This window comes from Synechococcus sp. HJ21-Hayes, assembly GCF_024345835.1.
Classification (GTDB): Bacteria; Cyanobacteriota; Cyanobacteriia; order PCC-6307; family Cyanobiaceae; genus Vulcanococcus.
Genome location: NZ_JAGQBW010000005.1, coordinates 1 through 56,170 on the forward strand (window position 1 = coordinate 1; position 56,170 = coordinate 56,170).

The 56,170-nt window shown below is 67.3% G+C and carries 53 protein-coding genes (1 of these 53 cut by a window edge); 26 read left to right on the plus strand and 27 right to left on the minus strand.

Translation table 11 applies throughout. The features are described 5' to 3' along the window. The 3 genes from KBZ14_RS05125 to KBZ14_RS05135 form a co-directional block, all read left to right on the plus strand. On the plus strand, positions 1-2,132 hold a 2,132-nt coding region (locus KBZ14_RS05125), incomplete at its 5' end, for a valine--tRNA ligase (protein WP_255117238.1). 25 nt (positions 2,133-2,157) lie between these two features. Continuing rightward, positions 2,158-2,778 (plus strand): TVP38/TMEM64 family protein, encoded by a 621-nt coding sequence (locus KBZ14_RS05130; RefSeq protein ID WP_255117239.1) that lies wholly within the window; start codon positions 2,158-2,160, stop codon positions 2,776-2,778. A 257-nt stretch (positions 2,779-3,035) separates the two neighbouring features. Beyond that, a complete protein-coding gene (locus KBZ14_RS05135; protein WP_255117240.1) occupies positions 3,036-6,089 on the plus strand; it encodes a choice-of-anchor I family protein in 3,054 nt (1,017 codons plus the stop codon). A 58-nt stretch (positions 6,090-6,147) separates the two neighbouring features. Here KBZ14_RS05135 and KBZ14_RS05140 read toward each other — a convergent pair whose 3' ends face one another. Continuing rightward, positions 6,148-6,351, minus strand: coding sequence for a hypothetical protein (locus KBZ14_RS05140; RefSeq protein WP_255117412.1), 204 nt, complete (start codon positions 6,349-6,351; stop codon positions 6,148-6,150). 29 nt (positions 6,352-6,380) lie between these two features. Between KBZ14_RS05140 and KBZ14_RS05145 the strand changes: the two genes are divergently transcribed. Continuing rightward, on the plus strand, positions 6,381-6,536 hold the full coding sequence (locus KBZ14_RS05145) for a hypothetical protein (RefSeq protein ID WP_255117241.1): 156 nt from the start codon (positions 6,381-6,383) through the stop codon (positions 6,534-6,536). Positions 6,537-6,559: 23 nt separating this feature from the next. Here the strand turns inward: KBZ14_RS05145 and ligA are convergent, their stop codons facing one another. Both ligA and KBZ14_RS05155 read right to left on the minus strand, forming a co-directional pair. After that, on the minus strand, positions 6,560-8,635 hold the full coding sequence (gene ligA, locus KBZ14_RS05150; RefSeq protein ID WP_255117392.1) for an NAD-dependent DNA ligase LigA: 2,076 nt from the start codon (positions 8,633-8,635) through the stop codon (positions 6,560-6,562). Between the two features lie 18 nt (positions 8,636-8,653). Continuing rightward, positions 8,654-9,076: a DUF4864 domain-containing protein gene (locus tag KBZ14_RS05155; protein ID WP_255117242.1), complete on the minus strand. Its 423-nt coding sequence runs from the start codon at positions 9,074-9,076 to the stop codon at positions 8,654-8,656. Between the two features lie 134 nt (positions 9,077-9,210). Between KBZ14_RS05155 and KBZ14_RS05160 the strand changes: the two genes are divergently transcribed. Then, on the plus strand, positions 9,211-9,753 hold the full coding sequence (locus KBZ14_RS05160) for a SprT family zinc-dependent metalloprotease (protein WP_255117243.1): 543 nt from the start codon (positions 9,211-9,213) through the stop codon (positions 9,751-9,753). A gap of 150 nt (positions 9,754-9,903) precedes the next feature. After that, positions 9,904-10,410, plus strand: coding sequence for a hypothetical protein (locus KBZ14_RS05165; protein ID WP_255117244.1), 507 nt, complete (start codon positions 9,904-9,906; stop codon positions 10,408-10,410). Here the strand turns inward: KBZ14_RS05165 and KBZ14_RS05170 are convergent. The 9 genes from KBZ14_RS05170 to KBZ14_RS05210 form a co-directional block, all read right to left on the minus strand. After that, positions 10,339-10,848, minus strand: a complete 510-nt coding sequence (locus tag KBZ14_RS05170; RefSeq protein ID WP_255117245.1) for a hypothetical protein — start codon at positions 10,846-10,848, stop codon at positions 10,339-10,341. The two genes, KBZ14_RS05165 and KBZ14_RS05170, sit on opposite strands and share 72 nt — an antisense overlap. 81 nt (positions 10,849-10,929) lie before the next feature. Beyond that, on the minus strand, positions 10,930-11,565 hold the full coding sequence (locus tag KBZ14_RS05175) for a chorismate lyase (RefSeq protein WP_255117246.1): 636 nt from the start codon (positions 11,563-11,565) through the stop codon (positions 10,930-10,932). Positions 11,566-11,580: 15 nt separating this feature from the next. Next, positions 11,581-12,333 carry a hypothetical protein gene (locus KBZ14_RS05180; RefSeq protein ID WP_255117247.1) on the minus strand — a complete coding sequence of 251 codons (753 nt, stop codon included), beginning with the start codon at positions 12,331-12,333 and terminating at the stop codon, positions 11,581-11,583. A gap of 39 nt (positions 12,334-12,372) precedes the next feature. After that, entirely contained in the window at positions 12,373-14,307 is a 1,935-nt protein-coding gene (mnmG, locus tag KBZ14_RS05185) for a tRNA uridine-5-carboxymethylaminomethyl(34) synthesis enzyme MnmG (protein WP_255117248.1), read from the minus strand. 50 nt (positions 14,308-14,357) lie between these two features. Then, positions 14,358-15,776, minus strand: a complete 1,419-nt coding sequence (gene dnaB / locus KBZ14_RS05190) for a replicative DNA helicase (RefSeq protein WP_255117249.1) — start codon at positions 15,774-15,776, stop codon at positions 14,358-14,360. Between the two features lie 159 nt (positions 15,777-15,935). Continuing rightward, positions 15,936-16,394 carry a 50S ribosomal protein L9 gene (gene rplI / locus KBZ14_RS05195; protein ID WP_255117250.1) on the minus strand — a complete coding sequence of 153 codons (459 nt, stop codon included), beginning with the start codon at positions 16,392-16,394 and terminating at the stop codon, positions 15,936-15,938. Between the two features lie 38 nt (positions 16,395-16,432). After that, positions 16,433-16,849: a type II toxin-antitoxin system VapC family toxin gene (locus tag KBZ14_RS05200; protein WP_255117251.1), complete on the minus strand. Its 417-nt coding sequence runs from the start codon at positions 16,847-16,849 to the stop codon at positions 16,433-16,435. Continuing rightward, positions 16,846-17,082 carry an AbrB/MazE/SpoVT family DNA-binding domain-containing protein gene (locus KBZ14_RS05205; protein WP_255117252.1) on the minus strand — a complete coding sequence of 79 codons (237 nt, stop codon included), beginning with the start codon at positions 17,080-17,082 and terminating at the stop codon, positions 16,846-16,848. The genes KBZ14_RS05200 and KBZ14_RS05205 overlap by 4 nt, the downstream gene beginning before the upstream one ends. A 28-nt stretch (positions 17,083-17,110) precedes the next feature. Next, positions 17,111-18,016, minus strand: a complete 906-nt coding sequence (locus KBZ14_RS05210; RefSeq protein ID WP_255117253.1) for an acyl-CoA desaturase — start codon at positions 18,014-18,016, stop codon at positions 17,111-17,113. 53 nt (positions 18,017-18,069) lie between these two features. Here KBZ14_RS05210 and KBZ14_RS05215 point away from each other — a divergent pair, with 53 nt between their 5' ends. Beyond that, positions 18,070-18,858 (plus strand): hypothetical protein, encoded by a 789-nt coding sequence (locus KBZ14_RS05215; protein WP_255117254.1) that lies wholly within the window; start codon positions 18,070-18,072, stop codon positions 18,856-18,858. On the opposite strand, the gene KBZ14_RS05220 is transcribed toward KBZ14_RS05215, so the two are convergent. Continuing rightward, positions 18,846-19,709, minus strand: a complete 864-nt coding sequence (locus tag KBZ14_RS05220) for an acyl-CoA desaturase (protein ID WP_255117393.1) — start codon at positions 19,707-19,709, stop codon at positions 18,846-18,848. The two genes, KBZ14_RS05215 and KBZ14_RS05220, sit on opposite strands and share 13 nt — an antisense overlap. 284 nt (positions 19,710-19,993) lie before the next feature. On the opposite strand from KBZ14_RS05220, the gene KBZ14_RS05225 reads away from it, so the two are divergent. The 4 genes from KBZ14_RS05225 to KBZ14_RS05240 all read left to right on the plus strand — a co-directional run bounded on the left by KBZ14_RS05225 (position 19,994) and on the right by KBZ14_RS05240 (position 25,202). Further along, on the plus strand, positions 19,994-21,268 hold the full coding sequence (locus KBZ14_RS05225; protein WP_255117255.1) for a methionine gamma-lyase family protein: 1,275 nt from the start codon (positions 19,994-19,996) through the stop codon (positions 21,266-21,268). Between the two features lie 142 nt (positions 21,269-21,410). After that, positions 21,411-21,800, plus strand: coding sequence for a glycine cleavage system protein GcvH (gene gcvH / locus KBZ14_RS05230; protein ID WP_255117256.1), 390 nt, complete (start codon positions 21,411-21,413; stop codon positions 21,798-21,800). A gap of 115 nt (positions 21,801-21,915) precedes the next feature. Then, entirely contained in the window at positions 21,916-24,822 is a 2,907-nt protein-coding gene (gene gcvP, locus KBZ14_RS05235) for an aminomethyl-transferring glycine dehydrogenase (protein WP_255117394.1), read from the plus strand. 113 nt (positions 24,823-24,935) lie between these two features. Beyond that, entirely contained in the window at positions 24,936-25,202 is a 267-nt protein-coding gene (locus KBZ14_RS05240; protein WP_255117395.1) for a hypothetical protein, read from the plus strand. Here KBZ14_RS05240 and KBZ14_RS05245 read toward each other — a convergent pair. From KBZ14_RS05245 to KBZ14_RS05290, 10 genes are all read right to left on the minus strand, one after another. After that, positions 25,190-25,381, minus strand: a complete 192-nt coding sequence (locus tag KBZ14_RS05245) for a hypothetical protein (RefSeq protein ID WP_255117257.1) — start codon at positions 25,379-25,381, stop codon at positions 25,190-25,192. The genes KBZ14_RS05240 and KBZ14_RS05245 overlap by 13 nt on opposite strands. Before the next feature lie 226 nt (positions 25,382-25,607). Next, the gene (locus KBZ14_RS05250; RefSeq protein WP_255117258.1) at positions 25,608-27,452 is read right to left on the minus strand and encodes a diflavin flavoprotein; all 1,845 of its coding nucleotides are present in this window, start codon (positions 27,450-27,452) and stop codon (positions 25,608-25,610) included. Beyond that, entirely contained in the window at positions 27,452-29,194 is a 1,743-nt protein-coding gene (locus tag KBZ14_RS05255) for a diflavin flavoprotein (protein WP_255117259.1), read from the minus strand. The genes KBZ14_RS05250 and KBZ14_RS05255 overlap by 1 nt, the downstream gene beginning before the upstream one ends. A gap of 109 nt (positions 29,195-29,303) precedes the next feature. Beyond that, on the minus strand, positions 29,304-29,696 hold the full coding sequence (locus tag KBZ14_RS05260; protein WP_255117396.1) for an Hsp20/alpha crystallin family protein: 393 nt from the start codon (positions 29,694-29,696) through the stop codon (positions 29,304-29,306). Positions 29,697-29,859: 163 nt separating this feature from the next. Beyond that, positions 29,860-30,348 carry an MEKHLA domain-containing protein gene (locus tag KBZ14_RS05265; RefSeq protein ID WP_255117260.1) on the minus strand — a complete coding sequence of 163 codons (489 nt, stop codon included), beginning with the start codon at positions 30,346-30,348 and terminating at the stop codon, positions 29,860-29,862. Between the two features lie 5 nt (positions 30,349-30,353). Beyond that, positions 30,354-31,295: an SWIM zinc finger family protein gene (locus KBZ14_RS05270; protein ID WP_255117261.1), complete on the minus strand. Its 942-nt coding sequence runs from the start codon at positions 31,293-31,295 to the stop codon at positions 30,354-30,356. Further along, a complete protein-coding gene (locus tag KBZ14_RS05275) occupies positions 31,292-31,597 on the minus strand; it encodes a nucleotidyltransferase family protein (RefSeq protein WP_255117262.1) in 306 nt (101 codons plus the stop codon). Before KBZ14_RS05275 ends, KBZ14_RS05270 begins: the two co-directional genes overlap by 4 nt. Continuing rightward, complete coding sequence (locus KBZ14_RS05280; RefSeq protein ID WP_255117263.1) at positions 31,594-32,016, minus strand: HI0074 family nucleotidyltransferase substrate-binding subunit; 423 nt, start codon at positions 32,014-32,016, stop codon at positions 31,594-31,596. Before KBZ14_RS05280 ends, KBZ14_RS05275 begins: the two co-directional genes overlap by 4 nt. Next, a complete protein-coding gene (locus tag KBZ14_RS05285; RefSeq protein ID WP_255117264.1) occupies positions 32,013-35,147 on the minus strand; it encodes a DEAD/DEAH box helicase in 3,135 nt (1,044 codons plus the stop codon). Before KBZ14_RS05285 ends, KBZ14_RS05280 begins: the two co-directional genes overlap by 4 nt. Positions 35,148-35,193: 46 nt before the next feature. Next, entirely contained in the window at positions 35,194-35,604 is a 411-nt protein-coding gene (locus KBZ14_RS05290) for a hypothetical protein (protein ID WP_255117265.1), read from the minus strand. Between the two features lie 65 nt (positions 35,605-35,669). Here KBZ14_RS05290 and alaS point away from each other — a divergent pair, with 65 nt between their 5' ends. Next, positions 35,670-38,351 carry an alanine--tRNA ligase gene (gene alaS / locus KBZ14_RS05295; protein WP_255117266.1) on the plus strand — a complete coding sequence of 894 codons (2,682 nt, stop codon included), beginning with the start codon at positions 35,670-35,672 and terminating at the stop codon, positions 38,349-38,351. A gap of 42 nt (positions 38,352-38,393) precedes the next feature. Here alaS and speA read toward each other — a convergent pair whose 3' ends face one another. Continuing rightward, entirely contained in the window at positions 38,394-40,328 is a 1,935-nt protein-coding gene (gene speA / locus KBZ14_RS05300; RefSeq protein ID WP_255117397.1) for a biosynthetic arginine decarboxylase, read from the minus strand. A gap of 171 nt (positions 40,329-40,499) precedes the next feature. Here speA and ndk point away from each other — a divergent pair, with 171 nt between their 5' ends. Continuing rightward, positions 40,500-40,958 (plus strand): nucleoside-diphosphate kinase, encoded by a 459-nt coding sequence (gene ndk, locus KBZ14_RS05305; RefSeq protein ID WP_255117267.1) that lies wholly within the window; start codon positions 40,500-40,502, stop codon positions 40,956-40,958. Positions 40,959-41,021: 63 nt separating this feature from the next. Here ndk and KBZ14_RS05310 read toward each other — a convergent pair whose 3' ends face one another. Beyond that, positions 41,022-42,131, minus strand: coding sequence for an FAD-dependent oxidoreductase (locus KBZ14_RS05310; protein WP_255117268.1), 1,110 nt, complete (start codon positions 42,129-42,131; stop codon positions 41,022-41,024). A gap of 106 nt (positions 42,132-42,237) precedes the next feature. Here KBZ14_RS05310 and gatB point away from each other — a divergent pair, with 106 nt between their 5' ends. Next, a complete protein-coding gene (gene gatB, locus KBZ14_RS05315; RefSeq protein ID WP_255117269.1) occupies positions 42,238-43,716 on the plus strand; it encodes an Asp-tRNA(Asn)/Glu-tRNA(Gln) amidotransferase subunit GatB in 1,479 nt (492 codons plus the stop codon). On the opposite strand, the gene coaE is transcribed toward gatB, so the two are convergent. Next, entirely contained in the window at positions 43,706-44,338 is a 633-nt protein-coding gene (gene coaE / locus KBZ14_RS05320) for a dephospho-CoA kinase (RefSeq protein ID WP_255117270.1), read from the minus strand. The two genes, gatB and coaE, sit on opposite strands and share 11 nt — an antisense overlap. Before the next feature lie 60 nt (positions 44,339-44,398). Here coaE and argJ point away from each other — a divergent pair, with 60 nt between their 5' ends. The 4 genes from argJ to KBZ14_RS05340 are packed head-to-tail and all read left to right on the plus strand — an operon-like array spanning position 44,399 to position 48,152. Beyond that, positions 44,399-45,628 carry a bifunctional glutamate N-acetyltransferase/amino-acid acetyltransferase ArgJ gene (gene argJ / locus KBZ14_RS05325; protein WP_255117271.1) on the plus strand — a complete coding sequence of 410 codons (1,230 nt, stop codon included), beginning with the start codon at positions 44,399-44,401 and terminating at the stop codon, positions 45,626-45,628. A gap of 37 nt (positions 45,629-45,665) precedes the next feature. Continuing rightward, a complete protein-coding gene (locus KBZ14_RS05330; RefSeq protein ID WP_255117272.1) occupies positions 45,666-46,130 on the plus strand; it encodes a hypothetical protein in 465 nt (154 codons plus the stop codon). 34 nt (positions 46,131-46,164) lie between these two features. Continuing rightward, on the plus strand, positions 46,165-46,479 hold the full coding sequence (locus KBZ14_RS05335; protein WP_255117273.1) for a hypothetical protein: 315 nt from the start codon (positions 46,165-46,167) through the stop codon (positions 46,477-46,479). Next, positions 46,479-48,152, plus strand: coding sequence for an ABC1 kinase family protein (locus KBZ14_RS05340; RefSeq protein WP_255117274.1), 1,674 nt, complete (start codon positions 46,479-46,481; stop codon positions 48,150-48,152). The genes KBZ14_RS05335 and KBZ14_RS05340 overlap by 1 nt, the downstream gene beginning before the upstream one ends. Before the next feature lie 3 nt (positions 48,153-48,155). Here the strand turns inward: KBZ14_RS05340 and eno are convergent, their stop codons facing one another. After that, complete coding sequence (eno, locus tag KBZ14_RS05345; protein ID WP_255117275.1) at positions 48,156-49,448, minus strand: phosphopyruvate hydratase; 1,293 nt, start codon at positions 49,446-49,448, stop codon at positions 48,156-48,158. 130 nt (positions 49,449-49,578) lie between these two features. Here eno and gloA point away from each other — a divergent pair, with 130 nt between their 5' ends. The 8 genes from gloA to rplL all read left to right on the plus strand — a co-directional run. Continuing rightward, entirely contained in the window at positions 49,579-49,980 is a 402-nt protein-coding gene (gloA, locus tag KBZ14_RS05350) for a lactoylglutathione lyase (protein ID WP_255117276.1), read from the plus strand. Next, entirely contained in the window at positions 49,970-52,771 is a 2,802-nt protein-coding gene (locus KBZ14_RS05355) for an ATP-dependent Clp protease ATP-binding subunit (protein ID WP_255117277.1), read from the plus strand. The genes gloA and KBZ14_RS05355 overlap by 11 nt, the downstream gene beginning before the upstream one ends. Before the next feature lie 62 nt (positions 52,772-52,833). Then, the gene (secE, locus tag KBZ14_RS15825) at positions 52,834-53,097 is read left to right on the plus strand and encodes a preprotein translocase subunit SecE (protein ID WP_255117278.1); all 264 of its coding nucleotides are present in this window, start codon (positions 52,834-52,836) and stop codon (positions 53,095-53,097) included. Between the two features lie 42 nt (positions 53,098-53,139). Continuing rightward, positions 53,140-53,814: a transcription termination/antitermination protein NusG gene (gene nusG, locus KBZ14_RS05365; RefSeq protein WP_399210517.1), complete on the plus strand. Its 675-nt coding sequence runs from the start codon at positions 53,140-53,142 to the stop codon at positions 53,812-53,814. A 181-nt stretch (positions 53,815-53,995) separates the two neighbouring features. Further along, positions 53,996-54,421 (plus strand): 50S ribosomal protein L11, encoded by a 426-nt coding sequence (gene rplK, locus KBZ14_RS05370; RefSeq protein WP_255117279.1) that lies wholly within the window; start codon positions 53,996-53,998, stop codon positions 54,419-54,421. A gap of 50 nt (positions 54,422-54,471) precedes the next feature. Further along, positions 54,472-55,179, plus strand: a complete 708-nt coding sequence (gene rplA, locus KBZ14_RS05375) for a 50S ribosomal protein L1 (RefSeq protein ID WP_255117280.1) — start codon at positions 54,472-54,474, stop codon at positions 55,177-55,179. A gap of 311 nt (positions 55,180-55,490) precedes the next feature. Beyond that, positions 55,491-56,024, plus strand: a complete 534-nt coding sequence (gene rplJ, locus KBZ14_RS05380; RefSeq protein WP_255117281.1) for a 50S ribosomal protein L10 — start codon at positions 55,491-55,493, stop codon at positions 56,022-56,024. A gap of 68 nt (positions 56,025-56,092) precedes the next feature. After that, positions 56,093-56,170, plus strand: the 5' end (the start) of a protein-coding gene (rplL, locus tag KBZ14_RS05385) for a 50S ribosomal protein L7/L12 (RefSeq protein WP_255117282.1). The gene runs 306 nt beyond the window's last position; only the first 78 of its 384 coding nucleotides appear in the window; its start codon is at positions 56,093-56,095; its stop codon lies beyond the right edge, outside the window.

The following is a 56,170-nucleotide window of genomic DNA, read 5'->3' on the forward strand; positions in this document are numbered from 1 at the left end:
GCTATCCCCTCAGCGCCGGTGCCGCCGCCGATGGCCGCACCCACCTCGAAGTGGCCACTACCCGCCCCGAAACCCTGCTGGGGGATACGGCCGTGGCCGTGAACCCCAAGGATCCGCGTTACGCCGATCTGGTGGGCCAGACCCTCACCCTGCCGCTGGTGGGGCGCGAGATCCCGATCGTGGCCGACGACCACGTGGATGCGGAATTCGGCACGGGCTGCGTGAAGGTGACCCCGGCCCACGACCCCAACGACTTCGCCATTGGCCAGCGGCATCAGTTGCCCCTGATCACGGTGATGGCCAAGGACGGCTCGATGAACGAAGCCGCCGGCCGCTTCCAGGGCCTGGATCGCTTCGAGGCGCGTAAGGCCGTGGTGGCCGCCATGGAGGAGGGCGGTTTCCTGGTGAAGGTGGAGCCCTACCGCCACAGCGTGCCCTTCTCCGATCGCGGCAAGGTGCCGGTGGAGCCGCTGCTCTCCACCCAGTGGTTCGTGACAACCGAGCCCCTAGCGGCCCGCTGCCGAGAGGCGCTTGAGAACGCCGATCCGCGCTTCGTGCCGGAACGCTGGAGCAAGGTGTACCGCGACTGGCTCACCGACATCCGCGACTGGTGCATCTCCCGCCAGCTGTGGTGGGGCCACCGCATCCCCGCCTGGTTTGTGGTGAGCGAAACCGGCGGTGTGATCACCGACAGCACCCCCTACGTGGTGGCCCGCGATGAGGCGGAGGCCCGCGCCAAGGCGGAGGCGCAGTTCAGTGGTGGCACCCACCAGCACCCCGTGGTGCTGGAGCAGGACTCCGACGCCCTCGATACCTGGTTTTCCAGTGGCCTGTGGCCCTTCTCCACCCTCGGCTGGCCCGATGCCGATGCCGCCGATCTGGCCCGCTGGTATCCCACCAGCGTGCTGGTGACGGGCTTCGACATCATCTTTTTCTGGGTGGCCCGGATGACGATGATGGCCGGCGCCTTCACGGGCCGGATGCCCTTCCAGGACGTGTACATCCACGGTCTGGTGCGGGATGAGAACAACCGCAAAATGAGCAAATCGGCGGGCAACGGCATCGACCCGCTGCTGTTGATCGAGCGCTATGGCGCCGATGCTCTGCGCTTTGCCCTGGTGCGCGAAGTGGCGGGGGCCGGCCAGGACATCCGCCTCGATTACGACCGCAAGAGCGACACCTCCGCCACGGTGGAGGCCTCGCGCAACTTCGCCAACAAGCTCTGGAACGCCACCCGCTTCGCCCTGATGAACCTGGGCGGAGAGACGCCCGCCTCCTTGGGCGAACCGGATCCAGAGGCTCTGCAGCTGGCGGACCGCTGGATCCTCTCGCGGCTGGCGCGGGTGAACCGCGAAACCGCTGAGCGCTATGGCAGCTACGCCCTTGGGGAAGCGGCCAAGGGGCTCTACGAGTTCGCCTGGAATGAGGTGTGCGATTGGACCATTGAGCTGCTCAAGCGGCGCCTGCAGGACCCGGCGCAACAGCGCACCGCCCGTCAGGTGCTCGCCAAGGTGCTTCAGGAGCTGCTGGTGATGCTGCATCCCTTGATGCCTCACCTGAGCGAGGAGCTCTGGCATGGGCTCACGGGCGAGCCCGAGGGCACCTTCCTGGCCCTGCAGCCCTGGCCAACCCTTCAGGAGGCCGCCCTCAACGATGGCCTGGAAGCCCAGTTCGCCGAGCTGATCGAGGCGATCCGGGTGGTGCGCAATCTGCGGGCGGTGACAGGGCTTAAGCCGGCTCAGCCGGCGCCGGTCCAATTCGTGACGGGCCGCGGCGAGCTGGCGGCCCTGCTGCAGGACGCCACCGCCGACATCACCGCCCTCACCCGGGCCGAGAGCGTCACGGTGCTCGCTACCGCAGAACCTGGCCAGCGCTGCCTGGCCGGTGTGAGTGGCGAGTTGCAGGTGCTGTTGCCCATTGAGGGGTTGGTGGATCTCGAGGCGCTCAAGGGCCGTCTGGAGAAGGATTTGGCGAAGGCGGAGAAGGAGATGGCTGGCCTGTCAGGGCGCTTGGCCAATCCCAACTTCGCCAGCAAAGCCCCTCCGGACGTGGTGGTGGAGTGCAAGGCCAACCTGGCCGAGGCCGAAGCTCAGGCCGCCTTGGCCCGTAAGCGTTTGGCGGATCTGGGCTAGACCCGTTTCTCCGGCCTCGCCATTCATGGATCTCCATCCTTCGCTCTGGCTGGAGCGGGTGCTGCCTGCCCTGCGCTCACCCCTGGGCTTTGCGGCGTTTGTGCCCCTCTATGCCCTCTGGGTCACCCTGCTGCTGCCAGGGGTGTGGGCATCAATGTTGGCTGGGGCCCTCTATGGCACCTGGTGGGGCAGTGTCCTGGTGTTTTTGGGGGCCTGTTTGGGAGCCGAGGCCTCCTTCCTATTGGGTCGCACCTGGCTGCGGGATTGGGCCCGCCGTCGGCTGCTGGCCTTCCCCAAGCTGCAAGCTATCGAGCAAGGTGTTAGCCGGGAGGGCTTGAGGCTGGTGCTGCTCACCCGGCTCTCGCCTGCGTTCCCCTTCAGCCTGCTCAACTTCGCCTATGGCCTCAGTGAAGTGAGCCTGCGCGATTACACCCTGGGCCTGATCGGCATCCTGCCGGGCACGATCCTGTTCTGCGGCCTGGGCGCCCTGGCGGGGGATGCGGCCCGCTTCGGTGAGGTGCTCTCCGGCCAGGCCGATCCCGGAACATGGGCCCTGCGGATCACGGGCATCCTGGCCACCGTGGCGTCGGTGTGGCTGGTGGGTCGGGCCGCCCGTCGGGCCATCAAGGGCGGGGAGCTGGATTGAGCGGGTGGGCCGTGATGGCCATGGGGCCGAGGTTGCCTTAGGGCTATCACAATGGCGGGTAAGCCTCTGTTCCTTCGGAGTGATCGCCCGGCGTGCTCAGCCGTCGGCCATTGCCGCCAATCCCTGATTAGTGGGTGGGGCTACACCGGGCCGTGTTCTGGCTTGCTTTATGCCCTGTTTTCATTTTTACTTTGCCTTCCCTTAGCCCGGAATGGGTGAATCGTTGGCAATTTTATAGCCATCCCTATCCAGGATTCATGGCTTACGTATCGCCCCTGCTCGGCAGCATCAGCCTCACCCCAGCTGGCACCTCGGGAGAGCAATTCCAGAGCGAAATCTCGGCTTACGTATCCATTGGTGGCAAGTTATTCGTGCTGTCCTCTGGCGGTGGCGACACCCTCCAGGTCACGGATGCCAGCGTTCCCTCCCTGCCAGTATTGCTGGAGCGCAAAGGCTATGGCGGCTACATCAGCACCTCCGTGGCTGCCTATAAGAATTTGGTGGCGGTGGCTCTGGTGCCTTCCAGCTACGACACCAACCCCTCCAAGGGTGTGGTGCGTTTCTACCGCATGGGCAGCAACGGAACCCTCACAGCCCTCCAGGATGTTGAGGTGGGTTACCTGCCCGACGGCATTGCCTTCAGTGGCAATGGCCGCCAGTTGGTGATCGCCAACGAAGGCCAGCCGAGCAGCAATTATGGCCTTGACCCGATTGGTTCGATCGGGATTATTGACATCACCAATCCAACCAAGACCCCCAGCTTCAGCTACACGGATCTCAGCTTTGCGGGCGTCAGCCTGCCGACCGGTGTGCGCGTTTCCGGCCCCACCGGTACGTCCCAGGCCAAGGATATTGAGCCTGAGTACGTGAGCATTCTCGGCGGCAAGGCCTACGTAACTCTGCAGGAAAACAACGCGGTTGCTGTGGTGGACCTGGCCACCCGCAGGATTCTTGAGGTGCGGGCCCTGGGATCGGTGAATTTCAGGAAGCAGGCCGTGGACCTGTCTGATCGGGATGGTGCTTCAAACGCGTCCGTCTTCCTGCCCAAGCTTGGCCAGGCGTTCGAAGGTCTGCGCATGCCTGACGGAATCGCTGCCTTCAGCGTGAGGGGTGAGAACTTCTTCATCACGGCCAATGAGGGTGATGCTCGGGAATACGGCTCCTATGTGGACGTGACCCGTAATGCTGCTTCTCCCAATGGTCGCCTCAACACCATCAAGAATCCGGCTCCCTCTGGGCCCAACACCACGACGGCCATTGGTAGCCGCTCCCTCTCCATCTTCAATGCCAATACCGGCGCGCTCGTCTGGGACAGTGGCACCAGTCTCCAGACCATCGCCGTCGCCGCCGGTGTCTATGCAGATAGCCGCAGCGATGACAAGGGCGTCGAGGTGGAGAGTGTGATTACTACCAAGCTGAATGGTCGCACCTATGCCATTGCTGCTCTGGAGCGTTCAAGCAAGACGACCATTGTCGTCTTCGACGTAACCACGCCGGCTAAGTCCAGCTATGTGAGCCATTTGGTGATTGACGGAAGCGTCAGCCCCGAAGGCCTTCAGGTGATCCCAGCGAAGGACAGCCCCACCGGGCGTGCCCAGCTGATGATCTCCAATGAGGTGAGTAATACCCTCGATATGGTGGATCTTAAGGGTCTGATTGAATCGCCAGGTGTGGGCAGTGCTGGTTTCTTCCAGCCCACCATGCTCAAGGATGTGGCTGGTGGCCCTGCCCTTCAGGTGAGTAGCCTGATCACCAATGGCGAGTTCACGAACAGCCTCAACCGCGGCGAAGAAGTTTATGCCCCCACTGGCATTTTTGATGGCCTGGGTGCCTACGACAATCGCAATGGTACCTACACCGTATTGGCTAACAGTGAGCTCGGTAATACTGCTGGTGCTCCCTACCTCGTGGATGGTGTGGCGCTGACCGGTGCTCGCATCAGCAAGTTCATCATTGACAAGGACGTTGACAATGACGCCAGTAATGGCTACCAGTCGGCAGTGATTTCCGGTGGTATCGCTTACAGCAAGATTGTTGACGCCAATGGCAATCGGGTCACTGATGCAGCTCAGATCAACGGTGGATTGAGCCGCTTCTGCTCTGGCAGTTTCGAGGAAGCTAATCGCTTTGGCACGGGTCGTGGTTTCGCCAATGCGATCTATCTCACCGGTGAGGAAACAACGAACGGCCTTACCTACGCCCTCGACACCAAAACCGACACCATGTATGCCCTGGCGGGTCTGGGCCGCGCTGGTTGGGAGACGGCCATCCAGGTGGATACCGGCAGCCGCAACACGGTGGGTTTGTTGGTGCTCGACGACAACACCGCCCCGATCTACCTTTGGGTGGGTAGTAAGTCGAAGTTAAACGGTGCCGACTTTCTGCAGCGCAATGGCCTTGCTAAGGAACAGGGCAATCTCTATACCTGGGTGCCCACCGCTAACAGCATTGGCACCAGCGCCGGTGCGGCAGGTGTGCCCGACTCCGCTGATCTCAATGCCCTGGCCCTCGGCACTGCGGCTTCCGGCCGCTGGGCGCTGATCGGTAGTGGCACCCAGGTGGCCGGTTGGGATCAAGCCACCCTGCGGGCCAATGCCAATGCCCTCGGTGCCCTGCAACTGAGCCGCCTGGAGGATGCCAGCATCAATCCGCTTAATGGCAAGCAGGTGGTATTCGCTACCACCGGTAACTCGGCCTTCGGCGGCGCAGATACATTTGGCAACCTGATCACCCTCGACCTCAGCCGTGCCTTCAATGGCCTGGGTCTGATTAGCTCCAGTAACGCCACCAGCCTGAAGGTGATCTATGACGGCGATCGTCAGATTGCCGCCTGGGATGCGGCCAATGGCAATAACAACGGTGTGATTGACGCTGCGGAGCGGGGTGCCTTTGGTGCCACGATCATTCGCAATCCCGACAACCTCACCTGGTCGAAGGATGGCTTCATCTATGTCCAGGAAGACCGTTCCGTGGATAAGGGGTTCTTCCAGGCCCAGGAGGCTTCGGTCTTCAAGGTGAATGCCAGTGCCGCTGACCCTGTTACCGGTCAGGCCGTCTCTGAGCGCTGGCTGCAGATTGATCGCACGGCTGTGCCCACCGTCTACGGCCAGTCGGATCCCCTACCTTCGGATTTCGGCAACTGGGAATCGTCCGGCATCATCGATGTGTCGGCTTTCTACGGCGAAGCAGCCGGCAGCATGTTCCTGAGCGATGTGCAGGCCCACAGCCTGAGCAATGGCAACTTGGGTGGCAATGGCTACCTGGTAGAGGGCGGCCCGCTCAACCTGATCCAGAACCCCGCCCTCTTCTGAGTCGGGCGGGCCTCATCCGTCTGATTCGCTTCCCAGGGCCCCTGAATGGGGCCCTTTTTCATGGCAATGGCCAATCTCTCAGTGCAGCCATCAGCACAAACCAGGCCAGCCGCAGCCTTGCGAGTACGCCAGTGCGGGCCGCCAGCTCGGCATATTTCGCCTGGCCACACTCGGTTTTCACCCAGCGGTAGACCCTGGGTTGGTGGCCGGTCATGGGGGTGTTGGCGAGCATCTGCACGCTAAAGCTGCCGGCCGCAGCCATGCTTGAAGTCTCCCTGCCTGGAGCCTGCCATGGTTCGCCATACCCTGTTGATTGCGCTGCGCCCCGTCTTGCTGGGCGTTGCGGCGTTGGTCCTTGGTGCCGGAGCCGCCCAGGCGGCCGTGTGTCTTCAGCCTGGCTTGGCCGTGGGCTGCACGGTGGGTGCCCCGAGCCAGGCGGCTCCGTGAACCGTGTTGGCTGGCGCTGATGGTCAGGGGCCTGCCTGGGGCTGCAGCAGCAGCTGCAGCCCCGCCTCATCCAGCACCGCCACGCCCAGGCTCTCGGCCTTGCTGAGTTTGCTGCCGGCCTCCTCGCCGGCCACCACGTAGCTGGTCTTTTTGCTCACCGAACCGGTCACTTTGCCGCCCGCGGCTTCGATCAGCGCCTGGGCCTGGGAGCGGCTCAGGCTGGGTAGGGTGCCTGTGAGCACAAAGGTTTGGCCCGCCAGGGGTGCTGCACCGTGGCCATCTTCCGATTCAGGGCTGGCGGCCAGGGAGAAGCCCAGTCGCTCCAGCTGGCTCAGCAGCTGCTGGTTGGCGGGGGTGGCCAACCACTGCTGCAGGGATTGGGCGATCTCGCCCCCGATGCCATACACGGCCGTGATCAGCTCCGGTGTGCCCTCGGCGGCCGTGGCCAGCTCGGCCGCACTGGGAAAGGCCTTGGCCAGGGCCTTCGCGTTCACCTCACCCACGTGGTGGATGCCCAGGCCGTAGAGCTGCCGGTGCCAGGGCTGGGTTTTCGAGGCGGCCAGCGCGGCCACCAGGTTGTCGGCACTCTTGGTGCCCATGCGTTCGAGGCTGGCGAGTAACGCCGCATCCAAGCCGTAGAGATCGGTGATGGAGCGCACCAGGCCCCGGTCCACCAACTGTTCGATCAACTTGCTGCCCAGGCCATCCACATCCAGGGCTCCCTTGCTCACCCAGTGGCGCAGGGCACCCCGCAGGATGGCCGGGCAGCTGCTGTTCACGCAGCGGGTGGCCGCTTCTCCCTCCTCGCGCACCAGCTCGGAGCCACACTCCGGGCAGGTGTGGGGCAGGTCCAGCCGCTGGGCCTTCGCTGGGCGCAGTTCGCTCAGCACCCGCACCACCTCGGGAATGATCTCGCCGGCCTTGCGCACCACCACCGTGTCGCCGGCGTGGAGATCCAGTTCCGCCAGCCGGTCGGCGTTGTGCAGGGTGGCGCGGCTCACGGTGGTGCCGGCCAGGGGCACCGGTTCGAACTCGGCCACGGGGGTTACCACTCCCGTGCGCCCCACCTGACAGGCCAGCCGCAGCAGCCGGCTGGGTGCCTCTTCAGCGGCGTATTTGAGCGCAATGGCCCAGCGGGGGGCTTTCTGGGTGAAGCCGGCCGCGTCCTGAAGGCGCAGGTCGTTGAGTTTCACCACCACGCCGTCGGTGGCATAGGGCAGGCTGCGCCGGCCCGTGTCCCACCGACTGAAGAAGGCCTCCACCGCGGCCAGATCCGGCAGCAGTTCGGCGTTGGGATTCACCTTGAAGCCGGCGGCCTGCAGCCATTCCAGGCTTTGCCACTGGCCGCTGGGCCGCGGCGGATCGCCGGGAGCGGGCTGCCAGTCGTTGGGTAGGTGCAGGGTGTAGGCGAAGAAATCGAGCCGGCGTGAGGCCACCACCCGTGGATCCAGCTGGCGCAGGGTGCCCGCGCAGGCATTGCGGGGGTTGGCGAACAGGGCCTCACCGCGGGCCTGGCGTTCGGCGTTGATGGCGGCGAAGGTGCCATCGGGAATGAAGGCCTCGCCGCGCACCTCCACCCAGGCGGGCGGGTGGTCCAGCTGCAGGCGCAGCGGCACGCTCTGGATTGTGCGCACGTTGGTGGTGATGTCCTCGCCCCGTTCGCCATCGCCGCGGGTGGCGGCCCGCACCAACAGGCCCTGCTCGTAGCTGAGGGCCAGGGCGTTGCCGTCGATCTTCAGTTCGCCCACCATCGGCAGCGCGGGCTGGACCTCAGCGCCGGAGGGCTCGCGATCGAGCACCTTGAGCAGGCGGCCGTACCAGGCCTCTAGGTCGTCGGTGCTGAAGGCGTTGTCGAGGCTTAGCAGGCCGATGCGGTGGGCCACGCTCGTGAAGCCCTCGGCTGGAGTGCCGCCGACCCGCTGGGTGGGACTGTCGGGGCGGATCAGCTCGGGATGGGTGGCCTCGAGGTCCAGCAGCTCGCGGTAGAGCCGGTCGTACACCGGATCCTCCATCTCAGGAGCATCGAGCACGTAGTAGGCGTGGGCAGCCCGATCGAGCAGGCGGCGCAGTTCCTGGGCCCGGGCGTGGTGATCAGCGATGGCAGAACCCACGCCGGATCAGGCAGCGGCGAGCTTCTGGATGCGATCGATGCGCCAGTCGTCTTCCACCTTCACGAAGGTGAAGTCGAGGGGTAGCTCCTCGTTGTTCTCCGCCTTCAGTTTCACCGTGAGAATGATCTGGTCCTCCTGGATGCGGGGGCGCCCCGATTTGAGGTTGTTGTACTTGTTCAGTTTCAAGCCCGCCAGGAACTGCAGGAACTGCTTGCGGTTCACGTGGGAGCGGTAGTTCTTGGTGGTGATCAGGTAGGCCGCATCGATGCGGCCGGAGGCCACCTGGGTGAAGAACTGCTTGATCACCGGGTTGATGCCGCGGGCATTCAGCACCAACTTCACGGCATTCACCGTCCAGTAGAGCAGCAGGGATCCGGCGCCGGCGGCCAGGGCCTTGGTGCCGATCTCACGGGTGATACCCCAGTCCATGGGCAGCTCGACGGGAGGTGAACAGTCGGCTGATTCTGCAGGACAACCCCCGGCCGTGGCGGTGTGGTTTACCCCAGCAGCCCGGCGCGTTCCCCAACACAATGGAGGCCACATCAGTGCCTTGCACCACCGGCGTGCCCCTTGCTCCGCTGTTGCCGCTGTTTCACCGGCTCAACCGCGAGCATTTCGAGGGTGTGCTCGCCCCTGATGGCGTCAGCCTGGTGAGCGTGCGCTGGAGCGATGGCCGCATGCGGCGCACGGCGGGGATGTATCGGTTTGGCCGCCGGCCCGATGGCACGGCCCTGAGCGAGATCGTGCTCTCGCGACCCCTGCTGGAGCCCTTGCCCCTGGAGGCCACCACCAGCACGCTGTGCCACGAAATGATCCACGCCTGGATTCACCGGGTGCTGCAGGTGGAGGAAGTGCACGGCCCCCACTTCCGGGCCCGCATGGCCGCCATCAACGCCGCCCAGACTGGGTTCCAGGTGAGTGTGCGCCACCGTTTCCCCGTACCGGCCCAGGCGCCCCGCTGGCTGGCCCGCTGCCCTGGCTGCGGCCTGGTGGCCCCCTACCGCCGCCGGGTGAAGGGGGTGGCCTGCCGCTTTTGCTGCGACCGCTTCCATGGCGGTCGTTGGAGTGCCCGCTACCAACTGGTGTTTGAGAGCACCGCCGCCTAGGTTGCGGGCCATGGCCACCTTCCTCTGGGTCCTGCAGTTCAGCGGCGTCGGTATCGCCGTGCTGGGGATGGGTCGTGATCGCTGGTTACGGGCCCGTCGCCTCGATCGTTGAGCAGTCCCTAGCCTGCGGCCATGGTGGATCAACCCCGTATGCCCCGTCGCGGCGACCCACGCCTCGAGGACCGATTTGATCAGTGGGTGTCGGCAGGACGCCAGCTGGTGGATGGCGTGTCCGGGGCTCGTCCGGGCTCGCGTCCTGGGGCTCGGGGAGCCACGGGTCGTGCCGCAGGTCGCCCCAGCCTCGATGGCCTGGGCCGCTGGGTGGAAAACAAGCTCGATTGGCTGCTGGAGGAGGACGACGACTGGCGGGAGCCCTGGGAACAGCCCGCTCCCCGTCGGTCTGAGCCCCCAGTCCCGCAGGCTGCCCCCGTGGTGCCGAAGTCGCAGGGGCGCCGGCCCCTGGAGGCGATCTCCCGCCGCGCCACCCCGCAGCTAACCCAGGCGGCCCCGCCCGCCGCCCCAGGCGATTGGCCGGAGGACGATGCCTTCAGCGTCAGCCGCTGGCAGCGGCAGCCCTCAGCCCCTTCACCCCTGGTCGATCAGCCCAGCTCGGGTGGACGTGCGGTGCCCCGTTCGAGCCGGCGTCGGTTCGATTGAGCGGTGGGCCCGCTGCTGGCGGCCCTGCACCTGAAAGCCACAGCCCAGCTCCCGTAGCTGTTGATTCACCGGCTCCACCAGCTCGCCGGGCAGTTCCTCGGCCATCTGGGCCGCCGAGGTGCTGATGGAGGGCGAGCCCTCGCTCAGGGCGGCGAGCAGCTCGGCCCATTGCTGGATCAGCGTGGACTGGTGCAGCGGGCGCAGGCCGCTGGCCTCGAGGCTGGCGCGGCAGCCTTCCCGGTTCCAGAGGGCATGGCGATGGCTGTGCTGGGGATGTCGCACGAAGGCTTGGCCCTGCTGCAGGGCGCGCTGGCTGGGTTGCCCATCACGGGCCCGGAGCCCGGCCTGGCTGAGCAGGCGGCCGCAGTGCACGGCGGAGATGCCGTAGAGGCGCCCCAGATCGGTGAGGCTGAGCCAGATCGCGGAGGTGGCGTCCATGGCATCACAGGGTCGGATGCCCTCCATGCTGGGTCGAGCACACAAGTGCGCAAGGTGTCAAGCCATAACTGCAGGCGGTCGTTACAGTCTTTGCAAATCGTCATGACGATTGGTGTGGCGTGGGGCGCGCGCTTCGGCGGGGCCCAGCCAGTGCTCCAGGGCCGGTGAAAACACCTCCCGGATCACCGTGAGTTCACGCCCCTGGTGGAAGAAGCGGTAGTGGCGGCTCCAGAAGGGGCCAGTGCTGCCCAGACCTTGGGAGAGCCAGGGGGCCTCCACGAGGGCCAGTCCATCCACTTCCCGATAGAGCTCAGCGCGCTCGGCCATGAGGCTCTTCCAGATGGGCTGGTTGCGCTGCTGTAGGTGCTCCGCCGCCGTGCTCTGGTTCCACCAGCTCTCCGCCCAGGCCAGGGTTTGCTCACCGCAGCGCAGCCACACCTGGCGGCGCAGCAGCGGCGCCTTGAGTTCCGTCACTTCGGTGGGGGCTTCTGCGCCGGGGTTGGCGTCGGCGGTCATGGCGATCACCTCCACCTCCACCGGCAGCCCGGTGAGGGATTGCAGATGGCGGGTGGGGCTGCCATCGCCCAGTAGCAGCAAGCGCCAGGGGCCGGTCAGGTCCCGGCCGCTCTGGGCGTTGGCCACATCGGCATAGGACGCCTGCCACAGCGGTCGCGGCGACGGCCAGAGCGGCCCTGGCGGCGTGGGGGTTGCGCCCATGGCGATGGTTCCAGCTCAGAAGCCACTGCTGATGCTGATGCGTCGGGTGATCCCAGCGCGTTCGATCACTGCCGCATCCCCGGAGGCGGATTGCAGGCGCCAGCCGCTGTTGCCGATGCCTTCGCCCACCAGGGCATTGGTGGAGCTGCCCCCCACCTGGAAAATGGCAGACCCGGGTTTGCCGGGAATCTGCACCACCCCCAGCAAGTCCGGCAGACTGCCCCCTCCGGCCCCACCGCTGCTGTTGGTGGCCGGCGGAGCTGAGGCATGGAGGGTGCCGCTCACGGGCACTCTCAGGGGTGGCGCGCCTCCTGGGGACTCCCCCGCGGGCAGTTGGCCGAGCTCCTCGATCCACGGCTCACCCGGTGGTGGCGGTGGTGGCAGGTCGGCCTGCGCGTTGTTGGTGGTTGCTGCGGTGGCCGCGGGGGCGGGGCTGCCTAGCCCCCGGATGCCCTCCAGGAGCCGCAGGGTTCGCTCCTGGCGCAGATCCAGGTTGGCCTGGGTCCAGCCGCGCCAGAGGGCAAAGGAGGTGCCGCCGCTGAGCAGCAGGATCGAGCCGGCGATGGCCATGAGCAGCTTGGGCTGGTGTGCGGAGCTGCCGGGGGCTGCTGCCGAGGGGTGCTCCTCGCGGATTTCAACCTCGATGGTGTCGGTGGGAGCGGTCGGGGCCGGCACGCCGAGGGCCTTGCTGAACACCCGATCCATCACCTGTTCGGCCTTCAACTCCCAGAGCGCCCGTGATGGGCTGGGCGAGCGGCCGGAGGTCACGAGCTGCTTCTGGGCATTGGGGAACGGCGTGGGCGCACCCTATCGCTCACCTGCCGCGTTGACGAGCGGCTGCTGGCGGCGCGCCTCCAGCTCCAGCCACAGCATCAGGGCGGTGATGTCGGCGGGGCTGACCCCGGGGATGCGCGAGGCCTGGCCCAGGCTGTGGGGCTGCACGGCCGCCAGCTTCTCGCGGGCCTCCTTGGAGAGGGTGCCGATGGCCGCGTAGGGGATGTCTGGGGGGATGGGGCGGTGCTCCTGCTTTTTCACCTGGTTGATCTGCTGCTGTTGGCGGGCCAGGTAGCCGCTGTATTTGATGTCGATCTCCGCCCCCTCGCGCACGTCCTGGGGGAGCTGGGCATCGGCCAGGCCGTGCTGCACCAGGTCTGCGCTGTGGAAGCCGGGGCGGCGCAGCAGGTCGGCCAGGGTGATGGAGCCTTTGATCGGCGCGCTGGTGGCGGCCTCCACCGCTGGAGCCGCCGGGTCGCTGCCCTTGAGGCGCACCGTTTCGAGCCTCTGCTTCTCGGCCTCGATCGCCTCCTGTTTGCGGGTGTAGAGGTCCCAGCGGCGGTCATCGATCAGCCCCAGCTCGCGGCCCAGGGGGGTGAGGCGCCGGTCGGCGTTGTCGCCCCGCAGCACCAGCCGGTATTCACTGCGGCTGGTGAGCACTCGGTAGGGCTCGCGCAGATCTTTGGTGATCAGATCGTCGATCATCGTGCCGATGTAGCTGCCCTCCCGCGGGAAGTGCACGGCGGATTGGCCGCGCACCTGCCGGGCGGCGTTGAGGCCGGCCACCAGCCCCTGGGCAGCGGCCTCCTCGTAGCCGGTGGTGCCGTTGAGCTGGCCGGCACTGAACAGGCCTTGCACCCGTTTGGTTTCCAGCGAGGGCTTGAGCTGGGTGGCGGGTAGATAGTCGTAGTCCACCGCGTAGGCGGGTCGCAGCATCACGCACTGCTCCAGCCCCGGCAGGGTGCGCAGCAGCTCCAGTTGCAGCCGTTCCGGCAGGCCGGTGGAGAAGCCCTGGATATAGAGCTCGGGGGTGTCCCTGCCCTCAGGCTCCAGGAAGATCTGGTGGCTCTCCTTATCGGCGAAGCGCACGATCTTGTCTTCAATCGAGGGGCAATAGCGAGGGCCCTTGCTGTCGATGAAGCCGCCGTAGATCGGCGTGAGGTGCAGGTTGTCGCGAATGAGTTGGTGGGTGGCCGCCGTGGTGCGGGTGATGTGGCAGCTCATTTGCGCATCGCTCACCCAGGCCGCTGGATCAAAGGAGAAGAAGCGATCGGCGGCATCGCTGGGCTGCTCCTCCAGCTGGTCGAGGGCCACACTGCGGCGATCCACCCGGGCGGGAGTGCCGGTTTTGAGGCGGCCCATGCTGAACCCCAGGGCCTCGAGGGCTTCGGTGAGCCCCTCGGCAGGCTGCTCCCCGGCCCGGCCGGCCGGCATCGATTGGTTGCCCACCCAGATCTGGCCCCCCAGGAAGGTGCCCGTGGTGAGGATCACGGCCGGCGCGGCGTAGACGCTGCCGAAGTAGGTGCGCACGCCGGTGATCCGGCCACCGCCGTCCGCTGCCCCCTCCACCTCCAGTCCCGTCACCATGGCCTCGCGCAGGGCCAGGTTGGGGCTGTGCTGCAGCAGCTGCAGCATCTGGCGGGCGTACTGGCGCTTGTCGGTTTGCGCACGCAGGGCCCATACGGCCGGGCCGCGGCTGGCATTCAGCACCCGCTTCTGCAGGGCCGTGGCATCGGCCAGGCGGCCGATCACGCCGCCCAGGGCATCCACCTCATGCACCAGCTGGCTCTTGGCCGGCCCGCCCACCGCTGGGTTGCAGGGCTGCCAGGCGATGCGGTCGAGGTTGAGGGAAAACAGGGCCGTATTCAGCCCCAGCCGCGCCGCGGTGATGGCGGCCTCGCAGCCGGCATGGCCGCCCCCCACAACGATCACATCGAAGGATTCGGTGGGGGGAGCGGTGAAGGCCATGGGTTCAATGTATGGCCCAGCCCCTGGAGGGTGCTGGTGGCGAGGCCTGATCAGAGCCCGCCTGGGGCTGCCAGGTTGCGGAAGCGGGTGTATTGGGGTTCAAACAGCAGTTTCACGGTGCCCACGGGGCCGTTGCGGTGCTTGGTGAGGATCACCTCGGTGATGCCCCGGTCCGGGGTGTCGGGGTTGTAGTACTCGTCGCGGTAGATCATCAGCACCAGGTCCGCGTCCTGCTCGATCGAGCCGGATTCCCGCAGGTCTGAGAGCATTGGGCGCTTGTTGGTTCGGGCCTCCACGCCACGGCTCAGCTGGGAGAGGGCCACCACCGGCACGTTGAGCTCACGGGCCATCTGCTTGAGGCCCCGGGTGATGCGGGAGAGCTCCTGCACCCGGTTGTCGGAGCCCGACCCCTCCATCAACTGCAGGTAGTCGATCACGATCAGCCCCAGTTCCTTGCCGCTTTCGGCCATCAGCCGCCGGCACAACGAGCGCATCTCCAGCACGCCTGAATTGGGCTTGTCGTCGATGTAGATCGGCATCTGGCTCAGGGTGCTGATGCCCTGGCCCAGCAGGGGCCACTCCTCTGGATTGAGCCGGCCGGTGCGCAGGCGGCCGCTCTCGATGCCCACCTCCATAGCCAACAGGCGGTAGGTGAGCTGCTCTTTGCTCATCTCCAGGCTGAACACGCACACCGGCAGGTGGTGCAACTGGGCCACGTTCTTGGCCAGGTTCAGGGTGATCGCGGTTTTGCCCATGGCGGGGCGGCCGGCCACGATGATCAGATCGCTGCGCTGCAGGCCCTGGGTCATGGCGTCCAGGTCGTAGAAATTCACCGGGATGCCGGCCACCGCCGTGCCCAGGGAGCGGCTCTCGATCTCGTTGAAGGTGGCGGTGAGGATTTCCGCGGTGGGGGTGAGGCCAGTGCTGGGTTTTTCCTGGCTGATGGCGAAGATCTTGGCCTCGGCCTCATCGAGCACCTGCTCCATGGGCTTGCTCTGGTCGAAGCCCAGCTGGATCACCTCGTTGCCGGAGCGGATCAGCTGGCGCCGCAGGAATTTGTCCATCACCAGCCGGGCCACCTGGTCGATGGAGGCCGTGGACAGGGTGCGCTCTACCAGTTCCACCAGCCGGTTGCTGCCGCCCACCTTCTCCAGGGCGCCTGTATCCGCTAGCCAGGCGGTCATGGCGGTGAGGTCGGTGGGTTTGCCCTGGCTGTGCAGCATCAGGGCGGTGCGGTAAATCTCCCGGTGGGCACTGAGATAGAAGGCCTCCGGCTGCAGCACATCGGCCACGCGGCCGATCGCATCCGGGTCGAGCAGGATGCCGCCCAGCACGGCCTCTTCAGCCTCCAGGTTCTGGGGCGGCACCGAATCGGGCAGGGCCTCGAAGTTCGCCTCCTCCCGCTGGCGGCCCCGGTTACCCAGGCGCCCCCGGCTTTCATCTGAATTGGCCAGGGGAACGCTCGCCATGGTGGGCTGGGCTGCTCGGGCTGAGGAGGGATCCAACAAAACGCCGCCAGACCCAAGGGGCCTGACGGCGTGGGGCCGGTCATTCTGGGGCGACCAAGCCGGAGCCAAAGCCCCCAGGGATCAGCTGGGGGAGTGGGCTGACGCTGATGGCGGGTGTGCTCAGTGGCTCACCACTTCCAGGTTGATCTCGGCGGTGACTTCCGAGTGCAGCTTCACCTGCACTTTGTAGTTGCCGGTGCGGTGGATTTCGGGAACGATGATGTCGCGGCGATCCACTTCCTTCTTGGTGGCGGATTCGATGGCTTCGGCCACGTCGCCGTTGGTCACGGTGCCGAACAGCACATCGTCGCCGCCGGTCTGCTTCTTCACCGTGAAGCGGCCGATGGTGTCCAGGGCGGTGCGGAAGGCCACGGCCTCAGCCTTGAGGGCAGCCTGGCGCTCGGCCTCCTTGGCGCGGCGGTGCTCCACCTGACGCATCACGGCGGGAGTCACTGCAACGGCCTTGCCCTGGGGCAGCAGGAAGTTACGGGCGTAGCCAGGGGCCACATCCACCAGATCGCCGTCCTTGCCCAGGCTGAGGACGTCCTCGCTGAGGACCACGGAAACGCGCTTAGCCATGGGAATTCGGTAAAACGATCAACGTCTTGAGCGATGGATCAGCCTACGCCACGGCTTGGGGTGATCAAACGCAGCCCGGGAAAGGCCTGGCGGTACCGGCGCTGATCCCGCGTGAGCAGGGCGCAACGCTCAACCAGTGCATGGGCCCCGATCAGGAAATCGGGAAGAATCATGGCCCTGGTGCCTCCGCGTTCCCGATAGGCCGCATGGGCTCGGGCCGCCAGGAACGAGGCTTCTCGAGGCATTGGGCGGTAGTCGTAGAGGTGGGGCGGCAGCAGCTCGTCCACGTCCTCAATGCGGTGGCAGGCGAAGGCGATTTCGCCATACACGATGGCGTTGATCAGAACGGGACCTGCATTCAGCCAGTGCATCAGCTGTGCGCTGCTCCAGTGGCCCCACTGCGGGTCGGCGGTGGCCACATCGAGGATCACGTTGGCATCCACGAACACCGTCACACGGCATCACCGCGGGTGAGCGCCAACAGCTCGTCGGTGCTGAGGTTGGTGCGCAGGCGGGCTCGGCGCAGGCGCTGCACGGCTTCTTCTCCCCGGCCGGGCTGATCAGGTTGTGGCTCCAGGAACACCCGTCCGTCCTCCTCCACGAACCGCACGGCGGTGTGGGGGAGGAGGCCGCAGCGCTCGCGAATGGCCAGGGGAATGGTCACCTGACCCTTGCTGGTGACCCGCATCGAACACCCCATCGGCAGAGTAAGAATCTTACCGAGGTCGGGTTCTCAGGGCTTCAGGCAGCCGCACCCTGGTGGCGAGGCCCAGGCGCTGCATCAGATGGATGTGCATCCAGGTGAGGTCGGGCTCGCGGCGGCCCCAGCCATGGCGCGCGGAGTGGGGGTAGGCGTGGTGGGTGTTGTGCCAGCCCTCGCCGAAGGTGAGAGCAGCCACCCAGGGGTTGTTGCGGGAGCCGTCACCGCTGTTGTGCAGCACGTAGCCCCAGCGGTGGGTGGCGGAATTCACCAGCCAGGTCACGTGGTACACGAGTGCCAGGCGCAGGGGGATCCCCCACAGCACAAGGGCCCAGCCGCCGGCGCCTGTGATGGTGCCGATCCAGAACAGCAGGCCGGCCAGGGGCAGTTGCAGGATCAGGAACCACGTGTTCAGCCAGCGGTAGTAGGGGTCTGCGGCCAGATCGCCGCTCAGGCGGGGGATGGCCGCCGTGGCGGGCACCTTCTCGAGCATCCAGCCCATGTGGCTCCACCAGAAGCCGCGGTGACTGTTGTGGTGATCTGCATTCGTATCGGAAAACTTGTGGTGGTGGCGGTGCAGGCCCACCCAGTCGATCGGGCCCTGCTGGCAGCTGAGGGCACCGCAGGTGGCAAAGAAGCGCTCCAGCCAGCGTGGTAGCTGGAAGGCGCGGTGGCTGAGCAGGCGGTGATAGCCGATGGTCACGCCCAGGCAGGCGGTGACCCAATAGAGGATCAGCAGGCTGGCCGCGGCCGGCACGCTCCAGAACCTGGGTAGCAGAGCCACCAGGGCCAGGGCGTGGATGACGGCCATGAAGGCCACGATTCCCCAGTCGCGGCCTTGGGGTGCAGCAGGCAGCGCCGCGCCGGGTTGGCGGCGATGCAGGGCCCGGGCCCGGGCTGGGGCGGTGATCGAGGCCGTCATGGGCCTGCTCCATCGGTTTCCGATAAAATGGTAGCAGTACGGATCCGTATCAAGTGCAATATCGGGATGAACTCGAAGCGGGCCGGGATGCGTTCGGGCACCTGATCAGGGTTTGGCACGAGCGCAACGGCTGGAGTCAGCGGGTGCTGCCGGCCCTGGCCGAGCGGCTGGAGCTGGGCCGGGTTCACAACTCCCAGCTCTCTAACCTGCGCAACCGCAAGCTGGCCTCCCCGGGCCCCGAGCTGTTTGTGGCGTTGGGGCGCATCAATCAGATGTTGGCGCAGGAGGGTGGTGTCGAGGGGCCCTCGCCCCAGCTCGCCGGGCAGTTGGCCGATCAGCCCGAGCTGCTCTCAGCGCTCCAGGTCTCCGCCTTGCCCCTGCTGGCGGATAACGGCCAGCCGCTGGGGCCAGCCCAGCTGTTTGAGATCTTCGTGGGCCTGCGCCAGCCCCCCAGCGCCTTCGATCTGCGCATTGCCGAGGCTGAGGCCGCGGGCTTGAGTGCCGCTCTGGCGGAGCTGTTCACGGCGGGGCGGCCGTGGCGCAGCTGCCGGGACCAGTTGCTGGAGGCCTATCCCGCCGAGAAACGCCAGCGCCGTGAGCGGTTTGCCGAGGTGATGGCGGGCCAGCGCGACTACACGGCCGCCGAGTTGGACGGGGAACTGGCGGATCTGCGGCGCACCCTGGCGGTGCTGGGGGCCGCCGATGAACAGGCTCTCAGCGCCGACCAGTTCCTGGAGTTGCTGCGCCAAAAAGCCCGTCAGCATCAGCGGCCGGGCGGCGGTGGTGATCGCGATGATCTGGGGGAGGCGATCCGGCGGGAATTAGGCCGTCAGCCCGGATAACGGGCTTCGCGAATGCGCTTGGCCCAGCCGAGGCTGCGCAGCAGCTTGATGTGTTGCCAGGTGATGTCGAACTCGAACCAGCGCAGGCCGTGGCGGGCGCTGGAGGGGTGGGCGTGGTGGTTGTTGTGCCAGCCCTCGCCGAAGCTCAGGATCGCCACCCACCAGCAGTTGCGGGAGAGATCCGGGCAGTCGAAATTGCGGTAGCCGAACGCGTGGGTGGCGGAGTTCACCAGCCAGGTCACGTGGTACACGAGCACCAGACGCAGGGGAATCGCCCACAGCACCAGGCCCAGGCCACCGCCATGCACCTGGGCGGCGTTGCCGTACCAGTACAGACCCAAACCGAGGGGAAGCTGCAGCAGCAGGAACCAGCGGTCCAGCCAGCGATAGAGAGGGTCCTGGAGCATGTCGCCGGAGAAGCGATGCAGCTCCTTGAGGGCGGGGATCTCGTGCAGCATCCACTCGCTGTGGGCCCACCACAGCCCGCGGGCCGCGTCGTGGTGGTCGTTGGGCTGGTCGGAGAACTTGTGGTGATGGCGGTGCAGGCCCACCCACTCGATCGGACCGCTCTGGCAGGCCAGGGTGCCCATCAACACCAGCAGGCGTTCCACCCACTTGGGGGCCACGAAACTGCGGTGCGACACCAGCCGATGCAGGCCCAGGGTGACTCCCAGCACCGTCATCCAATAAAGCAGCGCCAGGGCGGCCACAGCCTGCCAGCTCCAGAACTGCGGCAGCAGGGCAAACACCGCCCCCACGTGCATCACCAGCATGAAGCCGGTGGTGCCGAGCTTCAGCTTCCGCTGACTGGGGGGCAGGGGCGCTCGGGGCACCACCAGGGCGGCGCGCATGCGCGCTTCCTGGGCTGCCGTCAGCCCTGCGCTGCTGCCTTCGGTGGCGCCGTCGTTGCCCGTTGCCGGACGGTTGGAGCGGGCTGCCGAAGCGGCATCTGGAGCAACGACCAATGTGATCTCCTGAAGGATGCGCAGGCTCTGGTTCGCTGGGGTGTCCCCTGGAGGGGGACTGCGCACCACTGGCCTGGGATGCCGGCTGTAGCCAGAGCATCAATCGAAAAAATCTAGCCGCGGGCTCCCCCTCCCCCGCGAGTCAGCATGCCAAGGCGCCACCGCTTGCCATGAGCCTCCCCACCAGCGCCTGGGCTGCCGACCAGGTGGCCGCCGCCAGCGCCCGCATTGCTCCCCTGGCGGCGGAGCGAACCGCCGGGGTGAAGCCCCGCCTGGATCGCGTGCTCCAGGCCTTCACGGCGGAGCGGCTGGGGGTTCATCACTTCGCCTCGGTGAGTGGCTATGGCCACGGCGATCTGGGGCGTGAGGTGCTTGATCGGGTGTTTGCGCGGGTGCTCCAGGCGGAGGCCGCCGCCGTGCGCCTGCAGTTTGTGAGTGGCACCCACGCCATTGCCTCTGCGCTGTTCGGGGTGCTGCGCCCCGGCGATCGCCTCCTGGCCCTCAGCGGTCGCCCCTACGACACCCTTGAAGAGGTGATCGGTATCCGCGGCAGCGGCCAGGGCTCCCTGGCCGAGTTCGGCATCGTCTACGACGAGCTGGACCTCTTGGCCGACGGCAGCGTGGATGAGGCCGGCATCGCGGCGGCCCTGGCTGTGCCGACCCGGATGGTGTTGATCCAGCGCAGCTGTGGCTACAGCTGGCGGCCGTCGCTCACCGTGGAGCAGATCGGCCGGCTGGCGGAGCGGGTGAAGGCCCTCCAGCCCCACTGTCTGGTGTTCGTGGACAACTGCTACGGCGAGCTGGTGGAGCTGCAGGAGCCCACGGCGGTGGGTGCCGATTTGATGGCCGGTTCCCTGATCAAGAACTTGGGCGGCACCATTGCGCCCACCGGCGGCTATGTGGCGGGCCGCCGTGAGCTGGTGGAGCAGGCCTGTTGCCGGCTCACCGCTCCGGGCATCGGCAGTGAGGGGGGCACCGGTTTTGATCTGCACCGGCTCCTGTTCCAGGGCCTGTTCCTGGCCCCCCAGATGATCACGGAAGCGCTGCTTTGCGCCGAGCTCACCGCAGCTGTGTTTGACGGTCTGGGGCTGGCGGTGAACCCCCTGGTGGGTGGCGTGCGTAGCGACGTGATCCAGGCGGTGCGCTTCGGTGCGCCTGAGCCCCTCAAGGCCGTGTGCCGCGCCTTCCAGGCCTGTTCCCCGGTGGGCTCCTACCTCGATCCGATCCCGGCGCCCATGCCGGGCTACGCCAGCGACCTGGTGATGGCCGGCGGCACCTTCATTGATGGCAGCACCAGCGAGTTCTCCGCTGATGCCCCCCTGCGTGAGCCCTACGTGCTTTATGCCCAGGGCGGCACCCACCGTGCCCACGCGGAGCTCGCCCTGGAGCGGGCCCTCGTGGCCCTGGCGGAGGCGGGGCTGCTGCCGGTAGGCCCGACCCCCTGAGGGTTGGCGCAGCCTCCGGAGTCCTGTCCAGCCTGTACAAGTTTCAGCAGGGCGATCGGAAGTCTTGCTGTTCCAGCGGCTCTGTTGGCCTGGGAGGCCCCAGGTCCGACAAACTGGGGGCACCTTGCATTCGGCCTCGCCGATGGCGCTCAGCTACCCCGACGACTGCCGCTACGCCGACAGCCATGAATATGCGCGGCGCGATGGCGAGTTGGTGCGCGTGGGCATCAGTGCCTTCGCCGTGGATCAACTGGGCGACATCGTGTTCGTGGAGCTGCCGGAGGTGGGCAGCACCCTCACCCAGGGGGCCGGCTTCGGTTCGGTGGAGTCGGTGAAGGCTGTGGAGGATGTGATCGCCCCCATCAGCGGCACGGTGGAAGCCCGTAATGAAGCGGTGCTGGCCAGCCCGGAAGAGTTGCAGAACGACCCCTATGTCGAGGGTTGGCTGTTGTTGGTGCGACCCAGCGATCCCGCCCAGGTGGACGCCCTGATGGATGCCGCCACCTACGGCGCCAAGGTGGACGGCCACTGAGGGTCGCCCGAATCCAATCCCCAAACCTCCTCGATCCAGCGAGGCCCTCTTCCTAGGATCCGGCCACGCTTGAAACAGGCCTGTGTCCGCAACGGTGCCGCTGGATGGATTCCTGATGCGGCACATCGGCCCCTCCCCTGGGGAGCAGGCCCGCATGCTTCAGGATCTAGGAGCGCCCGATCTGGATCAGTTTCTGGCGGAGGTGGTGCCCGCCGGGATCCTGTTGGAGGCTGCCACGGCGACGGCCGGATTGCCGGAGGGCTGCAGTGAGGCCCAGGCTCTGGCTGAGCTCCAGCAGATCGCCAGTGCCAACCAGGTGCGCCGCAGCCTGATTGGGCTCGGCTATTACGGCACCGTGACGCCGGCGTTGCTGCAGCGCCATGTGTTCGAGAACCCTGCCTGGTATACGGCCTACACCCCTTATCAGGCCGAGATCGCCCAGGGGCGCCTCGAGGCGTTGCTCAATTTCCAGACCCTGATCAGCGAGCTCACTGGCCTGCCGATCGCCAATGCCTCGCTGCTGGATGAGGGCACGGCGGCTGCCGAGGCCATGAGCCTCAGTTTTGGGGCCTGCCGCGATGGCGCAGCCCGCCGCTTTCTGGTGGATGCCGATGTGTTTCCCCAAACCTGGGCGGTGCTGCAAACCCGGGCCGAGCCCCTCGGCATTGCGCTGGAGCGGGTGGATCCCAGTGCGCTGCTCGCCCAGGTGGAGGCGGGTGGCCAACCCTTTGCGGGCTGCTTTGGCCTGCTGCTGCAACTGCCTGGGGCCAGCGGTCGCCTCTGGAATCCCGCGGCGTTGATCGCCGCCGCCCAAGCGGCCGGTGCCCTGGTCACGGCGGCGGTGGATCCCCTGGCCCAGGTGCTGATGGCGCCTGTAGGGGCCTTGGGCGTAGAGATCGCCGTGGGCAGCACCCAGCGCTTCGGCATCCCCATGGGGTTCGGCGGACCCCATGCCGCCTTTTTTGCCACCACCGAGGCTCATAAGCGCCAGATTCCCGGGCGCCTGGTGGGGCAGTCCGTGGATGTGGAGGGCCAACCGGCCTTGCGGCTGGCCCTCCAGACCCGTGAGCAGCACATCCGCCGCGACAAGGCCACCAGCAACATCTGCACGGCCCAGGTGCTGCTCGCCGTGATGGCGGGGTTCTACGCCGTGCACCATGGCCCGGAGGGCCTGGCGGCCATTGCCCGGCGCTTGCTGCGCCTGCGCTCCGCCTTGGCCCTGGGCCTAGAGCTGCTGGGCCTGCCCCCGCGCCGTGAGCCGGGGCTCGACACCCTCAGCCTGGATCTGGCTCCAGCCCAGCGGGACGCCGTGCTGGAGCGCGCGGAAGCGGCCGGGTTCAACCTGCGCCGTGATCCCGCCGGCTGCGGCATCAGCCTCGATGAGCTCACGGATGGGCCGGAACTGGATCGCCTGCTAGCGGCCCTGGCGGGGCCCGGGCAGCCCGTGCCCGCTGCGGCCGAGCTGCTGGCGCGGGTGGATCAGGCGCCGCTGGCGGAGCAGGGCTGGGCTGGCGCTGGCCTCCCCCTGCGCGATGGCCCCTGGCTCACCCAGGAGGTGTTCCACCGCTATCGCAGTGAAACCGAATTGCTGCGCTACATCCAGCGGCTCGTGTCGCGGGATTTCTCCCTGGTGCACGGGATGATCCCCCTGGGTAGCTGCACCATGAAGCTGAATGCCGCCGCTGAGCTGCTGCCGGTGAGCTGGCCGGCCTTCGCGGGCCTGCACCCCTTTGCGCCCGAGGCCCAGACCGCCGGCTACCGCCGTCTGCTGAACGATCTCGAGCAGTGGCTGGCGGCGATCACCGGGTTTGCCGGTGTGTCCCTGCAGCCCAATGCCGGCTCCCAGGGCGAATATGCCGGCCTGTTGGTGATCCGTGCCTTCCACCGCAGCCGCGGTGAGGGGCATCGCCAGGTGTGCCTGATTCCCACCAGTGCCCATGGCACTAACCCGGCCAGCGCGGTGATGGCAGGCCTCACGGTGGTCCCCGTGGCCTGCGACGCCCAGGGCAACATCGATCGTGCCGATCTGGCGGCCAAGGCCGAGGCCCATGCTGATCAGCTGGCGGCCCTGATGGTGACCTATCCCTCCACCCACGGGGTGTTCGAGGCCGGCATCGAGGAGATTTGTGCCCTCGTGCACCGCCACGGCGGCCAGGTGTACCTCGATGGCGCCAACCTCAACGCCCAGGTGGGTCTGTGCCAACCCGGCCGCTATGGGGCCGATGTGTGCCACCTCAACCTGCACAAGACCTTCTGCATCCCCCACGGCGGCGGTGGCCCCGGGGTGGGCCCCATTGCTGTGGCGGAACATCTGGTGCCCTTCCTGCCCGGCCATCCGTTGGCCCCTGGCAGCGGAGCCCAGGCCATCGGCCCGGTGAGTGCCGCCCCCTGGGGGAGTGCTTCGATCCTGCCGATCAGCTGGATGTACATCCGCATGATGGGTGGGGCCGGCTTACGCCAGGCCAGTGCCGTGGCCTTGCTGGCCGCCAACTGGATCGCCGAGCGGCTGGAGCCCCATTTCCCGGTGCTCTATCGCGGTGCTAGCGGCCGCGTGGCCCACGAGTGCATCCTCGATCTGCGGCCGCTCAAGCGCAGCTGTGGCCTGGAGGTGGACGATCTAGCCAAGCGCCTCATGGACTACGGCTTCCATGCCCCCACCGTGAGCTGGCCCGTGGCGGGCACGGTGATGGTGGAGCCCACCGAGAGCGAGGCCTTGCCGGAACTGGAGCGTTTCTGCGACGCCATGGTGGCCATCCGGGCGGAGGCGGCCGCGATTGAATCCGGCCGCAGTGACCACCTCGACAACCCGCTCAAGCGTGCCCCGCACACCTTGGCGGCCCTCACGGCCGACGACTGGTCGCGCGGCTACAGCCGCCAGCAGGCGGCATTCCCCGCCGGCCCGCAGCAGCAGGCCCAGAAGGTGTGGCCCGCCGTGGCCCGGATCGACAACGCCTTTGGCGATCGCCATCTGGTGTGCACCTGCCCATCGGTGCAGGAGTTGGCGGGCGTCACGGCGGCCTGAGCCGGCTAGATTCTCTTGTGAAAGGGAAATTTCCGAATTTCTTTCTGCCGTTGCTCTTGCTTTTCCCCCAGGATCTGCTCCAACTGCAGGCATCGCCGCGCCTCTGGGGCTCCATGAACGACGACAACGCTCCATCCGCGGCTCTCTTCCCCGTCTCCTCGCCCAGCTGTGACGTGAAGCTGCCTGGGATCGCTGGTTCCCTGTCCCACTCCTCTGCCAGCGGTCAGACCCTGCGGGTGGATGGAACCAACGTGGTGCGCGTTCCCTTTGGCGTGCGTCAGCCCCGCCGCGCCCGTCCAGCCCGCCCGGAGCGTTGGGCCACCGTGGTATTGCCCTTCCAGTTGGGTGGTTCTACGCCCCCGCCCCCTCAGGCGGCCTGATTCAGGCGCCAGTCCACGAGGGCTTTCACATCGTCGATGGAACTGGCCGGAGCCCTGAAGGGCAGCTGCTCCATGGGGCTCCGTTCGGGCCGTACCAGCCAGGAGAGGTCGCTCTGGGGAATCAGCACAAAGCCCCGGTAGCGCACCACCCAGCGTTGTGTGTCCAGGGCCGTTGCCATGGCTGAGCGTTAGATCGGAGCGGTGGCATTTCAACCTCTGATTTGGGGCGTGCTCCCAGAATTTCGTTTGTCTTTAGGTTACTTGCAACGTCCCGTAAGTGTCGCTGAAGACGCCGTTGAAATCTCTGGCCAGAACTGGGATCCTGCTGAATCTGCCGAGGTGCGTGACACTCTCGTGTCGGTTGTGCTGGATACAGTGCGCGGTGCGGAACTGTGTAGCCCAGAATTAGTAATTGGCTCCGCTGCGGCGCTGATGCACGGCGGTGGTGGAGCTGGCATCCAGGAGGGCACCGCTGCTGGCCTCGGCATAGATCAGCCAGTGGTCGCCGCATTCCATGCGCTGCTTCACGCGGCAGTCGAGCCAGGCCAGGGCCTGCGGCAGCACGGGCTGCCCGGCGGGGCTGGCCTCGAGTTCCAGGCCGGCAAAGCGGTCGGCGCCGGGGGCGAAGGGCTGCAGGAACTGTTTCATGGGCCCGGTTTCCCGGCCCTCAGCCAGCACGTTGAGGGCAAACCCATCGCCCACATGCAGCAGCGCTTCCACGGCCCGGTCCCTGGCCACGGCCACCGTGATGCCGGGCGGGCTGAAGCTGGCCTGACTCACCCAGCTGGCCACCATGGCGCCACTCAGGCGCGCGGCTCCCTCGCCCTTCACGGTGGTGAGCACGCATAGGGAACCCACCACCCGGCCTAGGGCCAGAACGGCTGGATTGCTGCGGCTCTCGCTCAGGCCACCGCCGGAGCTGGCCCGCCGCTGGGCTTTGCGCTGATCGTTCAGCAGGCTGCGTCCGAGGGCCGTGCCGGTTTCCTCGCAGGCTTTGAGGGTGGCGGCATCGGGGCTGAACTTCACCTTGATGGGTTCAAAGGCGAAGCGGAAGCCGCCATCCCGCAACTTGCTCTCAAGCAGGTCGAGGGCTTCCCCGCTCCAGCCGAAGCTGCCGAAGACCCCCACGGGTTTGGACCGGTCGCCCTCGGCCAGCAGGGTGCCGAGGGCCGACACGATCGGCGTGGGGGCATGGCCCCCCAGGGTGGGGGATCCAATCAGCACGGCATCGCACTGGCGGATCGCTTCCAGAAGCTTCTCGGCGGGAGTGAATTCGCAGTTGATGCTCTCCACCCGCACACCGGTGCGCGCCACCCCCTGGGCCAGGGCATCGGCGATGGCGGCCGTGTTGCCATAGGCGCTGGCAAAGAGCAGCGCCACCGACAGCTTGGACCGCTCCTGAGTTGAGCCCCAGCGGCGATAGTCCACCAGCAGGCTGCGCCAGCTCTCGGCGATGGCCGGTCCATGGCCGGGGGCAATGGTGCGGATGGGCAGTTCGTCCACGCGGTTCAGCACCGCCTCCACCTGGCGCACCATCGGTGCCATCAGGCAGTCGTAGAAGTAGCGGCGGTCTTCCTCCGTGCTGCTGCGGTTGGCCTCGGCGAAGGCCTCCGTGCACAGGTGGGCGGCGAAGAATTTGCCGCTCATCAGCAGGCCTGTCTTCTGTTCGAAGGCGATCAGTCCGCCGGGCCAGCGGGGGGTTGGGGTGGAGATCAGGGTGATGGCATAGCCGTCCGCGAGGGCGCGGCTGGCCTCCTGCTTCACCACGTCAATGCCGGGCAGGGGCGGAATCGCCTCCTCGCTGGTGGCGGTCGTTCCGGGGGGTGAGGGCCTGCGCTGGTCCCACAGCTCCGTGAGCAGCTTGGCCCCGGCGTTGGAGGCCACCAGCATCAGGTGTGGCCACTGAGCGGCCAGGCGCCGCAGCAGGCTCACCCGGTTGGGGTTCACGTGACCCACCACCACCTTCAGGGCCGCCTCGGCGGGCACCAACCCGGCCAACTGCTCCAGGAACGGCGCGGCGAAGGATTCTCCCGGTGGATGCACCAACACCGGCGGCACCGGCTGGCCAGCCGTGGTGGTGCCGGCGCTGAACAGAAAGCTGTTGGCGCTCGTGCCCCGTTCGAGGCCATACTCCACTTCAAAGCGGAGCCGATTCGGACTGAGCCCCCGCAGGCAGAACAGGCCGGGCTCGATGGCCAGCTCAATCACCCGGCGGCTGGCTGCGGCAGGGTTGGCGGTGTCGAAGACCATCAGTAGTGGTTGCCGACTTTGCGGTGGTGCACGGCGGTAGAGGCCTCCATGTCGGAGACATTGCCCTCTTCCACTTCGGCGTAGATGATCCAGTGGTCGGGCCCCTCCATCCGCTGGGATACGCGACAGCCCAGGTAGGCGAGGGCATCTCCCAGCACCGGCCCACCGGTGGCGACGCCCTCCAGGGTGTTGATGCCGGCGAAGCGGTTGGCGCCGGGGGGGAAGCGCTTGAGGAAATGGCGCAGGAGCTGCTGGTGGTTGTCCTCCCGCAGGATGTTGAGCACGAAGCGGTCGCCCACCTGCATCAGGGCCTCGATGGCCCGGTCCTTGGCCACGGCCACGGTGAGTCCCGGGGGGGCGAAGCTGGCCTGGCTCACCCAGCTGGCCACCATGGCGGAGGCGCGCTCCTCCTGCCGGGCTGTCACCACGTAGAGCCCGCCGCTGAGGCGGCCCAGGGCCTTGTCGAGGTCGCCATCCAGCGACTTCATCGCCGCGATGGTCTTCTCCCGCGTGAGCAGTTGGCCCAGGTCGGTGCCGGCCTCCTCGCAGCGCTGGTAGTCGTTGCCGTCAGGCACCTGGCGAATACGCAGCGGTTCGAAGGCCTCCTTCTGGCCGAGGCTGCGCAGCTGGGTGGCCACGGTGTCGATGGGTTCGTCGTTGCCGCCGTAGGCGTCGTAGGTGGCCACCCATTGCTTGGGCTCCAGGGCCGCCAGCAGGGTGCCGATCGAACTCTGCAGTTCGGCATCGGCGTTGGCGGGCCAGGTGGGCACTACCACGGCGCTGGCCTCGCCGATCAGGGCACTGAGCTCCTGGGCATCAGTGGCCCGCAGGTCCACCAGCTGCACCTGGGCTTCGGCCTTGCCGATGCCGCGGGCGATGGCCTGGCTGAGGCGATCGCAGAAGCCGTACTGACTCACGTAGCAAACAGCCGCATAGGCCTCGCCCTTGCTGCGGCCGGTGCTCCAGTCGCGGTAGTCGGAGAGCCACAGGCCCAGGTGCTCCCGTAGCAGCGGGCCATGGCCCACGGCCACCGTTTGGATGGCCGGAAGGGCATCCATGCGTTTCATGGCCTGCAGCACGCTGCGGGCGTTGGGGCCCATCAGGCAGTCGTAATAAAAACGGAAATCCGGCGCGATGGCGCCTGGATCCACATCGAACACCTCATCGGAGCAGTAGTGCAGGCCGAAGGCATCGCAGGTGTAGAGGATGCCGGTGCCGTGGTCGTAGGAAAAGATCGTGTCTGGCCAGTGCAGATTCGGAGCACTGAGGAACTCGAAGCGGTGCGGCACCCCGCTCTCGGGGTTGGTGCCCAGATCCAGCTCCTCGCCGCTTTTCACGGCCCGACTTTTGAACGGCCGGTGCACCTGGCTCTCCAGGAACTGGATGGCCACCTTGGAGCCCACAATCTCGATCTCGGGGTGGAGATCGATCAGGTGGCCGATCAGCCCCGAGTGATCCGGCTCGGTGTGGCTCACGATCAGGTGATCGATCGCCCTGGGATCGATCTGCTCTTGGAGCAGCGGCAGCCAGGTGCCCTCGAACTTGAGATGGCTGGTGTCGATCAGGGCGGTCCGCTCCCCCCGCACCAGAAAACTGTTGTAGGTGGTGCCGTTGCGCAGGCCGAACTCAATGTCGAAGCGGCTGCGGTCCCAGTCGAGTGAGCGGATCGTGGTGGTGTCGGGGCCAATGGCCTCACACTGGAGGCTCAGCCGTGGGGTCGTGGCGGTTGCAGCGGCGGCCATGGATCCCCGTGGATGCTCATCAACTTTAGGAAAAAGCCCCGGCCGTCAGGCCGGGGCAGGGTCCCGTGGTCTCGATTGGTGTGATCTGGAGTTCGCTGATGGCGCTGGCTCAGCCCTCCACCGTCACGTTCACGCTGGTCATGGTCTGGGCTTTGGGGGCCTGAACCGTGAGCAGTCCGTCGTGGTAGCGAGCCTTGAGGCCCTCGCGGGCAATGCCGGAGGGGAAGCGGAAGCTGCGGCTCCAGGTGCCGTAGCGGAACTCGCTCAGCAGAGGGCCGGGGGCATCGGCTTCGTCGCTGGATTGCCGCACGGCGCTGATCACCAGGGTGCGGTCGGTGGCTTTCACTTCGATGGAGTCTTTGGCAACGCCGGGCAACTCCAGGCTGATGGTAAAGCCCGTGTCCGTTTCATGCACTTCAGCGGCGGGAACGCGCTCGGCCTGTTGCACTTGTTGCTCGAGGCGCTCGAACAGATCGAAGGGGGATTGGCGCAGGGTGAGCATGGTGATGGCTCCGAATGTTGCGGGTGCGGGGTGTTCACCCGCCACGCCAATGTGCCCGGGTTGCGGCATCACCAGAAGGGCAAGAACCGCCCCTTTCAGTACGGCGCTCACGCCTCAGGTTCGGCTGGCACCACACAGCTGTGGGGGCAGCCGAACCATCGCCTCACAGCCACCACCAATCGCTGAAGGCCGCCGCTTGGCCGCAGGGTTCCTGGGCTTGGTTCCAGAGGGTCCACAGGCGGGCGCCCCGAATCACGAAGCGGCGCCCAGCGCTGTCGATGCGGATGCCGCAGTAGCCGCTGATGGCGTGCTGTTCCTGGGCGCTCACCAGCATCTGGGCGCGGCTGGAGCGCTCGGCCGGTTCTGCCGTGAGCCGCGAGGGCATGCCCACCTGCTCGGCCCAGGGCCGGCGCCACAGGGCCAGGGCGGCCCCGTTGGCATAGGTGAGGCGGGGGCCCGGGTCGCCACTGGGATCCGCGCCGTCATGGGCGAGCACCACCGTTCCGGCGGCAAACAGCGCCTGGCCCCGTTGCTCCAGGCTGGTGTCGGCACCCAGACCAGCGAGCAGCGGCCGGCCGAAGCCCCGCTGATGGGAGTGGAGAATGCGCGCCGCCAGCTCCAGGGCCTCGGCGCTCAACCAGGGGGCGCTCACGCTGCTCAGGATCCGCTGCTGCTGGCGGCCTCGTCGCGCCCGGAGCCGGCGGCCATGGCTGTGGTCATGGCTTGGCTGCTGAAGCCGGTGCCCTGGCCCTTCAGCCGCTCGAGGAAGTGCTGATTGGCGGTGGGGAAGCGGCCATCCTCGGCGAGGGGCAGCGGCCCGGCCTCGTCGAGGCCGGTATCGCCCTCCATGGCCGGGGTGATCACCACGAGCCCCGCATCGAGGGCGGCGTCGTAGCGCCACCAGCGGCTGGGATCCTTGATGGCTGCAGGGATGGGCTGCAGGGAGCCATCGGCGGTCGGCTGTGGCAGGCCGGCGGCTGGAGTGCCCTCCTTGTGAGCCTTGGCTTTGGCTTCCCTGGCCTTCTTGGCCAGGAGCTCGCGGCGCTGGATGGCCAGGTCGGCCAGCAGCTGGTTGCGGGTGCGGCCCCGCATCTGGAACAGCACGAAGGGATCTTCGCTGAAGCGCTCGCCCATCAGGTAGTACACGGCGCTCACGTGCTTGCAGGGGTTCACCTTGTCCGGACAGGTGCATTCACTCCGCACCTCCTGCAACTTGAAGGGGAACAGGCGCTTGCCGCTGGCGGCAAAGGCCCGTTCGATGTCCTGCGGCATCACCCCAGCCAGCAGCTGGGCCGACCAGCGGGCCTTCTGCCCTAGGGCCTCGAGCACATAGCCCCAGTCCTCGTCGTTGAGCACATCGAGCCAGAGCTTCACCTTGTAGGGCTCGTCTCCGGTGCCCTGCACCCGTGCATGCACGCGGCGCCCTTCGAAGCGGATCGAGAGCACGTTGCCCTCGCGGGCATAGGCCCAGGCGCGCTCCAGCCGTTTCTTGAAGCGGTAGCCGTTGATCAGCTCCATCCACTGCTCCACCCACCAGGGCTGCTGGCCCAGGCCCTGGTCGCCAAGTTGGGTGGTGATGCTGTTGGGGGTGGAGTTCATGGGAAGAGTTTGCCGGCGCGCTGGATGTGGTCCCGCAGGCCCTCGTGGCGGAGGGACTCCCAGTGGGTCACATCAAACAGGTAGGGGGTGGGGAGTGCATCGAGGGCCTCGCGCAGCTCGGCGCCGCAGTCGTCGGGGGCGCTAAAGGCCAGGTCAATGTCGGAGCCGCGCCAGTGGCTCCCCAGGGCGCGGGAGCCATAGAGCTTCACCCACTGGATCTGGGGGAAGCGTTGCAGGCAGCCCTGGATCTCGGCCACGGTGTCCTCGGGCAGGCCGTGGCTGCTGGCGGGCGAGGGGGTCATGGCTTGGCTTCCTGGCGGACACGCTCCTCCAGGCTGTTGTGCAGCCCTTGCAATTCTGGCCAGTAGCGCTCGCAGATCAGCGCGGCGGCCTGCTGAGCGCGGGCTTGGTCGTAGGTGTGTGCCATCAGATTGCGCTGCTCGAGCATGTCGATCCAGAGCTGGCCGTTCTCCAGCAGCCCGGTGGCAAAGGCTTGCTTGAGCACCTCCCGCGGCAGCTTCACATCGAGGCCGTTCCAGCTGAGCAGATCTTTGAGGGTTTTCCAGCTGAGCTCAAAGCTGAACTCGTAGGCCTTGATCAGGGCGATCACAATCAGCTCGTCGTCTGGCTTGGCGTCGTGGGCTGTGATGGCCGCCTGGAGCTGCTTGAGAGCCCGCTGCAGGTTCTCGAAGCGCTGGTGCCAGCGGAGGTCGGCGCTCATTCGTCCGTGAGGGCCACCAGTTCCTTGAGCTGGCCCATCTCCAGACCACCGAGCCAATCTTCGCCGGAGCCCACGATCTCTTCGGCCAGTTTCGACTTCTCCTTGATCATGCGGTCGATCCGCTCCTCCACCGAGCCGCTGGTGATGAACTTGTGCACCAGCACGCGGTTTTGCTGGCCGATGCGATAGGCGCGGTCGGTGGCCTGGTTTTCCACGGCCGGGTTCCACCAGCGGTCGATGTGGAACACATGGCTGGCCCGGGTGAGGTTGAGGCCCACGCCGCCTGCCTTGAGCGACAGCAGGAACAGCTGCGGGCCGCGGGGATCGTCCTGGAAGCGATCCACCATCGCCTGGCGCTCCACCTTGCTGGTGTTGCCGTAGAGGAACGGCACCTCCTGGCGCCACTTGCGCTCCAGGTGGGCCTTGAGCAGGTGGCCCCACTCGGCGAACTGGGTGAACAGCAGGGCCCGATCGCCGGCTTCGATCACCTCCTCGAGGATTTCCTCCAGCCGCTGCACCTTGGCGCTGCGGGCGGCGAAGCTGCTGGCGGCCTCGCCCTGGGCGGCGGCTTCGGGGTCCTCCTTGAGGGCCAGGGCGGGGTGGTTGCAGATCTGCTTGAGCTTGGTGAGCAGGGCCAGCACCTGGCCGTGTTTCTGGCCCAGGGGCGCCCGGGCGATGGCATCGAGGCTCTGCTCAACGGTGGTGTTGTAGAGCTTCTTCTGCTCGGGGGCGAGGCCCACCCATTCGCTCAGTTCCACCTTTTCGGGCAGGTCGGAAATGATCGACTTGTCGGTTTTGAGGCGCCGCAGGATGAAGGGGCCCACGCGGCCCTTGAGGTCCCGCAGGGACGACATATCGCCGTAGCGCTCGATCGGCAGGCGGTAGCGCTGGCGGAAGAAGGGCTCATCACCCAGCACTTTGGGGTTGAGGAAATCCATCAACGCCCACAGCTCGCTGACGCGGTTCTCCACCGGCGTGCCGGTGAGGGCGATCCGAAAACGACTGCCCCCCTTGCCACCCCGGCCCGGGCGCCCCAGATCCCGCGCCGCCATCGATTGCTTGGCGTTGTGGTTCTTGATGGCCTGGGCTTCGTCGATCACCACGCCCTGCCAGTCCACGCTTTCCAGCAGCTCGCTATCCCGCTGCACCAGCCCATAGGTGGTGAGCACCAGATCCACCCCCTTGAGGGCTTTCTTCAGGGCCGCATCGGTGTTGGGCCGGCGGGGACCGTAGTGCTCGCGCACCTCCAGATCGGGGGTGAAGGCGGCGGCTTCCCGCTTCCAGTTGGTGAGCACCGAGGTGGGTGCCACCAGCAGCACGGGGCGCTTGAGCTCCTCCTCGGCTTTGAGGTGCTGAATGAAGGCCAGCAATTGGATCGTTTTGCCCAGGCCCATGTCGTCGGCCAGGCAGGCGCCCTGGTCGAACCGGTGCAGGAAGGCGAGCCAGCCGAGGCCGCGTTCCTGATACGGCCGCAGCTGGCCGGCGAAGCCAGGCGGTGCCGGCAGGGGGTCGGGCGCCTTCTGCTGGTGGTATTGCTCCAGCACCGCTTGCAGCCGTGGGCCGGAGTTGAAGGCGTGCACCGGCAGGCGCTGCAGGGTTTCCCCCTCGTTGCCGGTGATGCGCAGGGCGTCGTCGAGGTGGAAGGGGGGCTCCGCGGCGCAGAACTTCTCGGCGTTCTTGAGGTCGAGGGGCCGCAGTTCGATCCACACGCCCTTGTGTTGCACCAGCGGGCTGCGTTTTGCCGACAGCCGCTCGAGGTCCTTGAGGGTGAGGGTGACGCCGCCGATCATGAAATCCCAGCGCCACTCCAGGCTTTCGCCCAGGGTGAACCCGCGGGACTTCTCCGGCAGTTCGGCCGTGATGGCCAGGCCGAGGCGGGAGGCCAGACCCCCCGAGAGGCTGGCGGGCAGCACCACGCCGACGCCCACATCGCGCAGTTTGGCGGCGGCGGTGCGCACCAGCACGAAGGCCTCAGCTGGCGTGAGTTGCATCGCCTCGGGGGTGGCCGCATCCAGGCCCCGTTCGATCGGCTCGAAGGCCAGCAGCGCCCGGCCCATGCCTTCCAGTAGCAGCGCCCCCGGCTGCTCCAAGCTCAGTTCGCCCAGGGCCAGGGGCTTGTCGCCCGCCGCCCACACCAGCCCCGCGGCCACCCGCAGGCTGGGATCGGCTTCCGCTTGCAGCCCGAAGCGCAGCTCCCAGAGTTCTTCGCCCTCGGGCGGGGTGAACAGCTCGAGGCAGGCCCGGGCTGGAGCCACCTTGCCCGCCACCGCCTCGCGCCAGTGGTGGCTGGCGATGCCAAGGCGCTCGCTGTCCTCCTCATCGAGCTCGAGCTTGCCGTCGTGGGAGGCCAGGCCCGCTTCCCAGGCGGCCAGCAGGGGATCGAGGCCCTCGCCACCGGGCGCGAACGCCGCCCGCAGCTGGCCGTCCACCAGTTTCTCCACCAGGCTGGCCACGAACAGGCGGTTCGAGCGGGGTCGTCCGCAGGCCAGGTGGGAGTCGGTGCTGGCGGCGGCCACCACCTGGGGCATCTGCCCGGCGAGATCTTCCAGGCGGCGCCGATCGTCCTCCCGGTTGAGTAGCGGCTTCCAGCTGGCCTTGCCCTCGCCCGCATCCGGTAGCCAGCGCCCGCGGGCGATCAGGCTCAGGCACCAGCGCTGCAGGTGGGCCCACCAGCGCAGATCGTCGGCCAGGCCTGCCTCGGCGAAGCCGGAGAGGGGCAGCAGGTTGAGCCACTCGGCGGCCGGGCCCGGCTTGAGCAGCCAGCCCTCCACCTGCCAGGGCCACCAGCTGATCTCCTTGGGCAGGGGTTCACCGGCCTGCATCGGCAGCCCGCTCCAGGCGGCGCTGTGGCTGGTTTTGGTGCCCTTGGCCCCCTGCTGACGGCTGGGCAGGGTGAGGGTGGCGCTGGCTTGGCGCAGGTCTTCCGACCAGAAGTGGTTGTCGTCCAGCCAGGTGGCCAGCTCGTCGAGGTCGAGGCCCAGGGGGTGGAGCGGCGCTTCGGTACCAGGCTGCACCGGTTCGGCCACCCGCCAGGTGTCCGCCCAGATCAGCAGGCCCGCGGAGGGGGCCTTGCCTTTGGCGAAGCTTCCCGCAGGGACAGCGGGCAGCCAGGTGGCGTGCAGCAGGCTCATGGGGGCGGGGGAGGTCGCCTGGGCGCAACGGTCGCTGGAGTGGCCTTCAGGTTCGGAGCGCTGGCAGCACCCGTGTCGCGAAGGCTCGTGTTCCGTGCAACAGCAGGGCGGCGCCGATCAACGGCAGCCATGCACGGATTAACCCCATCATCACAGCTGGCCCGACCATGGCCAAGGCCTGGGGGATCGGCTCGTCAGCCGGCCAGGACACAACCGCCGGCAATCCCAGGCTGTGGATGCCGCATACGGCCCCCACCAGGCCGGCCTGCAGGTGGCTGTCGTCCGGGTCCACCCGTTGCAGGTGGAAGGCCAGCAGGCCGTAGAAGAACCCGCAGCCCCCGGCCCGCAGGGCCGCTCCCAGCCCGAGGGGAAGCCCGAGGGCCAGGGCGGCCAGGCCGGCCCCGAGGGCCCAGGCAATCGAGCGCAGCCGCAGCTGCTGGCGTGTTGGCGCGCTCAAGGTCTGCGGCAAGCCGGGTCCTGTGCTGGGCGATCATGCCCTGTTCAGGGTTGTTTTGCAGAGTCATGGCCGGCGCCGCCCCTCGCACTGGTTGCCCCCGAAGCGGTGCTGAGATCCGGGCGGCCTTCCTCGCCTTCTTTGAGCAGCGGGGCCACAGGCCGATGGCCAGCGCCTCGCTGATCCCGGACGACCCCACGGTGCTGCTCACCATCGCCGGCATGTTGCCCTTCAAGCCCGTGTTCCTCGGGCAGCAGGAGCGGCCGGCGTCGCGGGCCACCAGTTCTCAGAAATGCATCCGCACCAACGACATCGAGAACGTGGGCCGCACGGCGCGGCATCACACCTTCTTCGAGATGCTCGGCAACTTCTCCTTCGGCGATTACTTCAAGGAGCAGGCGATCCAGTGGGCCTGGGAGTTGAGCACCGAGGTGTTCGGGCTCTCGCCGCAGAACTTGGTGGTGAGCGTCTTCCGCGAGGACGACGAGGCTGAGGTGATCTGGCGCGATCGGGTGGGGGTGAACCCCAAGCGGATCATCCGCATGGATGAGGCCGATAACTTCTGGGCTTCAGGCCCCACCGGCCCCTGCGGCCCCTGCTCGGAGATCTACTACGACTTCAAGCCCGAACTCGGCGACGAAGGCATCGATCTGGAGGACGACAGCCGGTTCATCGAGTTCTACAACCTGGTGTTCATGCAGTACAACCGCGACGCAGAGGGCACCCTCACGCCGCTGGCCAACCGCAACATCGACACCGGCATGGGTCTCGAGCGCATGGCTCAGATCCTGCAGGCGGTGCCCAACAACTACGAAACGGATCTGATCTACCCGCTGATTGAAACGGCGGCGGGCCTGGCCGGGATTGAGTACCCCGCCCTCGACGACAAGGGCAAGACAAGCCTCAAGGTGATCGGCGACCACAGCCGTGCCATCACCCAGCTGATCTGCGATGGTGTGACGGCCTCAAACCTCGGCCGCGGCTACATCCTGCGTCGGCTGTTGCGCCGAGTGGTCCGTCATGGACGCCTTCTCGGTATCGACAAGCCGTTCTTGACGGCGATGGGTGAGGCGTCGATTGCCTTGATGCAAGCGGCCTACCCGCAGCTACTGGAACGCCGCGAGGTGATCCTGGCCGAGCTCGCCCGCGAGGAGGCCCGCTTCCTGGAAACCCTGGAGCGGGGCGAGAAGCTGCTGGCCGAGGTGCTAGTGGCCAAGCCCACCCAGATCAGCGGCGAACAGGCCTTCGAGCTCTACGACACCTACGGCTTCCCGCTTGAGCTCACCGAGGAGATTGCCGAAGAGCACGGCCTCACCGTGGATCTGGCCGGCTTTGAGGCGGCCATGGAGGCCCAGCGCCAGCGGGCCAAGGCCGCGGCGGTGAGCCTCGACCTCACTCTGCAGGAGGCGATTGATCAGGTGGCCGCCGCCGCCGAGGCCACCGCCTTCAAGGGCTACGAGCAGCTGGAGCACCCCAGTTGTGTGCTGGCCCTGGTGGTGAACGGTGAACCGGCCGAGCGCGCCGGCGCCGGCGATGCCGTGCAGCTGGTGCTCGACACCACGCCTTTCTATGGCGAGGGCGGCGGCCAGGTGGGCGATCGGGGCGTGCTCTGCGGTCAGGGGGCCGATGGAGCTGGCTTGATCGTGGCGATCGAGGCGGTGTCGCGCAACCGCAGCGTGTTTGTGCACACCGGTCGGGTGGAGCGCGGCAGCCTGGCCATCGGTGATCTTGTGAACGCCCAGGTGGATCGCGCCTGCCGGCGTCGCGCCCAGGCCAACCACACGGCCACCCACCTGCTGCAGTCGGCCCTCAAGCAGGTGGTGGATCCGGGCATCGGCCAGGCCGGTTCCCTGGTGGATTTCGACCGCCTCCGTTTCGACTTCCACTGCCCACGGGCCGTGACGCCGGCGGAGCTGGAGCAGATCGAGGTCCTGATCAACGGCTGGATCGCTGATGCCCACACCCTCCAAGTGCAGGAGATGGCGATCGAGCAGGCCAAGGCCGCCGGCGCTGTGGCGATGTTCGGGGAGAAGTATGCCGATGTGGTGCGGGTGGTGGACGTACCCGGCGTGTCGATGGAGCTCTGCGGCGGCACCCACGTGGCCAACACCGCCGAGATCGGCCTGTTCAAGATCGTTGCGGAATCCGGGGTGGCCGCCGGGATCCGCCGGATTGAGGCGGTGGCCGGCCCGGCGGTGCTGGCCTACCTCAACGAGCGCGATGCCGTGGTGAAGCAGCTGGGCGAGCGCTTCAAGGCCCAGCCGGCGGAGATCGTGGAGCGCGTTGCGGCGCTGCAGGAGGAGCTCAAGGCCACCGGTAAAGCACTGGCGGCGGCCCGCGAGGAGCTGGCCCTGGCCAAGTCCGCGGCGCTGGCCGGCCAGGCCGAAGCGCTGGGCGCTTTCCAGCTGCTGGTGGCGCGCCTGGATGGCGTGGAGGGTGGTGGCCTGCAGAGCGCCGCCCAGGGCCTGGCCGATCAGCTCGGCGAGGGCGCGGCTGTGGTGCTCGGCGGCCTGCCCGATCCCGCCGATCTGGGCAAGGTGATCCTGGTGGCGGCCTTTGGCAAGGCCGTGATCGCCGAGGGGCAGCAGGCGGGCAAGTTCATCGGTGGTGTGGCCAAGCGCTGTGGTGGTGGCGGCGGCGGCCGGCCCAACCTTGCCCAGGCGGGTGGGCGCGATGGCGCGGCCCTCGCGGGGGCCCTGGATGCCGCCCGGCAGGAGCTGGCGGTGGCCCTGGGCCCAGCCAGCTGCTGAACCGTTCCCCGTGGCTCACGCCCTGCTGGTGCTGGCCAGGCCTCAGCCCTGCAGGTAGGTGGTCTGCCGCAGGCTGGTTTCCAGGTGATCCATCAGGCGGCGGGCATCGCTGATCTTGAGGTTGCCGCGTTGGATCGCGGTTTCGCTGGCCACCCGCAGCCGTTCCAGTAGCAGCTCGGGGTTGTGCTCCATCGCCTCCAGCACCTGGGCGTTGGTGTTGCCCCGCACCACGTGGTCCACCTGGTAGCCACCCCCTGCCGCCAGGCGGATGTGAACGGCATTGGTGCTGCCGAACAGGTTGTGCAGGTTGCCCATCACCTCCTGGTAGGCGCCCCCCAGAAACATGCCGATCAGGTAAGGCTCGCCGTCCCGCACGTCGTGGAGCTCCAGCAGCGGCTTGGCCTGGCCCGCGCCGATGAAGCGCGCCAGTTTGCCGTCCGAATCGCAGGTGAGGTCGGCGAAGTGGCCGAGCCGTTTCGGTTCCTCCTGGAGCCGGTGGATCGGCATCAGCGGGAACAGCTGTTCGATGGCCCAGGTGTCGGGCGCGGAGCGGAACACCGAGAGGTTGGCGTAGTAGGTGCTGGCCAAAGCAGCCCGCAGGGCCTTGAGGTCGTCCGGTACCGGGCCGTTGGTGGGGAGCCGATCCACGATCGCCTCCGCGCAGGCCCAGGTGAGCTGTTCGGCCATGGCCCGCTGGGGCAGGCCCAGGTAGCCGAGGCGGAAGGCCGAGAGGGCATCCTCCTTGAATTTGATCGCGTCGTTCCAGGCTTCCTGCAGCCGCTCCAGGCTCGCCTCCTGGTGGGCTTCATTCGCCGTGATGCCGGCCAACGTCTCCCGCAGGTTGCGAACGGTGAGGGGCTCGTCCTGGGTGGGCGCTGGAACGGTCCCCGGAACGCCACCGGTGCCGAGCACATCGAACACCAGAACGGAGAAGTGGCTGGCGATGGCACGGCCGCTCTCGCTCACGAGGGTGGGCACCGTCACCCCATGCGGTTCGCAGCACTCCCGCACGGTGGCCACCACGTCGTTGGCGTAGTTCTGCAGGGAGTAGTTGGTGGAGGCGGCGGTGGCGGTGCGGCTGCCGTCGTAGTCGATCCCCAGGCCGCCGCCCACATCCAGGTAGCCCATGGGGGCGCCCAGCTTGGTGAGCTCCACGTAGATCTGGCCCGCCTCCTGCAGGGCGTCCTTGAGCACGGCGATGTCGTTGATCTGGCTGCCCACGTGGAAGTGGAGCAGCCGCAGATCCGCCAGCAGGCCCGCCTCGCGCAGGGCCTCCACCGTGGTCAGCACATCGGGGATGGCCAGGCCGAACTTGGCCTTCTCGCCCACGGAGCTGCCCCAGCGGCCGGTGCTGCGGCTCGACAACTTGGCGCGGATGCCGATGAAGGGCGCCGCCCCCAGCTCGCGACTGGCGCGGATGATGCGCTCCACCTCATCCGGTTGTTCGATCACCACCACGGGTTGGCGCCCCAGGCGGCGGGCCAGGATGGCCGTCTCGATGTAGCGCTGATCCTTGTAGCCGTTACAGATCAGCAGCGCCTCGGGGTCGTCGATCAGCGAGAGGGCGATCAACAGTTCGGCCTTGCTGCCGGCCTCCAGGCCGAAGTGCCAGCGCTTGCCGCTGGCCACCAGCTCCTCCACCACGTGGCGCTGTTGGTTGCACTTCACCGGGAACACGCCCTGATAGCGGCCGCCATAGCCGTACTGGGCGATGGCGCGGCCGAAGGCAGCATGCAGCCGCTCCAGCCGGTCTTCGAGGATGTCGTCGAAGCGGATCAGCAGGGGCAGGCCGAGATTGCGGCCCTGCAGGCCCTGCACCAGCTCCACGAGATCCAGCGATCCACCCCGCTCCCCCTGGGGCTGCACCAGCACATGGCCGCGAGAATTCACCGAGAAGTAGGGATCGCCCCAGCGATCGAGGCCGTAGAGGGCAGCGCTGTCGGCGGTTGTCCAGTTGGAGCTCGTGGCGGCGGCCATGGTCCCAGTGGTGGCGGATTCGGCTAGCACCATCGGGCCTGGCGGCAGTGGTCGGATTGGCCGAAATCTAGGGACCGGCGCCAGCGCGGCCAGGCCAGCCAACGGCACGGGTGCTTGCCAACCGGCAGGGCGGCCGCAGACGATGGGCCGGATCTATTGGTTTGTTGATCCATGGCCGCTGAACGCAGCTTCGTAGCCATCAAGCCCGATGGCGTTCAGCGCGGTCTGGTGGGTGAGATCCTTGGCCGCTTCGAGCGCAAGGGCTTCAAGCTGGTGGGCCTGAAGCAACTCACCCCCAGCCGCGAGCTGGCCGAGGCCCACTACGGCGTGCACCGCGAGCGCCCCTTCTTCGCCGGCCTGGTGGACTTCATCACCTCCGGCCCTGTGGTGGCGATGGTGTGGGAAGGCGATGGTGTGATCGCCAGCGCCCGCAAGCTGATCGGTGCCACCAAGCCCCTGGAGGCTGAGCCCGGCACCATCCGCGGCGACCTGGCCGTGAACATCGGCCGCAACGTGATCCACGGCTCCGATGCTCCCGAGACCGCCCAGTTCGAAATCGGCCTGTGGTTCCAGCCCGCTGAACTGAGCGACTGGACCCCCTCCGACCAAGGCTGGCGCGTCGAGGCCTGATCGGCCCCAAGGGGTGCCCTCGAGCCCCTGCCTTGCGGCGGGGGCTTTCTTGTGGGCTAGGGCTCAGCGAAAGCGATCCCAGCGAAACCGCTCCAGCTGCCGCGTCTGCGCGGGATCCGGCCCTGCAGGGCTCAGGGCTGCCGCCAGCAGCTCGGCGGTGATGGCGGCCAGCAACACGCCGTTGCGGTGGTGGCCGGCGGCCAGCCACAGCCCCGGAATCCCACTGGTGCCCAGCAGCGGCCCCTCATCGGGGGTGCAGGGCCGAAAGCCCCACCAGCGTTCCATGGGTGGCCAGCTGGTGGCGGCGGGCAGCAGGGCGGCGATGCCCTCCTGCAGCTGGCGTTGGCCAGCGGGGGTGAGTCCTTCGCTGAACCCTGCCTGGGCTTCGCTGGTGGCACCCACCACCAGTAGGCCGTCCTCCCGTGGCACCAGATAGGTGCCCGGCCCGAAGATCACCCGCTGCAGGGCCTCGCGGGGCCCTTGCAGAGACAGCATCTGTCCCTTCACCGGGGCAATCGGCAGTTCGGGGAGCAACTGGGTGCTCCAGGCCCCGCAGGCGAGCACCGCCTTGGTTGCCGCCAGGCACTGCTCGTCGCCCTCGGCGGTGCGCAGGCGCACGCCCTGGAGTGCTCCGGTCGCGCCCTGCTCCAGGCTCAGCACCTCGGCTCCTTCCTGGAAGGTCACCCCCAGGCCCACGCAGGCCCTCTCCAGCGCACGCATCAGTCGGCGGCGGTTGTCGATCTGACCGTCCTGCGCGAACAGCAACCCCGCTGGCCAGCCCTCGCCGATGCCGGGGATCTCCCGGGCCAGATCGACACGGTCGAGGGACTGGCCGAAGGGGGCGGTGGGGTAGGCGTCCCGTTCGGCGGCTGAGCGGAACGGCACCACGATGCCGCAGGGCCGGAGCCCGCAGCGCAGGCCGCTGTCGGCCTCGATCTGCTCCACCCAGGCCGGAATCCGTTCCAGGCTGCGCTGGCCCAGCTCCAGCAGATCGCCGCTGAGCCCTTCGGCGTGGGGTGCCAGCATTCCCGCAGCCACGAAGCCCGCCGCCTCACTGCGGCGGCGGCTTAGCACCAGCACCCGGTCTCCCCGGCGGGCCAGCTGGTGGGCGATGGCCAGGCCCATCAGGCCGCCACCAAGGATCAGCACCGGTTCCGGGTTGGCCGCTGCCATGGCCACAACGTCTGTTCAGGCTGGTCTCAGTGTTTCAGCTCAGCGGCTCAACGGGCTGGCCCCGCTTCCATAGGATCGGGCCACGCCCAGGAGTTGGAGATCGCAGATGGCAGCGGCAGCACAGGCCGAGTGGGAAGCCGTGATCGGCCTGGAGACCCACGTGCAGCTGGGCACCAACAGCAAGATCTTCACCAGCGCCTCTACCACTTTCGGCGACGACCCCAACACCCACATTGACCCGGTGGTGTGCGGTTTGCCCGGCACCCTGCCGGTGTTGAACCAGAAGGTGTTGGAGTACGCCGTGAAGGCCGCCATGGCCCTCAACCTGAACATTGCGGAGCACAGCAAGTTCGACCGCAAGCAGTATTTCTATCCGGATCTGCCCAAGAACTACCAGATCTCCCAGTACGACGAGCCCATTGCCGAAGAGGGCTGGATTGAGGTGGAGGTGGCGGAGAAGGGCAGAGACACTTACCTCAAGACCATCGGCATCGAGCGCCTGCACATGGAGGAGGACGCCGGCAAGCTCGTGCACGCCGGCAGCGACCGCCTGGCCGGCTCCACCCACTCCCTGGTGGACTACAACCGCGCCGGCGTGGCCCTCGCCGAGATCGTGAGCAAGCCAGATCTGCGCACCGGCCGCGAGGCGGCGGAGTATGCCTCGGAGATCCGCCGGATCATGCGCTATCTGGGCGTGAGCGACGGCAACATGCAGGAGGGATCCCTGCGCTGCGACGTGAACATCTCCGTGCGCCGCGGCCCCGATGCCCCCTTCGGCACGAAGGTGGAAATCAAGAACATGAACTCGTTCTCCGCCATCCAGAAGGCATGCGATTACGAGATCCAGCGGCAGATTAAGGCCTACGAATCCGGCGAGCCGGTGGTGCAGGAAACGCGCCTCTGGGATGAGGGCAAGCAACTCACCAAGAGCATGCGCAGTAAGGAGGGCGCCAGCGACTACCGCTACTTCCCCGATCCGGATCTCGGCCCGATCGAGGTGAGCGCCGAGCAGCGCGAGGGCTGGCGCGCTGAGCTACCCGAGCTGCCGGCGGCCAAGCGCCATCGCTACGCCGAGACGCTGGGTCTCTCGATCTACGACGCCCGGGTGCTCACCGATGAGCGCCCGATGGCGGAATACTTCGAGGCCGCCGTGGCGGCCGGCGCCGATGCCAAGGGCGTGGCCAACTGGATCACCGGCGACATCGCCGCCCATGTGAACAGCAACCGCCTCTCCTACACCACCTTGCCCTTTCGCCCCGAGCAGCTGGCCGAGATGGTGCAGTTGATTGAGGCCGGTGTGATCAGCGGCAAGATCGCCAAGGAGATCCTGCCGGAGCTGCTGGAGAAGGGTGGTTCCCCCAAGGCGATCGTGGCGGAGCGGGGTCTGGGGATGATCAGCGACCCTTCGGCGATCACGGCGATCGTGGAGCAGCTGCTGGCGGCCCACCCCGAGGAAGTGGAGGCCTTCCGCGGCGGCAAAACCAAGCTGCAGGGCTTCTTCGTGGGGCAGCTGATGAAACAAACCGGCGGCAAGGCCGATCCCAAGCTCGCCAACCAGATCCTGATCCAGAAGCTCAACGGCTGAGCGGTCCTGCTGCAGGGTCCGTGAGGTCCTGGAGCAGGGTGTGCAGCTGCTCCAGCGACCCCCGGTTGTCGATCAGCTGATCCGCTAAGCCGCGCTTGCGGGCCATCGGCCATTGGCAGCTGATCCTCGCCCTGGCATCGGCGGCGCTGCTGTGATCGCGGTCCATCAGCCGTTGCAGCTGCTGGTTCTCCTCGCAGTCCACCAGCCACACCTCGCTGCAGAGGCCCTCCAGGTTGGCCTCAAACAGCAGCGGGATCATCAGCACCACCGCTGGTGCCGCCTTCAGCCGGTCGAGCTCCGTGGCAAAGCGGTGGCGCACGATCGGATGCACCAGCTGCTCCAGCCAGTGGCGCTCGGCCGGATCGCTGAACACCACGGCTCCCAGGGCGCGTCGGTCGATCCCGCCGCCGGCCGCTTGCACCCCTGGGCCGTGGCGGTTCAGCACCGCCTCGGAGGCCGCGGAACCCGGTGCCAGGGCCTCACGTGCAAACCCATCCGCATCCAGCAGTGGCAGGCCAGCCTGCTGCTGCAGCCAGCGGCCCACGCTGCTCTTGCCCGTGGCGATGCCGCCGGTGAGGCCGATGCGGCGTTGGGGGCCTTGCCAGCGGAGGGTCGCGGCCATGGCGATTTGGCGAGGGGCGGGGCGCTATTCCATGCTCAGGTTCGTAGCACAGGCCGCCCCGTGACCCATTCCTGGCACCCGATTCCCGGCGGCATCACCGCCCCCAGCGGCTTCGTGGCGGCGGGGATCACGGCGGGCTTGAAGGCCTCCGGCAATCCCGATCTCTCCCTGCTCCTGGCTCCGGAGGGGGCCGTGTGTGCCGGCACCTTCACCACCTCATTGGTGCGGGCCGCCTGTGTGGATCTCTGCGCTGAGCGGCTGGTGGCCAGCGGCGGCAAGGCCCGGGCGGTGCTCACCAATTCGGGCCAGGCCAATGCCTGCACGGGCGATCGGGGCCTGATCGACAGCCTGCGCGCCACCCAGGTTGTGGCCGATCTGATCGGCCTTGCGCCTGAGGAGGTGCTGATTTGCTCCACCGGCGTGATCGGCGTGCCGATTCCTATGGACACCCTCCTGGCGGGACTTGATCCCCTGGTGGCGGCCCTGGACCCGCAGGGGGGCGCTGCGGCGGCTCGAGCGATCCTCACCACCGATCTCGTGGACAAGCAGATCGCCCTTGAGGCGGATCTGGGCGGCCGTCGTGTGCGTATCGGCGGCATGGCCAAGGGGTCGGGAATGATCCACCCCAACATGGCCACCATGCTGGGCTATCTGAGCTGTGATGCCAGCGTGCCGGCCGATGTCTGGCAGCCGATGGTGAAGCGGGCGGTGGATCGTTCCTTCAATGCGATCACGGTGGACGGCGACACCAGCACCAACGACACGTTCCTGGCTTTTGCAGCCGGCGAGCCCTTAAGCCCAGGGCACTTCGACGCGCTGGAGGCCGGCTTGACGGCAGTGTCGCAACATTTGGCCAAGGCGATTGCCCGTGATGGCGAAGGTGCCACCTGCCTGCTGGAAGTCCAGGTGGAGGGGGCAGCCGATCACGCCGCTGCCCGCGCCATCGCGCGCACCATCTGTGGTTCCTCGCTGGTGAAGTGCGCCGTGCACGGCCGCGACCCCAACTGGGGCCGGATCGTGGCGGCGGCAGGCCGCGCCGGTGTGCCGATGGATCCTGAGGCCGTGGCCCTGTGGCTGGGGGAGCACCAGCTGATGGCGGCCGGTCAGCCCCTGGCCTTTGATCGTGCCGCCGCGTCCCAGTACATGCGCCAGCGTGGCGCCGGGGCCTACCTGCAGGACGACACCGTGGAGATCCGCCTGGTCGTGGGCAGCGGGGCTGGCGCGGGCCGTGCCTGGGGCTGCGACCTCTCCGACCAGTACGTGCGCATCAACGCCGATTACACGACCTAGGGCCAGAATGCGCCCATTCGGTGAGACCCAGCCATCCATGGCCCAGGCCCGACCCGCCGCTGTGGAGTCCCGTCGCCGTCGAGCGGGGTTGTGGCCGGGCCCTCTGGTGGCTGGTCTCTGTTTTGGTCTGGCCTACGGCATCACCCAGCGACTGTTCGCGTTGAACGTTGCTGATTGGGGGCAATCTGGCCAGGGCTTTGATGTGCAGCCCTTCCCGGGTACCTCCGCGGACAGCCTGAAATTGCGCTTTGGCGTCCCGGATGCCGATCTTCGAGGCGATTTGGAACGTCACGAGCTTGAGCGCCAGCAGGCTGACCAAGACACGCCCAAGACACAGCAGCCTGCCGGAGCGGATACTCCCGCTACTGACGACCTAACGGCCCCGGAGCCCATGGAGCTGCCTGATCCAGTGGATCTTGGGCCGCCGCCGCGGGCTGTGCAGGGTCCCCTGACTGCTCCGCCTGAGCCAGTTCCGCTGGCCCCTGCCGCTGGCCAGCCCTGATCTGCCACAGTTTGGCCATTCCCAATGGCCTGCCATGAGCGCGCCCCAGACCCTGGTTCAGGCCGCCCTCAATCGCTTCACGGCTCGCCTGGGCAGCGGTCTTGCCGATGCAGCGGCCAGCCTGGCTGTGCTTGTCCAGGACGCCCCCGACAAGTTGCGCCAGGAGTGGCAGTTGTTCCTGGAGGAGGTGGAGCAGGAGGCCGAGCGCCTAGAGCAGCCCGAAGTGGAGGTTGCATCGGCCTCCACCCCCCCCTGGCCGGAGCCGGCTGCCGCTGATCCCCAGGAGCAGATCGACGAGTTGCGGGCCCAGGTGGCCCGGGTGGCTCGCCGGCTTGAGGATCGCTCCTGATGCCCGGTTTGCTGCACGGGCTGAGGGGCTTGCGGCGCTCCCTGCGCATCTGGCGCGCGGTGCTGCAGCTGCTGCTTGGCCTCTGGTGGGATGCCGCCAGCTGGACCTACCCCGGTGGCGTGAACGACGACAGGCGCGCCGCCCGCCAGCGCCGCCGCGCCCGCTGGCTCACCGCTGAGCTGTTGCAGCTGGGCTCGGCCTTCATCAAGTTGGGCCAGTTGCTCTCCGCCCGGCCTGATGTGCTGCCGGCCGGCTATGTGGAGGAACTGGCGCACCTGCAGGATCAGGTGCCCTCCTTCCCCTTCGGCACGGTGCAGGCGCTGCTGGAGCAGGAGCTAGGGGAGCGCTGCGCGGAGATCGTGGATCTTGAGGCGGTGCCCCTAGGGGCCGCCAGCCTGGCCCAGGTGCACCGGGCCAGCCTGCGCAGCGGTCGTCAGGTGGTGTTCAAGATCCAGCGCCCTGGGCTGGAACGCCTGTTCCGGCTGGATCTTGAGGTGTTGCAGCAGGTGGCGGCTGTGTTGCAGCGCCACCCCCGCTGGGGTGTGGGCCGCGACTGGGTGTCCATTGCCCAGGAATGCCGGCGGGTGTTGCTGCGGGAGCTCGATTTCCGCGTGGAGGCGGAGCATGCGGCCCGTTTTCGCCAGCAGTTTCTCGACGACCCGGGCATCCGCGTGCCGGCCGTGGTGTGGGAACTCAGTACCCGCCGGGTGTTGTGCCTCGACTATCTACCTGGCATCAAGATCACCGACCGTCCGGCGCTGATCGAGGCCGGTATCGATCCTTCGGCGGTGGCGGAGAAGGGGGCCGCCAGCTACCTCCAGCAGCTGGTGCGCTTCGGCTTCTTCCATGCCGATCCCCACCCTGGCAATCTCGCGGTGGCGGCCGATGGCGCCCTCGTTTACTACGACTTCGGGATGATGGGGCAGATCTCCCAGCGACTGCGCAGCCGGCTGGGACGCATGGTGACTGCCGCCGCCGCCCGCGATGCCTCCTCCCTCGTGCGTGAGCTGCAGGCTGCCGGGGTGATTGCCGAGGGCATCGATGTGGGCCCGGTGCGGCGGCTGGTACGCCTGATGCTCGCCGAGGCCCTCACCCCGCCCTTCTCCTCCAACGTGATCGCCAAGTTGTCGGGTGATCTCTACGACCTGGTGTACGGCCAGCCCTTCCGTCTGCCGCCCGAGCTGATCTTCGTGATGCGCGCCCTCTCCACCTTTGAGGGGGTCGGCCGCAGCCTCGATCCCGGCTTTAGTTTGGTGGCGATTGCCCGTCCTTACCTCCTGCCTCTGATGACTGCCAGCGGTAACGGGCCCAACGATCTTTTCAACCAGCTGGGCCGTCAGGCCGTGGAGGTGGGCACCCGGGCCCTCGGCTTGCCCCAGCGGCTGGAGGACAGCCTCTCGCGCATCGAGCAGGGCGACTTGCAGGTGCAGATCCGTGCTGGGGAAACCGATCGCCTGCTGCGTCGCCTGGCCATGAGTCAGCAGACCGCCGGTCAGGCGGTGTTGCTGGGGGCCCTGGCGGTGGCCGCTGCCCTGCTGGCTGCCAGTGCACGCCCGGCCCTCACGGCCATCCCCTTGGTGTGCGGGCTGCCGGTGGGGCTGAGCTGGCTCAAGCTGCAGGCGCGCCTGCGCCGTGACAGCCGCCTGGAGAAGCTGCCGGGCGCTGGCGGCTGAGCTTCAGGCCTTGCCGCGGGGGCCGCGATCCTCCGCTCCGGCGTACACGGCTTGGCTGCCCAGTTCGTCTTCGATGCGGAGCAGCTGGTTGTACTTGGCCACGCGCTCGCTGCGGCTCAGCGACCCGGTCTTGATTTGGCCGGCGCGGGTGGCCACTGCCAGGTCGGCAATGGTGGTGTCTTCGGTTTCACCGGAGCGGTGGCTGATCACGCTGGTGTAGCCGGCGCGGCCAGCCAGATCAATGGCCTGCAGTGTTTCCGTGAGGGAGCCGATCTGGTTCACCTTGATCAGGATCGAGTTGGCCACGCCTAGGTCGAGACCCCGCTGCAGTCGGGCGCTGTTGGTCACGAACAGGTCGTCGCCCACCAGCTGCACGGTCTTGCCGAGTTTTTCGGTGAGGAGGGCCCAGCCGTCCCAGTCGTCCTCGGCTACGCCATCCTCGATCGACACGATCGGGTAGCGGCTCACCAGCTTGGCGAGCTCGTCCACCATCTCGGCGCTGCTGAAGCTGCCGCCTCCGAAGGCATAGCGGCCGTCCTTGAAGAACTCCGTGCTGGCTACATCGAGGGCCAGGGAGATCTGATCGCCGGGCCGGTAGCCGGCCTTCTCAATGGCCTGCACCAGGATGTCGCCGGCGGCGTCATTGCCCAGATCGGGGGCGAACCCACCCTCATCGCCCACGGCGGTGCTCATGCCGCGCTCCTGCAGCAGGCCCTTGAGGGTGTGGAACACCTCGGTGCCCATGCGCAGGGCCTCCCGGAAGCTGGGGGCGCCGTGGGGCACGATCATGAATTCCTGGAAGTCCAGGCTGTTGGCCGCGTGGGCTCCGCCGTTGATCACGTTCATCAGCGGCACCGGCAGCAGGTTGGCCATGGGGCCACCCAGATAGCGGTAGAGGGGTAGCCCCACGCCGTTGGCGGCGGCCCGAGCGGTGGCCAGGCTCACGGCCAGGATCGCGTTGGCGCCGAGGGCACTCTTGTTATCACTGCCGTCGAGATCAATCATCGCGGCATCCACGGTGCCCTGATCCAGGGCGCTTAGGCCGCAGAGGGCCGGCGCGATCTTCTCTTCCACATTGGCTACGGCCTTAAGCACGCCCTTGCCGCAGTAGCGGCTGCCGCCATCGCGCAGCTCACAGGCCTCGTGGGCGCCGGTGCTGGCACCGCTGGGCACGATGGCGCGGCCACTGGCGCCACCCTCGAGCATCACTTCCGCTTCCACGGTGGGAGTGCCACGGGAATCCAGCACTTCCCGGGCCACGATGGTGTCGATGACGAGGTCGAGGGTGTCGATCACAGCGGCCTTGGGTCTATGCCCAGGATCCTATGGGTCGCCCCTGCCGGGCCCGTTGTGCCCGTTGGCACCGAACAGGGCTCCTGGCTGACAGGGCTCGTCAGAATGGACGTCCGGCCGGACTGCTCCGTTCATGCGCTTGCTCCACACGATGCTGCGGGTTGGAAACCTGGAGCGTTCGCTGGCCTTCTATACCGACGTGCTGGGCATGCGCCTGCTGCGCCGCAAGGATTACCCCGGTGGCCGTTTCACCCTGGCCTTCGTGGGCTATGGCGACGAGCGTGATCACACGGTGCTCGAACTCACCCACAACTGGGACACCAGCCACTACGAGATCGGCACGGGCTATGGCCACATTGCCCTCGGGGTGGATGACATCCAGGCGGTGTGTGAGGACATCCGGGCTAAGGGCGGCAAGGTGGTGCGTGAGCCCGGTCCGATGAAGAACGGCACCACGGTGATTGCTTTCGTGGAAGATCCCGATGGCTACAAGGTGGAGCTGATTGCGATGGGGTCCCGGTCCGATGCAGCCTGATCCCGCCATGCGCGGCAGCCTCACCAGTGAGCCCGAGCGCTTCAGTGATGCGGCCTGGGATCTGCTGCTGGTCAGTCAGGACCAGGCCCGTCGCTGGCGCCACGACCAGATGGATGTGGAGCACCTGCTGCAGGTGCTGCTGGGCGATCAGCGCTTTGCCGCCTGGGTGGATCGCCTGCCGGTGGATGCCAACCGGTTGCTCGACCGGCTCGATGACTTCTGCGCCGACCAACCCACCAGCAAAGGCCGTGAGCTCTTCATCGGTGAAGCCTTGGAGGACGTGCTGGAGGCTGCCGATCGGCGGCGGGCCAGTTGGGGCTCTCGCTTGTTGGACATTCCCCACCTGCTGTTGGCCCTGCTGGAGGAGCCCCGGATCGGCCAGGCGCTGCTGGCCGATGAAGGCCTGAGCGAAGACCTGTTGCTGCGGCAGTTGCGGGCTCCGGTGGCTTCAGCTGCACCCCCGGCACCCTCTGCGTCGCGCCGGGCGCCCGCCATTCCGGCCCCGGGCGACGACTGGATCGATACGGGTGCGTCCACCCCCGTTCCCGCCGTGGCGCCACCGCCACCCCCGTCATCTGCGCCGCCAACGTCTCCGCCGCAGGACGACAACGGCCTGCGGCTGGAGCAGGAGCCCACGGCACTGGAACAGTTTGGTCGGGATCTCACCGCCGCCGCGCGGGCGGGCGAGCTCGATCCGGTGATCGGCCGCGACACCGAGATTCGTCGCCTGATTCAGGTGCTCTCGCGCCGCGGCAAGAACAATCCGGTGCTGATCGGCGAGCCCGGCGTGGGCAAGACCGCCATCGCTGAACTGCTGGCCCAACGCATCGTGGCCGGCGAGGTGCCCGATGCCCTCAAGGGCCTGCGCCTGATCGGCCTCGACCTGGGGGCCCTGATCGCCGGCGCCAAGTTCCGCGGCCAGTTTGAGGAGCGCCTGCGCACGGTGCTCAAGGAGGTGCGCGAGGCGGAAGGGGCGCCTGCCAATGGCGTGATCCTGTTCATCGATGAGCTGCACACGGTGGTGGGCTCCGAGCGCTCTGGCAGTGATGCAGGCAGCATCCTCAAGCCGGCCCTGGCCCGCGGCGACCTGCGCTGCATCGGGGCCACCACCCCCGAGGAGTTCAGCCGCAGCATCGAGAAGGATCCAGCTCTGAACCGGCGCTTTCAGCAGGTGCTGATCAAGGAGCCGGGCATCGAGGAGAGCACCTTGATCCTGCGGGGGCTCAAGGAGCGCTACGAGCTGCACCACGGTGTGGCGATCACCGATGGGGCGGTGGTCGCGGCCGCCCGCCTGGCGGATCGCTACATCGCCGATCGCTGTCTGCCGGATTCCGCCATCGACCTGATCGATGAGGCCGCCGCCCAGCTGCGCATGGAGGTGACCTCTAAGCCGCGGCTGGTGGAGGAGGCCGAGAGCGAGCTGCGGTGTGTAGAGCTCGCCCTGCTCTCGGCCGAGGGGGCTCCCATGGCCGAGCGGGTGCAGCTGCAGGACCAGCGGCGGATCGCCACCGAGCAACTGCAGCAGCTGCAGCTGCGCTGGCAGGCTGAACGGGAGCAGCTGGCGGAGCTGCGGCAGCTGCTCGCCGACGATGAATCCCTGCGCCTGCAGATCGCCGAGGCGGAGCGCGCTGGCGATCTGGAAGAGGCGGCGCGGCTCCAGTACGACCAGCTCCATGGTGTCCAACAGCGCCGGGCCCAGTTGGAGGCGGAACTGCAGGCCAACCAGGAGGGCGGTCAGTCGCTGCTGCGGGAGCAGGTCGAAGAGGGTGATATTGCCGATGTGGTGGCCCGCTGGACCGGCATTCCGGTGCAGCGGCTGATGGCTGGTGAGCGCCAGAAACTGCTGGAGCTCGAGGCACGGCTGGGCGAGCGGGTGATCGGCCAGCCCGAGGCGGTGGCGGCGGTGGCCGCGGCGATTCGCCGGGCCCGGGCCGGCATGAAGGATCCGCGCCGACCGGTGGGCTCCTTCCTGTTCCTGGGCCCCACCGGCGTGGGCAAGACCGAGCTGGCCAAGGCCCTGGCGGCCGCCCTGTTTGACGAGGAGGAGGCCCTGGTGCGGCTCGACATGAGCGAATTCATGGAGCGCAATGCTGTGGCCCGGTTGCTGGGGGCTCCCCCCGGTTATGTGGGCTACGAGGAGGGTGGCCAGCTCACCGAGGCCGTGCGGCGGCGGCCCTACGCGGTGTTGCTGCTGGACGAGGTGGAGAAGGCCCACCCGGATGTGTTCAATGTGTTGCTGCAGGTGCTCGACGACGGCCGCCTCACCGACTCCCAGGGCCGCACGGTGGACTTCCGCCACACGGTGGTGGTGATGACCAGCAACCTGGCCAGCCGCGCCATCCTCGACAGCGCCCGCTCCAGCGACGGGGAGCCCCAGGCCCGGGAGGCCGCCCTGGCGGAGGCCGTGGACCAGGCCCTCGCCAGCCAGTTCCGGCCAGAATTCCTTAATCGCATCGACGAGACCATTCGCTTCACGCCCCTGCAGCCCGCCGATCTGGCGCGGATCGTGCGCTTGCAGTTGGCGGAGTTGGCGGAGTTGCTGCGGGAGCAGAACCTGGAGCTCCAGGTGGATGAGGAGGTGGTGGCAGCCCTGGCCGTTCAGGGCTACGAGCCCGAATACGGTGCCCGGCCCCTGCGGCGCCTGTTGCGCCGGCGCATTGAGAATCCCCTGGCCACGGAGCTGCTGGAGGAGCGCTTTGGAGCGGCGCGGGGCGTGCGGGTGGGCGCCGTGCCCGGGGCCGATGCGCTGGCCTTCACGCCCCTCGTGGATGGGGGGGGCAACGTCCGGTAGGGTGGCTGTTTGCTTGTTCTTGTCGCCCTGTGGCGGCCTGAACATCCCGGCGACCCCCCTGAGTGGACTCCCAGACCGACCCACGCCCAGCCGCTGATTCGGCGCCCTCCGCCGAGCCGGCCCCCGCCACGGCAACGTCTAGCGACGCTGCCAAGCCTGGTTTTGTGGCCTCCACCGTGGAGGAGCTCCGCAAAGTGGTCTGGCCCAGCCGCCAGCAGCTGTTCAGTGAGTCGGTGGCTGTGATCCTGATGGTGACGCTGTCGGCCTTTGCCATCGCCGCGATCGATCGCTTCTACAGCTGGGCCAATACCCAGGTGTTCCGCTGAGTTTCCAGCTGTCTGTTCCCCATACCTCCCTTCCCACGCCCTGTGTCCGACGTCGACCTGATCACTGACGAATCCCCCTCTGTCGATCCGGTTGACGGCGGAGAGGCCGTGCTGGATCTGGCCGCCGCTGCTGCCCCGGCCGAGGGTCGGGCGCCCGTGGCCCGCTGGTACGCCGTTCAGGTGGCCTCCAGCTGTGAGAAGAAGGTGAAGGCCACCCTGGAGCAGCGCGCCGTGACCCTCGGCGTGGACAACCGCATCCTCGAGATCGAGATCCCCCAGACCCCGGCGGTGAAGATCAAAAAGGACGGCAATCGCACCAGCACGGAGGAGAAGGTGTTCCCCGGCTACGTCTTGGTGCGCATGGTGCTGGATGAGGACACCATGATGGCCGTGCGCAGCACCCCCAACGTTATCAACTTTGTGGGGGCGGAAGATCGCCGTGCCACCGGCAAGGCCCGCGGCCACATCAAGCCCCGGCCCCTCAGCCGCCAGGAAGTGGATCGAATCTTCAAGCGTGCCGCCGAGAAGAAGCCTGTGGTGAAGGTCGACCTCACCGAGGGCGATCAGATCCTGGTCACGGCTGGTCCGTTCAAGGACTTCCAGGGCGAGGTGATCGAGGTTTCCGGCGAGCGCAACAAGCTCAAGGCCCTGCTCTCGATCTTCGGCCGGGAGACCCCGGTGGAACTCGAGTTCTCCCAGATCAGCAAACAGAGCTGACCACCTGCGGCCGCCTCCCTGCGGAGGGCGGCCTTAGCGGGCTCCGTTCCGGAACCTGCCGCAGCGCCGACCCTGGGTCGGCGATCCGCAACACTCTCTCGTGTAGACAGTGTCCTCCCGCACTCCATTCCGGAGTGCAGTCCCGCACTCCCCTCGGGGAGTTCATTACGTAGCCCAGCCGATGGCCAAGAAAGTCGTAGCTGTGATCAAGCTGGCCCTCCAGGCCGGCAAAGCCAACCCCGCGCCGCCGGTGGGCCCTGCCCTCGGTCAGCATGGCGTCAACATCATGGCGTTCTGCAAGGAGTACAACGCTCGGACGCAGGACAAGGCCGGTTATGTGATTCCGGTTGAAATTTCGGTCTTCGAAGACCGCAGCTTCACCTTCATCACCAAGACCCCTCCCGCTTCCGTGCTGATCTCCAAGGCAGCCGGCATCGAGAAGGGCGCCGCCACCTCCGCTAAGGGTGCTGTGGGCGCCATCAGCCGCTCCCAGCTCGAGGAGATCGCCAAGACCAAGCTGCCCGACCTCAACTGCACCAGCGTCGAGTCGGCCATGCGCATCATCGAAGGCACCGCCCGCAACATGGGCGTCGCCGTTAACGACTGATCCACCACTACCGGGGGAGACCGCACGGTCGTCCGCACCCCATCCTTGCCATGCCCAAAATTTCCAAGCGTTTTTCCGCTCTCGTCAACAAGGTCGAAGACCGCACCTACACCCCGCTGGAAGCAGTGGAACTGGTGAAGGCCAACGCCACTGCCAAGTTCGACGAGACCCTTGAGGCCCATGCTCGTCTGGGCATCGACCCCAAGTACACCGACCAGCAACTGCGCACCACCGTGGCCCTGCCCCACGGCACCGGTCAGAGCATCCGGATTGCCGTGATCGCTCGCGGTGAAAAGGTGGCTGAGGCCAAGGCCGCTGGTGCCGACCTCGCCGGTGATGACGAGCTGGTGGAGACCATCGCCAAGGGCGAGATGGAGTTCGATCTGCTGATCGCCACCCCAGACATGATGCCCAAGGTGGCCAAGCTCGGCCGCGTGCTGGGCCCCCGGGGCCTGATGCCGAACCCCAAGGCCGGCACTGTGACCACCGATCTCGCTGGTGCCATCAACGAGTTCAAGGCCGGCAAGCTCGAGTTCCGCGCCGATCGCACCGGCATCGTGCACGTGCGGTTCGGCAAGGCCAGCTTCGATGCGGCCAAGCTGCTTGACAACCTCAAGGCTCTGCAGGAAACCATCGACCGCAACAAGCCCAGCGGCGCCAAGGGGCGTTACTGGAAGAGCCTCTACATCACGTCCACCATGGGTCCCTCGGTGGAAGTGGATGTGGCTGCCCTGCAGGACATCAAGCAGGAGGGCTGAGTCGCCCACACCACCGCGCGTTTGCGGTCTTGCCCCATGCCTGTCCACGATAGGCATGGGGTTTTCTCTTGGTGACGGCCGGCCTACCGCCGTGTACTATTTCAAACTGGCTTAGGCCAGAAGGGCACGCGCCCAACCCCAGACAGCAGGTGGGCTTTGTTGCCCGTAAGTCCTGCCGAGGACAACGCGACAGGTTTTTGCCCCTAGGGATTTTTGTCCTGATTGGGAGCGGAGCATGCAGCGGCCTCGCCACCTTCCCGGTGTCACAGGGCCGCGTACCCGGCTTGTTCCCCCGATCCGTTCCACCTCCTATGGGCCGCACGCTGGAGAACAAGCAACAGATCGTCGAAGAGCTCAAGGGGCTCCTCGGTGAGGCCGAAATGGCGCTGGTTCTTGATTTCAAGGGCCTGTCCATCAAGGAGATGTCTGATCTGCGGACCCGTCTGCAGGCCAGCAACGGCATTTGCAAGGTGACCAAAAACACCTTGATGCGCCGTGCCATTGATGGCAACAGCGCTTGGTCGGAACTCGATTCCCTACTCACTGGCACCAACGCCTTCGTCCTGGTCAAGGGCGATGTTGGCGGTGCTGTGAAGGCCATTCAGTCCTTCCAGAAGGACACGAAGAAGTCTGAAGTGAAGGGCGGCCTTTTCGAAGGCAAGCTCCTCTCCCAGACCGACATCAAGGCCATTGGGGATCTGCCCTCCAAGGAGGTGCTCATGGCGCAGATCGCCGGTGCGATCAACGCCGTGGCCACCAAGGTTGCTGTGGGTATCAACGAAATTCCTTCCGGTCTTGCACGGGCGCTCAAGCAGCACGCCGATGGCGAGGGCAAGGCCTCCTGAGGCCTGCTCTGCTGAGCTCAACCGATCCTCACTGTTCAACCAAACAGATCTGTTGCTGATTCCCAACCATGTCTGCTACTACTGACCAAATTCTCGAGTCCCTGAAGACTCTCTCGCTGCTGGAAGCCTCTGAGCTTGTCAAGCAG

Coding starts and splice junctions, on each gene's coding strand:
- KBZ14_RS05130 (WP_255117239.1), top strand. CDS start 2,158: ATGGATCTCCATCCTTCGCTCTGGCTGGAGCGGGTGCTGCCTGCCCTG.
- KBZ14_RS05135 (WP_255117240.1), top strand. CDS start 3,036: ATGGCTTACGTATCGCCCCTGCTCGGCAGCATCAGCCTCACCCCAGCT.
- KBZ14_RS05140 (WP_255117412.1), bottom strand. CDS start 6,351: ATGGCTGCGGCCGGCAGCTTTAGCGTGCAGATGCTCGCCAACACCCCC.
- KBZ14_RS05145 (WP_255117241.1), top strand. CDS start 6,381: ATGGTTCGCCATACCCTGTTGATTGCGCTGCGCCCCGTCTTGCTGGGC.
- KBZ14_RS05155 (WP_255117242.1), bottom strand. CDS start 9,076: ATGGACTGGGGTATCACCCGTGAGATCGGCACCAAGGCCCTGGCCGCC.
- KBZ14_RS05165 (WP_255117244.1), top strand. CDS start 9,904: ATGCCCCGTCGCGGCGACCCACGCCTCGAGGACCGATTTGATCAGTGG.
- KBZ14_RS05170 (WP_255117245.1), bottom strand. CDS start 10,848: ATGGACGCCACCTCCGCGATCTGGCTCAGCCTCACCGATCTGGGGCGC.
- KBZ14_RS05175 (WP_255117246.1), bottom strand. CDS start 11,565: ATGGGCGCAACCCCCACGCCGCCAGGGCCGCTCTGGCCGTCGCCGCGA.
- mnmG (WP_255117248.1), bottom strand. CDS start 14,307: ATGGCCTTCACCGCTCCCCCCACCGAATCCTTCGATGTGATCGTTGTG.
- dnaB (WP_255117249.1), bottom strand. CDS start 15,776: ATGGCGAGCGTTCCCCTGGCCAATTCAGATGAAAGCCGGGGGCGCCTG.
- rplI (WP_255117250.1), bottom strand. CDS start 16,394: ATGGCTAAGCGCGTTTCCGTGGTCCTCAGCGAGGACGTCCTCAGCCTG.
- KBZ14_RS05205 (WP_255117252.1), bottom strand. CDS start 17,082: ATGCGGGTCACCAGCAAGGGTCAGGTGACCATTCCCCTGGCCATTCGC.
- KBZ14_RS05210 (WP_255117253.1), bottom strand. CDS start 18,016: ATGACGGCCTCGATCACCGCCCCAGCCCGGGCCCGGGCCCTGCATCGC.
- KBZ14_RS05220 (WP_255117393.1), bottom strand. CDS start 19,709: ATGCGCGCCGCCCTGGTGGTGCCCCGAGCGCCCCTGCCCCCCAGTCAG.
- KBZ14_RS05225 (WP_255117255.1), top strand. CDS start 19,994: ATGAGCCTCCCCACCAGCGCCTGGGCTGCCGACCAGGTGGCCGCCGCC.
- gcvH (WP_255117256.1), top strand. CDS start 21,411: ATGGCGCTCAGCTACCCCGACGACTGCCGCTACGCCGACAGCCATGAA.
- gcvP (WP_255117394.1), top strand. CDS start 21,916: ATGCGGCACATCGGCCCCTCCCCTGGGGAGCAGGCCCGCATGCTTCAG.
- KBZ14_RS05240 (WP_255117395.1), top strand. CDS start 24,936: ATGAACGACGACAACGCTCCATCCGCGGCTCTCTTCCCCGTCTCCTCG.
- KBZ14_RS05245 (WP_255117257.1), bottom strand. CDS start 25,381: ATGGCAACGGCCCTGGACACACAACGCTGGGTGGTGCGCTACCGGGGC.
- KBZ14_RS05250 (WP_255117258.1), bottom strand. CDS start 27,452: ATGGTCTTCGACACCGCCAACCCTGCCGCAGCCAGCCGCCGGGTGATT.
- KBZ14_RS05255 (WP_255117259.1), bottom strand. CDS start 29,194: ATGGCCGCCGCTGCAACCGCCACGACCCCACGGCTGAGCCTCCAGTGT.
- KBZ14_RS05260 (WP_255117396.1), bottom strand. CDS start 29,696: ATGCTCACCCTGCGCCAATCCCCCTTCGATCTGTTCGAGCGCCTCGAG.
- KBZ14_RS05270 (WP_255117261.1), bottom strand. CDS start 31,295: ATGAACTCCACCCCCAACAGCATCACCACCCAACTTGGCGACCAGGGC.
- KBZ14_RS05275 (WP_255117262.1), bottom strand. CDS start 31,597: ATGACCCCCTCGCCCGCCAGCAGCCACGGCCTGCCCGAGGACACCGTG.
- KBZ14_RS05280 (WP_255117263.1), bottom strand. CDS start 32,016: ATGAGCGCCGACCTCCGCTGGCACCAGCGCTTCGAGAACCTGCAGCGG.
- KBZ14_RS05285 (WP_255117264.1), bottom strand. CDS start 35,147: ATGAGCCTGCTGCACGCCACCTGGCTGCCCGCTGTCCCTGCGGGAAGC.
- alaS (WP_255117266.1), top strand. CDS start 35,670: ATGGCCGGCGCCGCCCCTCGCACTGGTTGCCCCCGAAGCGGTGCTGAG.
- speA (WP_255117397.1), bottom strand. CDS start 40,328: ATGGCCGCCGCCACGAGCTCCAACTGGACAACCGCCGACAGCGCTGCC.
- ndk (WP_255117267.1), top strand. CDS start 40,500: ATGGCCGCTGAACGCAGCTTCGTAGCCATCAAGCCCGATGGCGTTCAG.
- KBZ14_RS05310 (WP_255117268.1), bottom strand. CDS start 42,131: ATGGCAGCGGCCAACCCGGAACCGGTGCTGATCCTTGGTGGCGGCCTG.
- gatB (WP_255117269.1), top strand. CDS start 42,238: ATGGCAGCGGCAGCACAGGCCGAGTGGGAAGCCGTGATCGGCCTGGAG.
- coaE (WP_255117270.1), bottom strand. CDS start 44,338: ATGGCCGCGACCCTCCGCTGGCAAGGCCCCCAACGCCGCATCGGCCTC.
- KBZ14_RS05330 (WP_255117272.1), top strand. CDS start 45,666: ATGGCCCAGGCCCGACCCGCCGCTGTGGAGTCCCGTCGCCGTCGAGCG.
- KBZ14_RS05335 (WP_255117273.1), top strand. CDS start 46,165: ATGAGCGCGCCCCAGACCCTGGTTCAGGCCGCCCTCAATCGCTTCACG.
- KBZ14_RS05340 (WP_255117274.1), top strand. CDS start 46,479: ATGCCCGGTTTGCTGCACGGGCTGAGGGGCTTGCGGCGCTCCCTGCGC.
- gloA (WP_255117276.1), top strand. CDS start 49,579: ATGCGCTTGCTCCACACGATGCTGCGGGTTGGAAACCTGGAGCGTTCG.
- KBZ14_RS05355 (WP_255117277.1), top strand. CDS start 49,970: ATGCAGCCTGATCCCGCCATGCGCGGCAGCCTCACCAGTGAGCCCGAG.
- rplK (WP_255117279.1), top strand. CDS start 53,996: ATGGCCAAGAAAGTCGTAGCTGTGATCAAGCTGGCCCTCCAGGCCGGC.
- rplA (WP_255117280.1), top strand. CDS start 54,472: ATGCCCAAAATTTCCAAGCGTTTTTCCGCTCTCGTCAACAAGGTCGAA.
- rplJ (WP_255117281.1), top strand. CDS start 55,491: ATGGGCCGCACGCTGGAGAACAAGCAACAGATCGTCGAAGAGCTCAAG.